Raw genomic sequence first — 55,540 nt, 5'->3', positions numbered from 1 at the left:
GCGGAAGAGGTGGAGCGATCCGGCGATCGGCGCCCCCTCGACCTTGATCCGGTTCAGGCCGGGCCGGGGAGCGCTGTTGCTCAGTGTGCGCACGTAGGCGGCGTGGACGGCCGTTCTGTACTCCTCGAACCACTCCTCGCCCTCCTGCGGCTTCACCCCGACGGTCGGTCGATCCGACAGGCCGACCTGGGCGAAGAACGGGGTGTCGTCGGAGTGGAAGTCCATGTCGACGGCCACTGCCGGGTCGCGCTCGGCGTCGACCACGGGGCCGGGCAGCATGCAGTCCTCGATCGGCCGGAAGCCTTGGTCGGCGGTTCGCACCCGCAGCGCGGAGCGAGGCTCGGTGACCTGCTCCACGACCTTGTGGGTCAGCCGTCGGACTCCGGCACGGCGGAAGAGCTCCCAGAAGCGCAGCCAGTCGGCGTCGGAATAATGGTCGAAGCCCTGGTCGAGCACGCTGGTGAATCGGCCCTCTGCGTCGGCTTCCCGGATGCCCAGCACGTTCAGGGCGTGCGCCAAGGTGGGGTCCTGCGCCAGCTCGGCCACCACGTACACAGTGGACTCGCGCAGCCCGTCCTGATCGACCCGGCGGAACACCCTGCCGGGGACCGGCGGGACCAGGCCGTGTTCCTCGGTGAGCACGATGCGGGCCTTGCGGGCCTCCTCGGCGAAGACGGACCCCTGCTCGATCATGTCGGCGAGGATCCGGACGGCCACCGCGGACGCCTGCGGGGTGCCGCTCTCGACCAGGGCCTCCAGCCACTCACGGGCTTGGGCCCGACCGTGTCCGGCCGCGCTGAGGATGTGCTCGACCTTTCCGGAGCGCACAACGTCCGCCTCGACGCTCGGGTGGAGCCAGTCGGAGGGGCGTCCGGGGCACTCGTGCCACATCCGGAGCCAACGGGTGAGCCTTCGCGGGTCCTTGTCGAGCCGGGGGTGGACACGGAGCGTGGTGGGCACCCGCAGAACGCCGTCCTGGTCGGGCAGCGACGGGCAGCGCCCGGCGCGCATCCAGATCTCACGCGTGAGGAACTCGTCGGCCCAGCTGATGGCCTCCTTCACACGTCCCGGAAGCAACGGCAGGTAGGCGGCCGGGTCCTCGGCGGGGACCAGGGCAGGGAGGGAGTCGACGACCAATTGTGCCGACGTGCGGATCATCTCCTGGTTGAAAGGCGAGGAGTCGAGCAGGTTCTGCCTGTCCTCGTTCGTCTTCCAGGCGCCGTTGAGGACACCGCTCAACGACATCTCGTACTTGGTCGGGAAGAAGGACCAGAACCTGCCGCGACCGCGCGAGCGCGTGCTCACGTACAGGCCGCTGTCCGGGTCCTTCTCCAGCGCGGGGACGCCCCACGACAGATCGAGGCTGATGCGGTCGTGCAACTCACCGGCGTCGGCACGGGCCGCGGGACCGGGCTCGTGCATGACCGTGAAGACGCGCCATTTCTCGGTGGATGCGGCCTTGTCGTTGCGCTCCTCGACCACGGTGTGCAGGTCGCCGGACCGGTGGGCGGTCAGGACCCGTCGGACCGCGGGCTGAGGCCGGCGGTCCTCCAGCACGACCTTCCCCACATGCGGCGAGAACAACTGGAAGCCGACCGGGAACTCCTCGCGCGGCTCGCCGTGGTCCTTGCTCCGCGTGCCGTGCATGTCCCGGCCCAGCCGCTCGTCGGACCCTGGCAGCAGCGGCAGTCGGACCACGGTGACAGCCCAGCTCAGCAGCTCGTTCAGGACCGGGTCGGCGGCTCGTTCCACCTGCCTGTCGAGCGGACGGGCCATGCGCAGGACGGGGGCGTCGAATTCGGGGCCGTAGCGGGCCGTGACACCGGGCACGGCCTTGATCTGTTCGTGGGACCAGGCGCGATTGAAACCGAAGCTCCCCGTGCTGCTGAAGAATTCGGGCGTGTCGGTGACCACGAGGACCGATTTCACACCGACCCCGAAACGCCCGATCTGGCCGCCGCGCTTCTTCGACATGCTCATTCGAAGAATCGTCTCAGCGCCTTCCGGGGTCACCGGGTTCCCCTCGTTGGCGCAATACAAATGCGTTTCCGTGAGGACGACGTGGACTCGCCCCCCGGGGTGGTCCGCGATTTCGTCGGCTGCGTTCTGGACGAGTTCGAAAAGCTGTCGGTCGCCGTATCCGCCCTGTGTGATGCGGCGTTCGCCATTGGCGTGTTCGGCCACGAGGCCGGGGTCCACGGCATAGGTCTGAAGGACGCGGGCGGACTGTTCGAGAACGGTTTCGACGACTGCGGAGGAAGAGGAAGACATTGCTCTGCGCTCCCGAGGTATGGAGGGGGGAAAGGTGGGCGACGGACGGGCCGGCAGGAGCTTATGCGAAGCCGGCCCGTGACAGTCGGGCGTGTTCCGGGGTCGATGGAGAGCGTCCTCGCACACGAGTCGAAGACGCGTCTACGGGGGACTTTCGAGGCTCGACAGACGGGTGCCGTCGACTCCGAAGGCCCCTAGTCCGGCAGCAGCTGGACCACCTTGGCCAAACCCGGGAACTCCTTGACGAAGTCGTCCCCGGGCACATCGTGCCGGTGAAGAACGACGGCCACCTCGGCCCTGCTCGTTGCCCGCAAAATGTCCAACTCCAAAGCGCTGCGCTCACGGTACGAGAGCAGCAAGAAACCACCGTCGTTGTCGTCCAACTTCGAGCCCCCCAGGCGCGTTGTTCGGTGTCGCCGTACAGGGGTGCAATGGGGCACGCCCCCCGTGAAGACGGGATTGTTCAAGTCTGGATCTTCGTTCTCCGCGGTCACGCTACTGATCGAGACCTCGGGTTGCCAGCGCTTTCGAAAAATGCCTCTTGTGCAGCTGGCGGGCGTGTGTGGATACAGTTGTCCCCTCCTGCGCCGAGAGGATTCAAGGCGCAGTCCTCCCCCGGCCGCCCGACATTCCGGATGCAGATTGCCCGAGCGGGATGGATTTCCCATCGATAGGCACAGTAGTGGGGTCGCCGCAATGGCGCAAGCGTCAAGTCGCCGCTGACGTAAGGGAGTTGACGGTTCCGCTTCCGCGCGGGGTTGAGACCGGCGAATAAAGGGGTGATCCGGGCGAAGTGGACACCTGCGTCAATGATCCCGCCGAAGGGAACCTGTTAACTACTGGTTGACAAGATCGATAACGTCAAATTAGCGTCGCCGGTAGGACCCGAGTGGAAGTGCAGGTGGCGTGTGGAGACAGGTGAGGAGTTCGGGCCCTGGTTGGCCCGACAGCTCAAGCTTGCGGGGAAGACGCAGGCCGAACTGGCCGACGAGTTGGGGCTGACTCGGGCTGCCGTCTCCGCCTGGATCACCGGAAGGTCGACACCCCGGCCGACGGTGATGGCGGACATCGCGAAGGCGCTCGGTACGGACCTCGGCACCGTGCACACGCGCACCACCGACACCCAGGCTGGCCTCCCCGTCACGTGGTACCACCGACCCGGGTACCCCGACGGGGGCCGCGAGCTCGGCAACGCCGCCGCCTTCGCGTTCGACGCGGACGTCCAGGTGCTCGCGCGCGAGACGTGCCAGAACAGCCTCGACGAACGACTGGTGGACAACGGCCGTCCCGTACAGGTCCGCTACACCCTGCACGAGTTGACCGGCGAACATCTCGACGCCTTCCGGGACGCGATCCGCTGGAACGATCTCTTCCCGCACTACCAGGCCGTGTCCGAACGTGCCGGCAGCCAGAAGGTCGGACGGGTCGTGGACGCCGGTGTGCGCGACATGTATGAGAAGGGCCGCCTGGTCCTGCTGCGCGTCGACGACTACAACGCGTCCGGCCTCACCGGTGACGACTACGAGGACGGCAAGTTCGCCGCCGTGGTCAGGCGACAGCTGGAGAGTCTGAAGTCGGGCCCCGCCGCAGGCGGTTCGTACGGACTCGGGAAGGCGACGCTTTGGGCCACCAGTGCTCTCGGCCTGGTGCTCATCAACTCCACCCTGTCCGTGCCCCACGAAGGACGCAGGGACCGACGGGTGATCGGCCGACTCGAACTGCCCTGGCGGCGGGTGGGCGAGGAGTCGTTCGCCGGTCCCGCGTGGTTCGGGCGTCCCGATCCCGACTCCAAAAACGCTGAGGTCGTCCGTTCGTGGTGGGCGGACGAGGAGACGGTGGCGCGGCTGCACCTGACCCGCGACAGCGACGAACCCGGCACCTCCTTCCTCATCGTGGGCGCGCACGACGTGGCCAGCCTGGAGGCGGACGGCCCGGACCTCGACGACGAGAGCGTCGAGGAGGAGGGTGACGAGGACACCCGCGACATCAAGAGGATGCACAAGCGGCTCGTCCAGGCGCTGGGGCGCGACTTCTGGGCCGCGATGACCGGCGGCGGCGGTCGACTGCCCCTGTTGGAGGTGTCCGTCCGCGCTCTGCGCAACGACGGAGAGGTGGTCGTGGAGGAGACGAAGGTGGACCCCTCCGTCGAACAGCCCTCCCGGACCCGTGCGCTGCGGGCCTTCTACGAGGGAACCACGGTCGACCGACTCACCGAGGGCGGACAGGTCGCCATGCGGAACGTCCCGCTGAAACTGCCGCTGTCCGGCGGCGCTCCGGGTGGCACATCCGGCATCCATCAGGCCGTGCTGCTGGTGACCGAGGCGGACGGCGACCAAGACAGGCCGATCAACCAGGTGCACTCGTTGCGCGGCAACCGGATGACCGTGAAGAAGGCCACCGTCCCGCGACTGCCGATCGGCACCAACCCGTTCCAGGCGGTCCTTCTGGCCGGTGAGGCAGCCGGTGACACGGCCCCCTTCGCCGAGGAGGCAGAGGAATTCCTGCGCGCGGCGGAACCGCCCGAGCACGACCGCTGGGGCCAGACGGAGGAGCTGACCCTGCGCTGGTCTCCCTCCGCCTACCGGCGGATCGAGGGACTGACCCGGGAGGTCAACAACGCGGTCAGGGAGCTCGTCGCCCGCCCGAAGCGCACCGCACGCGAAGGTGGCGAGGCGCTGCGAAAGGCGCTGACGGTCAAGAGCCGACCCAAGGCAAAGGCACCCACGGGTCCCGTGATCCCTGTACTGAAGAGCCTCGACGCCACGATCGGTGAAACGGGAGAGTGGCTGATCGACGCCGAGGTGAGCATCCCCCGTGGCGACGAGATCGTCCCCATGGTGCCCGTTGCCCTGCTGGACGTGCGCTCCGGCGGGCGTCCGAAGCTCGACTGGGCGGAACTCGTAGGCGTCGAGGGCTGCGAGGTGGAGGACGGCGTCCTGCGGTTCACCCCCGGAGCGCGACGTGCCGCCTTCCGGGGGGCCACCGATGTCGGCAGCCATCCGGTCAGGACGGCGCTGACCCGCCTCGTGGTCGAACTGCGTGCCGGCAAGGGGGAGTGACGCGTGAAGATCTACCCGTACAAGCGGCTCAGCCGTCCGATCGCCCTGCGGGTGACGTCGGTGTCCCTCAAACTCGCCGACGGCACCAGGAATCCCCTGGACACCAGCGCCTACTCGACGCAGCAGCAAGCTGTCGCACTCGGCGTCGCCGGGTACGACGACTGGGTGAGCGCCGTCCTCGGCCTCTCGGCGACCCTGCCTCCCGGGGCCGATACGGAGGACGCGCCTTGGTCCGACCTGAGCGTCCTCGCCGTGCTCACGGACGGCGAGACGAACATCCGCACCTCCATGTTCCTCACCCGTGACACCGAGGACGGTCGTGACTGGTCCGGCTCCGTGGAGATCGTCCGCGACGACCACCTGGGGCGGGCTTCCCTCGCCGCGTACGCCGTGGCCACCGTCGATGGGGTCGAGGGACGCTCCATCGCCGAGACCGACCGGAGCTGGACCGTCGACACCGTCTCCGACGAACCGGTGACCGGTCTCCAACTGAAGGTGGAGACGGCGTCGTTCGGCAAGAGCTCCCGGGAATGGCTACGGGCCTACGCCGACGCCCCCTGGATCGTCGACACGTCGGCCCGGGTGCCCACCGTGTTCGTGAACACCGACATCGACGGGATCGTCGGACTGCTGGACAGCAGCGCCTCCGGCGTGGAGAGCAAGGTGCGCGACCTGCTCGTCGCTCAGATGGCCGCGGACGTCTGGACCGCCGTGTTCCATGGCGCCATCGGCGAACTGGAGGTGGAGCCCGGCGGAGGTCCTGTCTTCCCCACGGACTGGCAGGGCGAGGTGCTGCGGGAGATGCTTCCCGACGTCGTCCCCGGCGTGCACGTGGAAGAGGCACTGCGTCAGGTGCACCGCCGACGCACCGGCGACGCAGGCTGGGCCGAGCTGCAGACCCGTATCCACTACGCGGCAATCCGCCGCGCGGAGGCGTCCAAGGCGCTGGGCTACGCCATCCGCAGCCTCGAACAAGCCAACCGGGAGAGCGAGAAGTGATCACCAAGCCTGACCACGTACCCGATCGCCTGGCGCTGCTTCCCGCGTCCGCTGCCGACACCTTCATCACCGAGCAACTCCTCAAGGCCGAGCTGGTACACGGAGGTGTCGACCTCGCCAAGGTCGTCGAACCGCTCCCGGACGACGACGCCAGGTGGGACGTCGAGCCGATCCGCAGCCTTGTCGAGGACGCCATGTTCGAGTTCCGCGATGACCGGACGCGCGCCGACGCCTGGCTCGCGCCGAGACTGCACGCCACGCTGCGGCTCACGCGACGGGAGGCGGCGGACCGACGGCTGTGGACGCACATCGCGTTGGCGGTGGCCCCCGACTACGTCGCATGGCGACACCTCCCGCCCTCGACCGGCCACAACACCGAACGACGCATCGCCCCCGAGCGTTTCCAAGGGCCGGCCGACCGGCAGTGCTTCTCCCGTCTGTGGTGGGCGGCCGAGCTGTTCCGGAACGGGCGGGACTACGAGCCCGTCGAGGTGGCCTGCGGCAACCAGGACCTCATCCACACCGTCCTGCGGAGGGATCTGATCGATCACCGTCCCACCGCTCAGGCGCTGGTACGGCTCGTGAAGAGCGGCAGGGTGACCACGGGCCGGGAGATCAACGGCTTGAGCGTCGCCATCACCGCTGCGGGAGCGACCCTGGTCTACGACGTCCTCGCACCGGACGAGCCCAGGGACCCGACCCCGCTGAGGGACTGGATCGCGGAGGCCCAGACGGCACCGCCGGTCTCCCGCCACCTCCTGCCGGACGGACCGGACGAGGACCCCGTCCCCGAGAAGGCCGTGGAGGAGCTCACCGCCTACTTCCTGGAACTGTTCGAGACCGCGCCGGTCAGGGGCAGGAGGAGCGACACCTGATCCGCCGGCGTCCGCGGCTCACCTCGTGGACGCCTTCTCCTTGCTCCGACGTGCGGTCGAGCGCGGCGGTGCCTGGTCCTGAGGATGAGGGCAGCGGGCGGTGCAGTCGTCCGCTGCCCCGCACCCCTGGCTGCGCAGCTTGGCCCGCTCCTCCTCCGTCGCAGGCACCCACGGCCTCCGGAAGTCCTCCGGATCCGGAGCGGGCAGACCCAGCGCGGCGCTCAGCAGGTGCGCACCGAAGAGGGGCGGCACGGCGTTGCCCACCTGTTGCGCCTGCGCGGTGCCCGACCACGGGTACCGCGGGGGGAAGCTCTGCAGCGTCCCCGCCTCGTCCATGCTGAATCGCGGACCCTCGTACACGACGTTCTCGTCCAGGTGCTCGAAGACCACGAAGCGCGAGATGCGGCCGGTGACGGTGGTGGCCGGCTGCCGGTCGGTGCGGACACCGCGACGCCCGGGATGTCCCGAACTGCCGTAGTTCGAGCGAACCAGGAACGGCTTCCTACGTCCCGGCAGCGCCATGCGCATCGACACCCACGGGAGCAGTCCCTCGGCCTCCTTTCCCTGTGTGTCCGACTCCAGGGCGATCCCCTCGTCGAGGGCCGGCTGACGGGCGCCGAGAGCCGCCGCGGCCTCAGCGGTGGCACGGTTCCACTCCTTCGCCTCGTAGGCGCGGTGGGTCGGCGGGGGAAGGAAAGGCACTCCGAGCCCCTCGCGGCGGGCGATCAGCACGGCTCGGGAACGTGTCTGCGGCACCCCGTAGGTTTCGGTGTCGAGGACGGCCACCTCGGCCTTGTACCTGGTCCCGTCGGGCAGACCGACGGTCTCCAGCACCAGGGCATAGTGCTCCCACAGCGCCCTCACCGCGGGAACCTGCTCCAGGACGACGACGTCGTACGGCCGGTTGCCGCGGTTGGGGCTCCGGGTCGCTTGGATCGCGTACCGCAGTGGTTCGAGGACCAGGGCCGTACGCGGGTCGGAGAGGTTCTGCAACTCCTTGTCGATCGTCTCGTCGGAGTCGCCCGCCATCAGGCGTTCGATGTACCCCTTGACCTCGTCCAGGGCCTTGCGTCCTGCGCCGCTGCCGGCGACCGAGTACGTCTGGCACGGCGGGCCGCCGGCGAGAACGTTGATCTCAGGGGGCAGCGACTCGAAGGCGTCCCTGCGGATCGCGCTCACGTCGGCGTGAAGGGTGTCCAGGCCGGCCGCGTAACGCGTGAGGCAGGCGCTCTTGTCCCATTCGATGCCGAGCGTGGGCACGCCGAGCTCGTGCGCGGCCACGTCCAGCCCGCCGGGCCCCGCGAAAAGATCCAGGACATAAGGCTTGTCGAGGGCGGGGCGATGGCGCGGCGTGCTGGTCATGTGGCGGAAGTGTAGCCGGCAGCGGTCACTGCCCGAGCCCCGTCCAGGGCTTCGGCCACCGCCCGCCCCAACGCCTCTCCGACCGGGGGCGGCATGGCGTGCCCGACCTGGCGGTACCGAGCCGTCTTCAACCCGGTCACCTCCCACGACTCGGGGAAGCTCTGCAGCAACGCCGCCTGCTCAACTGTGATTTTCACCATGCCGTCCCTGCCGAGGTCGGGATCCCACACGAAGTCCGGGCCGGGGATCTCGTTGCCCACGGTGTGGGCGTCCACGCCCATGGTGGCCCACTTCCGCTTGGCCCCGGTCGGGCCCAAGTCGGCGCCACCCCGGTTCTTCGATCCGCCGACCAGGGTCGGAGCCGGCTGATCTGCCTGGGCGGCCCAGCGGGCGGCGTCCGCCCAGCCTCGCGACGCCATGCTGGCGGCCAGAGCCTCACCGACCGTCCGCGGCTGTCGCACGGTCGGTGCCGGCGGCCGTAAAACCCCGGCAGCCCGCCGACCCTCCACGGCCAGAAGTACACCCTGCTTGCGGTTCTGCGGCACGCCGAAATCGGCGGCGTTGACAACGAGCCAGCTGAACTCGTAACCGAGGTGGGTGAGTTCGTCCCGAGCGAAGTCCCGGAACTGCTGGTACTCGTCCGCATGCGCGAGGCCGGGCACATTCTCGATGAGAACCGCCCGCGGCCGGATCGCATGGACCAGATAGACGGTGGCCTCCAGCAGCCGTTGCTCGACATCAGATTCCACGCGTCCGACAGTCGCACTCGACTTGACCCGAGGGAGCCCCGCGGACAACAGGTCCACGTCATAGCTCTCGGGATGCTCGCTCGGATCGAAGTCGAGAAGATCCGTCTGGAGCACGTTCCAGTGCGGACGGTTGGCCCGCAGAGTGCGGCAGGCGTCGTCGTCCTCGTCCAGCAGAAGGCGCGGCTCGAAGCCGGCCTGCTCCAGGCCCAGCGCGAGCCCACCCGCTCCCGAGCACACATCGACGAAGCTCAAACCACTCATTTGTTCCTCCCCCGACCCGGTCGGGCCCTCTCCCGTTCCACCACCGCAGCCACGCGCACGGCAACGTCCTCCGGGTCTTCGTGCTCCCAGAACCGCAGCACCGTCCACCCCTGCGCGACCAGGTGTTCCGTCGTCTCGCGGTCGCGGGCGATGTTCCGGTCGAGCTTGCTGCGCCACCAGTCCGCATTGGCCTTCGGCTGTGTGGCGTGCTGAGGGCAGCCGTGCCAGAAGCAGCCATCGATGAGGACCGCGACCTTCGCACGCGGGAACGCCACGTCGATACGTCGCCGAGGCATTCCCGGCACGGGATACTCCACGCGGTAGCGCAGCCCGCCGGCATGCAGCAGCCGCCGCACCGCCAGCTCGACATTGGTGTCCTTGCTCGCCTGTCTGCTCATGCGGGCCGACACACCCGGAGAGGACGGCACCACGCTGCTCACTGTCGTCGAACCTCACGCACGCATGTCTTCACGACCGATCCCGCCGTCGGTCCTGACCGAGCCGGCTGTCGCGTCCGACGACAAGTTCCCGCCCGGCCCGCCGCACGTTGCGGCTCTCCGTCGATCATGACACCTGTCAGATGCTCACGGTTGCCGAACGAGGAACTTCTGGTTCCACACCGACCGGTGGTGGCGATGATTCACGCCGGCCGAGTGCCGTGACACTCCCCATAAGCCTCCCCCGACCCGCACCAGCAAGCCTCCCCCCGCTCAGGCGGCCAAGCCACCGCACGACCTCGGGCCGCCAGGGTCGTGGCGTACTGGGGGAGCAGGGTCGGGTCGGACGGGGTCGTGCCCTCCGAGGCGGCGAAGGCCTCGTAGGAGGGGACCGTGCCGGTGACGATGCCCAGGTTGGGGGTGCCGGAGGCGGACAGTTCGCGCAGGGACGTCTCTATCGTCGACACGTGGGCCTCGTAGGAGGGGTACTCCTCGGCGAGGGTCGGGTAGTCGGAGACGAGTTCGGCCAGTTCGGAAGCCGGCCAGTGGAGGACGGCCACCGGGAACGGGCGGGAGAGCGCCTCTCGGTAGGTGCCCAGTTCGGCCTGGAGGCGGGAGATCTCCGCCTGGAGTTCCGCCGGGTTGGAGGAGCCGAGGGACCAGACCCGTTTCGGGTCGTGGAGTTCGTCCAGGGGGACCGGCGCCGTGTTCAGGGTGTCCGCCAGGGTGTCCCAGTCGTCGTGGGGCAGGCCCAGCATGCGGCGGACCCGGTGGCGGCCGAAGAGGAGGGGGCGCGCGGCGTAGGGCGGCTCGCCCTCCGAGGGGAGCAGCAGGTACGCGGCCTGCGTGAACGTGTCCTGGGCCGCCTCCAGTTCGTCGTGGGACTCCAGGGCCTCCGCGACGATCACCCAGGGCAGCGGATCGCGGGGCGCGGCCACACGGATGCCCTCGATGATCGCGCGGGCCTCGGCCTCGTGGTCGTACTCCCAGAGGTTCGCGGCCTTGCGGGCGCGGACCAGGTGGGGGTGCTCCAGGGTTTCCCCCGTGGCGAGCAGGCGGTCGTAGAGGGTCGTCGCGGCGGGGCGGTCGCCGGCGAGTTCCAGGTGGGCCGCGGCCCGCAGCAGCAGGGCTTCCGCGTCCTCGGGATACAGGCCGGCGGTCCGCTCCAGGCGTGCCGCTTCGGCGGTGTGGTCGACGTTCTCGGCAGGCGTGTCGGAGCGCATGGGGGACACCGTACTGCCGATGAATGACAAACGTCAGGGATCCGCAGGCCAGGCGGCGCAGGACCGGACGGGCCGCCCCGCGCCTCAGGTCCGCTCCCGCAGCACCCCCACCCCGACCGCGCCCACGGCCGCCAGGGCCGCCGACACCAGCAGGGCGACGTCCGCGCCGTCGGGCAGGCTCTTCGTTGAGGTCGCCAGGGCGATGGTGAGGGCGACGCCCGCGCAGGAGCCGATGTAGCGGAAGGTCTGCTGGGCGCCGGAGCCCATCGCCGCGCGCTCGGGCGGCACGGACTCGACCGAGACCAGCGGCAGCGCGGCGTTCAGCAGGCCGCTGCCGATCCCGCCGATCACCAGACCCGGCAGCAGGCGCGGCCAGGAGTGGGCCGACAGCGCGCCGAGCATCGTCAGCGCGGCCACCGCGTGCAGGACGAAGCCCGCCGCCAGCTGGAGCCGGGGCGGGACGCGGCCCGCCAGGCGCCGCGCCTGCAACGCCACGACGAAGGACAGGCCGGACCAGAGCAGGAACAGCCACGCCGTCGCCATCGCCGACATCCCGAGCGTCTGCTGGAGCAGTGCCGGGAGATAGCTGAACAGGCCGATCACCGCCAGTCCGGTGAACAGGCCGCCCGCCGAGGACGCGAGGAAGCGGGGCCGGCGCAGCAGCGTCAGATCGATCATCGGGGTGGCCGTCCGGCGTTCGGCCACGGCGAAGAGAGCGAGCAGGGTCAGCGTGGCCAGCAGCAGCAGGCCCACCGGGGCGCGCAGCCAGCCGTCCCGGCCCAGGGTCAGCGCGGCGACCAGGCAGACCAGGGCCGGACCGAAGGTGAGGGCGCCGAGCAGGTCGGGGCGTCCGCCGCGCGGGGCGCGGGACTCGGTCAGGGTGCGCGCCGCCAGGGCCGCTGTCAGTACGGCGGCCGTGCCGAGGACGCCGTACGCCACCCGCCAGTGCGGCAGCGCCCCGGCGAGCAGCGGGCCGACGGCGATGCCGCCGGAGACGAACGCGCCCCACACGCCGGTCGCGTGCAGCCGGCCACGCGGGGTGGGGTAGGCGTGCACGATCAGGCCGAGGCTGCTCGCCAGCAGGGCCGCGCTGGCCGCGCCCTGGGCGATGCGGGCCAGCGTGAACAGCCAGGTGGAAGTGGTCAGCGCGCCGAGAGCCGTGGTCAGGCCGAGGGCCAGGGTGCCCGCGGTGAAGATCCGGCGGCGGCCGTAGTCGTCGGCGAGGCTTCCGGCGACCAGCAGGAGGGCGGCGAGGCCGAGCGGGGTGCCGTTGAGCAGCCAGGCCTGCGCGGACAGCGGGGTGTGCAGATCGGCGGCCGTGTCGGGGAGCGTGACCATCGGCGCGGTGTACGTCATCAGGGCGATGGCCGTGGCCGCGCTGGTCAGGGTGAGCGTGGCGCGCGGGCGGACGGCGGTGGGGGCGGCAGCCGTCTTCCGGCCGGCTACCGCGGGCCCTGGTGGTGCGGAGGCCGCCTCGACACTGCCGGGGAGGTCGGAGCTGGGCATGACGGTTTCCCTTCCGGACGGGTCTCCGGGGGCCGGCGGGTCGGGTCCTGGGCCGGCCCGCGAACTTACGGTTCGTTCATTGAACCTACGAGGACACCGCCACCGTAGCAGGGTCGGTTCGGTGATCGAACCTATGGCGGGAAAATAGGTACAGTGGCCTCATGGGACTGGGCAAGGACTACGTGACGCAGGAGTGCTCGATCGCCCGGGCGCTGGAGGTCGTCGGCGAGCGGTGGACCCTGCTCGTCATCCGCGACGCGTTCTTCGGCATCCGGCGCTACAACGACTTCCTCGTCCACCTCTGCATCCCGCGCGCCGTCCTGGCCGCCCGTCTGCAGACCCTCACCGAGCAGGGAATCCTGTACAAGCGCCGGTATCAGCAGTCGCCGCCGCGCGACGAGTACGTGCTCACCGAGCGCGGTATCGCCCTGTGGCCCACCCTGCGCTCACTCGGCCTGTGGGGCCGCGAGCACTTCGGTGAGCAGCCGCTGCGCATCCTGAAGCACGCCACCTGCGGCACCGAGCGCGAACTCGGCCCTTACGGCGAATGTCCCGACTGCGGAACCATCGCGCCGGTCCCGGACGTTCTCATGCTGCCGGGGCCGGGACTCGACCCCGACCCGGCGGATCCGGTCAGCCGGGCCCTGCTCCGGCCCCGAAGGCTGCTGCAGCCGCTCGAGCCGGATCCTGTATAAACGGCCTTACGAACAGCCCGTAGGACACGGGCGTACGACGAACAGGGCGGGGGGAGAAGTCGATGAACCGCGACCGGGCCGGGCTGCGCCCCGCCGCCGGGCTGCGCCCCGCCGCCGCGCTGCTGCTCCTCGTCCTCCAGGTCGCCCTGCTCGACACCGGCAGTCTCTCCGCCACCGTCGCCCTCGCCGCGACCGCCGCCGTCGGCTCCGCGCTCGCGCTGTGCGCGCTGGTCACGGCGCTCTGTGTGCCCGCGGTGCCACCCACCCGGGTCCGCACCGCGATACGGGACCGCGCCCGTCGTACGGCTTTCCTGCCCCAGCGCGACCCCGACGCGCCCGGCCGCCGCCGGCCCAGGGCACCCGGCCACGCCCTCCCGGCGACCACCGCGTAGGGCATCCCGCCTCCGCCCCCCCCACGGGCACCACCGCCGTCCCCGGACGGACGGGAGCTCCGCGTGGGTCGTCATGCCGATCTCATCGATCCCCATCGTTCCGGCACGACGTGACCCCGGAGGGCCACTCACCCATGTCCGTTTTCGCCCACCTCGTCGAGCGGCTCGCCGAGCTGCTCCAGCCCCTGTTCCACGCCTCCGCTGCCGCCGCGGCGATCGTGCTCTTCACGATGCTCGTCCGGCTGCTGGTCCACCCCCTGTCCCGGGCCGCCGCCCGCGGGCAGAAGGCCAAGGCCGCGCTCCAGCCGCAGATCGCCGAGCTGCGCCAGAAGCACGCCAAGGATCCGCAGAAGCTGCAGAAGGCGATCATGGAGCTGCACGCCGAGGAGAAGGTCTCACCGCTGTCCGGCTGCCTGCCCAGCCTGTTGCAGGCGCCCGCCTTCTTCCTGCTCTACCACCTGTTCTCCAGCACCAGCATCGGCGGCGAGGCCAACGGGCTGCTCGGACACCAGCTGCTCGCCGCACCGCTCGGCGACCGCTGGGCGGACGCCCTCACCGGCGGCGGCCCCCTCGGCGGCGCCGGGCTCGTCTACCTCGCCCTGTTCGCCCTGGTCGCGGTCGTCGCCGCGTTCAACTTCCGGCGCACCCGGCGGATGATGGCCGAGAACGCGCCAGTGCCGGCGGCCGCGTCCGGAGAACAGGTACCGGGCCTCGGAGCCGTCACGAAGGTCATGCCGTTCATGTCCTTCTTCACCCTCGTCACCGTCGCCGTCGTACCACTGGCAGCCGCGCTCTACGTCGTGACCAGCACGGCGTGGAGCGCGGTGGAACGGGCGGCGCTCTACCGCTGAGCCGCGCCCGCGCCGCCGCGCCCCCGCACCTCCGCGCCCGCGCCGCCGCGCCCCCGCACCTCCGCGCCCGCGCCGCCGCGCCCCCGCACGTCCGCGCCCGCACCGCTCGTGCCGGCGCCGGCTGCACCCGCACCGGCGCCGCCTGCGCCGCACCGGCGTCGTCTCCGCACACGCCCCGCTCGCGCGTCCCCCGCTCGAAGACCACCGGCACCACGTGCGCCGGGCTCCCCCTACGGTCCAGTACGTGAACCGGGTCTTGCGGAGTGGACTCCCCTCTTGGAGGATCGACCAGTCCTCCGATGGCTGTCGCGCCACGGCCGCACCCGGCGGCGCCATCGGCCGGGCGCCCGCGATCGAGGAAGATGGTGACGACCATGAAGCTGCTGCGAGTCGGTACGGCCGGGGCCGAGCGCCCGGCGCTGCTCGACGCCGACGGGACCCTGCGGGATCTGTCGGGCCTCGTCGAGGACATCGACGGCGCGCTGCTCGCCGACGACGTGGCCCTCGGCCGTATCCGCGCCGCGGCCGAGGCCGGGGAGCTGCCCGCGCTGGACGCGACCGGGCTGCGCGTCGGCCCGCCGCTGGGCCGCATCGGCAAAGTCGTGTGCATCGGGCTGAACTACCACGACCACGCCCGCGAGATCGGGGCCGAGCCGCCCGCCGAGCCGGTGGTCTTCTTCAAATCCGCGGACACGGTCGTCGGCCCGAACGACACGGTGCTCGTACCGAGGCGCTCGGTCAAGACCGACTGGGAGGTCGAGCTGGCGGTCGTCATCGGCCGCACCGCCCGCTACCTCGGCTCGGCGCAGGAGGGGCTCGCGCACGTCGCCGGTTACGCCGTCGCGCACGACGTGTCCGAGCGGGAGTGGCAGATCGAGCGGGGCGGGACCTGGGACAAGGGCAAGAACTGCGAGACGTTCAACCCGCTCGGGCCGTGGCTGGTGACCGCCGACGAGGTGCCCGACCCGCAGGCGCTCTCCCTCAAACTGTGGGTCAACGGCGAGCTGAAGCAGGACGGGACCACGGCGGACCAGATCTTCCCCGTAGGGGAGGTCGTGCGGTACGTCAGCCAGTTCATGACGCTGTACCCCGGAGACGTCATCAACACCGGGACGCCTGCCGGGGTGGCCATGGGGCAGCCCGAGCCGAAGCCGTTCCTTCGGTCCGGGGACGTGGTGGAGCTGGAGGTCGAGGGGCTCGGTCGGCAGCGGCAGGAGCTCAAGGACGCCTGAGCGCTCCGCTGGGGGGCGGGTGACCACGGCTTGTCCGTCGGCTGCGGGCCGTATGTGGTTGCTCGCGCCCACGCGGCGGAGCCGCATGTGGCAGGGAGCCCCGCGCCCCTCGGGGCAACCGCAGTCACCCCAGCAGAGAAGCCAGGCGCCTCCACTCCTCCCTCGGGAGGTTCTCCCTCGGCCCACCCGTCACCACCTGGAGCGCCACGTGGTCGGCGCCTGCCTTGACGTAGGTGTCGACGCGGTCGCGGATCCGGTCCTCCGTGCCCCACGCGAAGACCGCGTCGATCAGGCGGTCGCTGCCACCGTTCGCGAGGTCCGCCTCGGTGAAGCCGAGGCGCAGGAAGGTGTTCGTGTAGTTCGGCAGGTCCAGGTAGGGGGCCAGAGCACCGCGGGCCAGTTCGCGGGCGCGGGAGGTGTCGGTCTCGAGGACGACCTTCAGTTCCGGGGCCAGCAGCGCCGCGTCGCCCAACGTTTCGCGGGCCTGCGCGGTGTGTTCGGGCGTGACCAGGTACGGGATCGCGCCGGCCGCGCGGTCCCGGGACAGCTGAAGGTTCTTCGGGCCGAGCGCGGCGAGGACGCGGCGCTCGGCGGGGACGCCGGCCGCGTCGAGTTCGTCGAGGTAGGCGGCCAGCGCCGCGAGCGGGCGGCGGTACTGCGAGGCCAGCTTGGCGTGGCTGACGCCCAGGCCCAGCAGGAAGCGGCCCGGGTGGGCCCGCTCCAGCTCGGCGAACCGGGCAGCGGTGTCGGCGGCCGTGTGCTGCCAGATGCTCTGGATGCTGGTGCCGACGGTGATGCGCGCGGTCGCCTTGAGCAGCGGCTCGGCGTGAGGGACGGCGCTGCTGCCGCCGAGCCAGAGGGCACCGAAGCCCAGGGTCTCCAACTCGGCTGCCGCCTCGGCCCGTTCGCCCCGCAGAGCCGGGTCCTCGGAGCGCAGGCCCACGCTCCAGATGCCGTACCGGCCGATCCTGTCCTGCACCGTGCTCATGGGTCCCTCCGGGCGGGTCCGTGATCATCACGTCTACGGCCAGTCCCAACCGGAGGGGCCCGCGAGTTCATTCCGGCGCACCTCGGATCCTCGGAAAGTCATCGGATCCTCGGGAAAGCCGCCGGATCCTCGGACGCTCCTCAGACCTTCAGGAACTCCTCCAGCGCCTCCACCACGAACCGGTGGTCCTGCAACTGGGGCAGCCCCGAGACGGTGACCGCGCCGATCACGCCGACGCCCTCCACGGTGATCGGGAAGGAACCGCCGTGGGCCGCGTACGCGTCCGGGTCGAGGCGGGAGGACTCCTCGAAGGTGGAGCCCTTGGCGCGGAAGCGGGTACCGACCAGGTAGGAGGCGCTGCCGTAGTGTTCGACGACCCGGCGTTTGCGGGCGATCCAGGCGTCGTTGTCGGGCGTGGAGCCGGGCAGGGCGGCGTGGAAGAGCTGCTGGCCGGCCCGGTGGATGTCGATGGCGACCGGCGCCTGCCGTTCGCGGGCCATGCCGACCAGCAGCGAGCCGAGCGCCCACGCGTCGTCGTGCGTGAACTGCCGGAAGACCAGGCGGCGTTCCTGGGCCTCCAGCTCCTCGATGCTCGGGGTCAGCTCGGGCGTGAACTTCGGGGTCAGTCCGCTCATCGCAGGGTCACCACCACTCCGTCGCGGGCCGACCGGCGGGCCGCTTCCAGTACGTCGAGGGCGTCGGCCGCCTCCAGTGCGGTCACCGGGTTGGGGCCGGCGCCGGTGAGGGCCTTCGCCACGGCCGCATAGTAGGCCGGGTAGTCGCCGGGCAGGGTGGGTTCGGCGCGGCCGCCGCCGGTCAGCGGGGACTCCCCGGCGCCGACGCGACCCCACAGCTCCTCCGGCTCGACGCCCCAGCCGGGGCCCGGGCGGTGGCCGTCGCGCAGCGCCGCCTCCTGCGGGTCCAGGCCGTACTTGACGTAGCCGGCCTGCGAGCCGAGCACCCGGAAGCGGGGGCCGAGCTGGGCGGTGGTGGAGGAGACGTACAGGTGGGAGCGGACCCCGCACGCGTGCGTCAGCGCGAGGAACGTGTCGTCGTCGGCCTCCGCGCCCGCGCGCCGGACCACCGACTCGGCGTAGACCTGGGTGACCGGGCCGAAGAGCACCAGTGCCTGATCGACGACATGGCTGCCGAGGTCGTACAGCAGGCCGCCGATCTCCGCCGGGTCACCGGACTCCCGCCAGCCGCCCTTGGGCTTGGGCCGCCACCGCTCGAAGCGGGACTCGAAGCGCCATACGTCGCCCAGCGCGCCCTCGTCGATGAGGTGCCGCAGGGTGAGGAAGTCGTTGTCCCAGCGGCGGTTCTGGAACACCGACAGCAGCAGCCCGCGCTCCTCGGCGAGTGCCGCCAGCTCACGCGCCTCGGCGGCGGTCCCGGCGACGGGCTTGTCCACGACGACCGGCAGCCCCGCCTCCAGGGCGGCGGTGGCCAACGGGACGTGGGTCTTGTTCGGGGAGGCGATGACGACCAGGTCGAGGTCGCCGGCCCGTTCCAGCAGCTCGTCGGTGCCGGCGACCGTCGTCACGCCGGGGTGCTCGGCGCGCGCCTGCGTCTGCCGCTCGGGGTTGGAGGTGACGACCGTGTCGAGGGTCAGGCCGTCCGTGGTGGCGATCAGCGGGGCGTGGAAGACGGAGCCCGCGAGGCCGTAGCCGATGAGGCCCACGCGGAGGGGGGTGCCTGTCGTACCTGTCATGCCCCCCACTTTGGCAACGCTGTTGCCAAAGTGCAAGCGGCGGGGACAATGGGGGCTGTGAGCGGTACGAACGGTGGAATCAAGAGCGACGGCGGCACGGTCCGCGGTGACGGGGGCTCGGTCGGAGGTGGCGGCACGATCGGTGGTGACGGCGGCACGAAAGCAGGCGGCGTCAATCTGCTGGGGCTGCGCAGCCACAACACCGCGCTCGTGCTGGAGCTGCTGCGCACGGCCGGCGCCGAGGGCATCAGCCGCCTCGAACTCGCCGAGCGCACCGGGCTGACCCCGCAGGCCGTCAGCAAGATCACCGCACGGCTTCGGGAGCAGGGGCTGGCCACCGAGGCCGGGCGCCGGGCGTCCACCGGCGGCAAGCCGCGCACGGTGCTGCGCCTGGTGCCGGACGCCGGGCACGCCGTCGGAGTGCACCTGGACCGCGACGAGCTGCGGGCGGTGCTGGTCGACCTCACCGGCGCGGTCGTCGGGCAGAAGCGGGCGCCGCTCGACCTCGGGGCGGGGGCGGAGGCGGTGCTGGGCGGTGTGGAGCGGGCCGTGCGGCCGCTCACCGGCTCGGTGCCGCCCGCGTCGGTGCTGGGCGTGGGCGTCGCGCTGCCCGGGCCGCTCGATCATGTGCGGGGTGTGCTGCACCGGGTGACCGGTTTCCCCGAGTGGGACGGTTTCCCGCTGCGGGACGCGCTCGCCGGGCGCCTCGGCCTGCCGGTCGTCGTCGACAAGGACACCAACGCCGCCGCGCTCGGTCTCTCCGTCGCCGGGGAGGGCGGCTCCTTCGCCTACCTCCACCTCGGTACGGGACTGGGCGCCGGGCTGGTCGTCGGCGGGGCCGTGCACCGGGGGGCGCGGACCGGGGCGGGCGAGTTCGGGCACCAGGTGATCCAGCTGGACGGCCCGGTGTGCGGGTGCGGCGACCGCGGCTGCATCGAGGTGCTGTGCCTGGGGGCGGTACGGCGCGGGGACACGGCGGAGGCCGCCCGGGTGCTCGGCGCCGGGGCCGCCAATCTGGTCGGGCTGCTGGACATCGACGGGGTGCTGCTCGGGGGGCGGGTCGTGGCGCGGGCGCCGGAGACCTTCGTGTGCGGGGTCGCGGAGGTCCTCCGGGAGCGAGCGCACCGGGAGGGAACGCCGGGCGGCGCGGTGCCGGTGCGGATCGCCGGGGGCGGCGAGTGGGGGGTCGCGGCGGGCGCGGGTCAGCTGGTCCTGGGGCCGGTGTTCGGGCGGCGGGACGCGTAGGGGGCGGCGGAGGGCGCCGATCCGGACGCGTAGAGGAGCGGGGAGGGGCCGATCCGGACGCGCGCAGGTGCGGGGAGAGGGCCGATCCGGGATGCGGGGGAGTGGGGCAGGGCGCCGAGCCAGGCGCGCAGAGGAGTGGGGAGAGGGCCGATCCGGGAGCGGGGGGAAGGGGGTCGGGGTGCCGATCCGGGCGCAGAGGAGTGGGGAGAGGGGCCGATCCGGGATACGCAGGGCAGGGGGGCCCGGCCGGGTGGGATCCGTCGGCCGTTCGAGGGGCCTTCCCGGTACGCCTCCGCCGCAGCAACGACCCTTTCCCCCAAGCTCATGTGATCATGCGACTGTTCCCGCTCGCCCGTGTCCCCGCGGCGGCAGCCGCCACGCTGCTGCCCCTGCTGCCGTTACCGGCCCTCGCGGCGCCCGCCGTCGCTGCGCCGGCGCATGCCGCGCCCGCCTTCACGCCCCGGGCGCACGCTGCCTTCGCGCCCCCTGCGCACGCCGCCCAGGCCCACGGTCAACCCCCCGCTCCCGCCCTCGCCCTCGCCCCCGACCCCACCTGTGCCGCCGGCGCCGGCTCCTCCGACTTCCCCCTCCGGGCCCGTATCCGCGGTGGCCCCGCGGCGTACGACGCCGGTGGCGGATACGGCGTCTGGTATCTGGACCTGACGAACACGACCCCCGGCACCTGCACCGCCATCCACCCGGTCGTCGTCCTCGTCGACGAGCGGCGTGCGCTGACGGCTACCCAGCCACGGCTGGAGTTCGACGACGGCCACCGCACCCGCACCGTGCGGTTCGAGACGACCGACGAGGACGAACTGGTCGGCGCGTTCGGGGAGACGGACGGCTTCCCGGGGTTCAGCGTCGGGCCGCGCCGCACTCTGACCGTGCGCGTGCGGCTGGCGTTCAGCGCGGACGCCGTACCCAACGAGGTCACCGCCGAGGCCGCGGTCGTACGCCGGCACGACGACGACGGCGACTGGGTGGGCCAGTCCGGCGACTACCGCTTCACGGTACGGAACGCGGACGGACCCCCGCCTTCACAGGCCCCCGGAACCGACCCCGGCGCCACACCCCCCGGACCCGCCCCCACCCCCGCCACCGCGAGGCCCACCCCCGACCCCACCCCGGCCCCCACACCCGCCCCCACCGGCGCGCTCGCCGCCGACGAACTCGCCCGGACCGGCATCACGGACGGCGCGCTCGCCGCGGCCGTCGCCCTGCTGCTGGGCGGGGCCGCGCTGCTGGTGGTCCGCAGACGCCGCTGACGGGGACGGGAGGGCGGGGGCCTCATGGACGGAGGCGGAGGCGCCACCGGCAAGGGACGGACCCACCACCGGCAAGCGACGGAGGCGCCGCCGTTCAGGCCCGCCCCGTCTGCGACGATCCTCGCGTGGACTACCCGAACGACCAGGCCCCCGGCGCCCCCGTCCGCTCCGGCATCCCGGAGCACGGGCGGATCCCGAAGTACTACGCGGTCAAGGCCCGCATCGACGCTCTCGTCGCCGAACTCGGCGAGGGCAGTGTCATCCCCACCGAACGCGACCTCGCCGAGCGCTACGACGTGGCCCGCGAGACCGTCCGGCAGGCCCTGCGCGAGCTGGTGCTGGAGGGCAAGCTCCGCCGGCAGGGGCGCGGCACCGTCGTCGCGGGGCCCAAGCTGGAACAGCCGCTGTCCCTGGCCAGCTACACGGAGGGCGTGCGCCGTCAGGGCCGTACACCCGGCCGTGCCCTCGTCACCCTGGACCGCTTCCCCTGCCCTCCGGCCCTGGCCGCCGAGACCGGGCTGACGCGCGGCGAGCCCGTGTGGCACCTGGAGCGGGTGCTGCTCGCCGACGACGAGCGGGTCGGCCTGGAGAGCACCTATGTCGCGGTGGCCCGGGTGCCCGACCTGGACACCGGCTTCGAGCCGGACTCCTCCTTCTACGGCTACCTCCAGGGCCGCGGCATCGCGTTCGGCGACGCCGACGAGCGCATCGAGACCGTGCTGGCCACCCCCCGCGAGGCGCTGCTCATCGGCACCCCGCCCGCCCTGCCGATGCTGCTCATCCACCGGGTCTCCCGGGACGCGCAGGGCCGGCCGCTGGAGCGGGTGCGCAGCCTGTACCGGGGGGACCGGTTCTCGTTCACGACGCATCTGCGTGGCTGAAACTCAGCGATGACCACCCCTGGCGACCGATCACGTCAAGATAACGGGTCTAGCCCAAACGTGATGGCTCGTTCACGCTCCCGTCGGCATCCGGACCCTTCCGGTTCCCCGGCCGAGAGGAGCGTGGCCGACGTGAGAGTGACAGTCGTAGGAGGCGGCGTGGTCGGGACCATGCACGCCTGGCAAGCAGTCCAGCGCGGCCATGAGGTCGTACAGATCGAGCGCGAGAGCGAGGCGCGCGGCGCCTCCCTGCGCAACTTCGGCCAGATCTGGATCAGTGGCCGCGCGGGTGGTGAGGAGCTGGCGACGGCCCTGCGGGCGCGCGAGCTGTGGCAGGAGATCGGCGCCCGGGTGCCCGGGCTCGGCTTCCGTCCCAACGGCTCGCTGACCCCGCTCCGCGGTGACCTCGAAGTGGCCGTCGCCGAGGCCGCGGTGGCCCGCGAGGACGCGCCCGACCGCGGCTACAAGCTGCTCACGCCGGACGAGGCCCGCGCGCTGAACCCCGCTCTGCGCGGTGCGTTCGACGCCGCCCTGTACTGCGAGCGCGACGCGGCCGTCGAGCCGCGCACCGCGCAGCTCGCCCTGCGCGCAGAGCTCGCCAAGTCCCCGAACTACACCTTCCTGCCGGGCCGCGAGGTCCGCGAGGTGATCGGCGGCAGTGCCGTCCGCGACGATCACGGCGACGTGCACCGCGCCGAGGTCGTCGTCCTCGCCACCGGCGCCTGGCTCGGCGGCCTGGTGCGCGAACTGGCCGGGCCGGACCTGCCCGTGCGCCGGGTGCGCCTGCAGATGATGCAGACCGACCCGCTCGGCGAGCCCCTGACCACCTCCGTCGCCGACGCCGACAGCTTCCGCTACTACCCGGCGTACGCCTCGCCCGCCCTGGACGATCTCAACGCCCGCCGGCCCCAGCCCGAGACGGCCGCCGCGCACAAGATGCAACTGCTGATGGTGCAGCGCGCCGACGGCGGCCTGACCATCGGCGACACCCACGAGTACGAGCACCCCTTCGCCTTCGACACCCTCGAGGACCCCTACGAGCACCTCACCGGCGTCGTCGAGTCCCTGCTCGGCAGGCCGCTGCCGAGGATCCGGCGCCGCTGGGCCGGGGTGTACGCGCAGTGCACCGACCCGCGCAAGGTCGTGCACCGGCAACAGGTGCGCGAGGGGGTGTGGCTGGTCACCGGGCCCGGCGGGCGCGGCATGACCTGCTCGCCGGCGATAGCCGAGACGACCGCGAACGAACTGAACTGGTGACCCTCCCCATGAGCGACACGACCCCCGACATCAGCCTCGTCGTCCTCGACATGGCCGGTACGACCGTCGCCGACGGCGGCCTCGTCGAGCAGGCCTTCGAGGCGGCCGCAGCCGAGCTGGGCGTCGAGCCCGGCAGCCGCGGCCACGCCGGCAAACTCGCCCATGTGCGCGCCACCATGGGCGAGTCGAAGATCTCCGTCTTCCGCCACCTGTTCGGCGCGGAGGACCTCGCGCAGCGCGCCAACACCGCCTTCGAGAAGGCGTACGGCGACCTCGTCGACGCCGGCCGCATCGCACCCGTCCCCGGCGCTCGCGAGGCCATCGAGAAGATCCAGGCCGCCGGCCGGACCGTCGTGCTGACCACCGGCTTCGCCCGCGTCACCCAGGACGCCATCCTGGCCGCGCTCGGCTGGCAGGACCTCGTGCCGCTCACCCTGTGCCCCGCCGACGCCGGAGGGCGCGGGCGGCCGTATCCGGACATGGTCCACACCGCCTTCCTGCGCACGAAGGCCGCCGCCGACGTCCGTCAGGTCGCCGTCGTCGGCGACACCTCCTACGACGTGCTCAGCGGCGTGCGGGCCGGGGCGGGCGTGGTGGCCGGTGTGCTCACCGGGGCGCACCGCGAGCCGGAGCTGCGCCGGGCCGGCGCCACCCATGTCCTCGCTTCCGTCGGGGAGTTGCCGGGAGTACTCGGATGAGCAGCGGCATCCGCTTCGAGAACGTCACCGTCGCCTACGACGGCCACGTAGTCCTCGACTCCCTCGACCTGACCGTCGAACCGGGCGAGGTGATGGCGCTGCTCGGGCCGTCCGGATCCGGCAAGACCACCGCGCTGCGGGCGGTCGCCGGGTTCGTGCGGCCCGCCGCCGGGCGCGTGCACCTCGGCGGCCGGGACGTCACCGACCTGCCGCCGCACCGCCGGGGCATCGGCATGGTCGTCCAGAGCTACGCGCTCTTCCCGCACCTGCGGGTCGAGGACAACGTCGCCTTCGGACTCAAGGCCCGCAAGGTCGCGAGGAGCGAGATCCGCACCCGGGTCGCCGAGGCGCTGGAGATGGTCGGCATGACCGGCTACGCCCGCCGCCACCCGCGGGAGCTGTCCGGCGGCCAGCAGCAGCGCGTCGCCATCGCCCGCGCGCTCGCGATCCGCCCCTCGGTCCTGCTGCTGGACGAGCCGCTCTCCGCGCTCGACGCCCGCCTGCGTTCGGGGATGCTCACCGAACTGGCCCGGCTGCACCGCGAACTGCCCGACGTGTCGATGCTGTACGTCACCCACGACCAGGTCGAGGCCCTCACCCTCGCCGACCGGATCGCCGTGATGGACCGGGCCCGCCTCCGGGCCTGCGGCACACCGCGCGAGCTGTACCGGGCACCCGCGAACGCGTTCACCGCGTCCTTCGTCGGCAACGCGAACCTGCTGCCGGTGACCGTGACCGGCGAGGGCGTCCGCCTCGGGGACGCGCCGATCAAGGTCGTCACCGGCGGGGCGACGACCGGGGCGAAGGCCACCCTGTGCGTCCGCCCCCACCTCGTCGGCCTCGGCGAGGGCCCCAACCGGCTCACCGGCACGGTCACCGACCTCCAGTGGCGCGGCGCCACCCACCGGCTGTACGTCGAGGTGGACGGCCACCGGATCATGGCCGACCTGCGCGAGCTGAGGGACCCGCCCGCGCACGGCGAGCAGGTCACCCTGCACTTCGCACCGGAGGACGCGACGCTGCTGGCCGCCGGGGTGGGCGATGAGTAGGCCCCTGGACATACCGCTCGCGGCCCCGGCGGCGAAGCGTGCCCGGGCGCGGCGCGACCGCGGCCTGCTGTGGGCGCTGCCCCCCGTCGCCCTGCTCGCCGTCTTCTTCCTCTACCCCCTCGCCCTCGTCGTCCGGCAGTCCTTCCAGCCGGACACCGGTGGCACCTCGCTGGAGCCGTACGCCGACGTCCTCGCCTCCGCCGCGTTCCGGGACGCGTTGTGGACGACGGTGTGGCTGGCCCTGGCCGCGACTGCCGGGTGCCTGGTGCTCGGCTTCCTGCTGGCGCTGGTCATCGCGTTCGTACCGTTCCCCGGCGCGAGGGCGGTCGCCCGGTTCATCGACGTCTTCCTGTCCTTCCCGTCCTTCCTCATCACGCTCGCGCTGCTGTTCGTCTACGGCGGCGTCGGCATGGCCAACGGGCTGTGGACCTCCGTCACCGGCGCCGCCGAGGGCCCCTTCGCCTTCCTGACCACGCCGTGGGGCGTGCTGCTCGCGGAGGTCACCTACTTCACGCCGTTCGTGATGCGGCCGCTGCTCGCCGCGTTCGCGCAGCTCGACACCGCCCAGATGGAGGCGGCCGGTTCGCTCGGCGCCCGCGCCCCGCGCATCGTGCGGCAGATCATCCTGCCGGAGGCGCTGCCCGCGCTCGCCGCCGGCGGCAGCCTCGTCCTCGTGCTGTGCCTCAACGAGTTCGGCATCGTGCTGTTCACCGGCGCCAAGGGCGTCACCACCCTGCCGACCCTCGTCTACGGCAAGGCGATCCTGGAGTCCGACTACGCGGGCGCCTGCGTCGTCGCCGTCGTCAACGTCCTTCTCTCCGTGGGCCTGTACGGCCTGTACCGGGTGGTGAGCCGTCGTGCTGGTGCATAGCCGCCGCGCCAAGTGGACGATCTGGGCGGTCTTCCTGCTGCTCTTCCTCCCTCTGTTCGCGCTGCCCCTCCTCGTCGTCCTCGGCGCGTCCTTCGCCACCCACTGGTCGAGCGTCCTGCCCTCCGGCCCGACGCTCGGCCACTACCGCGCCGCCACCCGCGGCGACGCCCTCCAGGCACTCACCACCAGCCTGCTCACCGCGCTCGCGGCGAGCCTGCTCGCCCTCGCTGTCGGCACCTGGGCGGCGCTGGCCGCCGCGGCGCTCAGGGAGCGTCACCGGCGGCTGATCGACGCCCTGTTCGTCCTGCCCGTCGCCGTGCCCTCGGTCGTCGTCGGCCTGTCCGTCCTGGTCGCCTTCTCCCGGCCGCCGCTGCTCCTCAACGGCACCCGCTGGATCGTGATCCTCGCCCACACCGTGCTGGTCACCGCCTTCGCCCACCAGTCGGTGTCCGCCGCGATCCGCCGCCTCGACCCGGCGTACGAGCAGGCCGCCGCCTCTCTGGGCGCGAGCCCCGCGTACGTGCTGTGGCGGGTGCGGCTGCCGCTGCTGCTGCCGTCGCTGACCGCCGCCGCCGGCCTGTGCTTCGCCCTGTCCATGGGGGAGCTGAGCGCCACGATGATGCTCTACCCGCCCGACTGGACCCCGCTGCCCGTCCTGATCTACGCGGCCACCGACCGCGGCGCCCTGTTCGCCGGGTCCGCCGTCGCGGTGGTCCTCATGGCGGCGACGCTGCTCGTGCTGTTCGCCGTCTCCCGCGTGCGGACGAAAGCCGCCTACCGCTGACCCGCTCACATCCTCCGCAGACCCCTGGAGTTGGCCTCGCCATGCCCAGAAACACCCTTACGATCGCCACCGCCCTCGTCGTCCTCGCCGCCCCTGCGCTCACCGCCTGCGGCGGCTCCTCCGCCGACGCCGACGACAAGGCCGTCACCGTCTACAGCGCCGACGGACTCAAGGGCGAGAACGGCGACGGCTGGTACGACCGCGTCTTCAAGGACTTCGAGAAGCAGACCGGCATCAAGGTCAAGTACGTCGAGGGGGGCTCCGGTGAGATGGTGCAGCGCGCCGTCCGCGAGAAGAGCAACCCGCAGGCCGACGTGCTGGTCACGCTGCCGCCGTTCATCCAGCAGGCCGATGGCAAGGGCCTGCTGCAGAAGTACGCCCCGAAGGGCTCCGAGCAGGTCAGCGGCGCCGACAAGGCCGCCGACGGCACCTGGACGGCCGTCGTCAACAACTACTTCGGCTTCGTCTACAACAAGCAGCAGCTTCCCAAGGCCCCGAAGACCTGGCAGGAACTGCTGGACGGCACCTACAAGAACAAGATCCAGTACTCCACGCCCGGCGTCGCCGGGGACGGCACCGCCGTCCTGATCAAGGCCATGCACGACTTCGGCGGCAAGCAGCCCGCGCTGGACTACCTGGGCAAGCTCCAGGCCAACAACGTCGGCCCGTCCGCGTCCACCGGCAAGCTCGCGCCGAAGGTCGACAAGGGCGAACTCCTCGTCGCCAACGGCGATGTGCAGATGAACTACGCCCAGTCCAGGACCATGCCCCACCTCGGCATCTGGTTCCCGGCCGGCCAGGACGGCAGGCCCACCACCTTCGCGCTGCCGTACGCGGCCGGTCTCGTCACCAAGGCCCCGCACAGCGAGAACGGGAAGAAGCTGCTCGACTTCATGCTCGGCCAGGCCGCCCAGCAGCAGGTCAGCGAGATCGGCGGCGGCTTCAGCGCCCGCACCGACGTCAAGGCCACCGACGCCAACGCCATCGCGCTGGCCAAGCTGATGGACGGCGTCCAGGTCTTCGAGCCGGACTGGTCCGACATCGACAAGAACCTCACCGCTTACGTCGACGACTGGAAGTCCGCGACCGGCAGCTGACCCGGCGCACTGCCCGGCAGGCGAGATCACCGTCTCCGACGGGGTCGAGATCAGCCACCGCTGATTAGGCTGGGGGCGTCGGTACGCCGTGGTTCCGGCGCCCCCAGCCCGTGTAGGACCGTACGTACGCCAGGAGACGCAGCACATGGCAGACCGCAAGCCCATCGAGTCGTGGCTCACCGACATGGACGGCGTCCTCATCCACGAGGGAGTGCCGATCCCCGGCGCCGACGCCTTCCTGAAGAAGCTGCGCGAGTCCGGCAAACCGTTCCTGGTACTGACCAACAACTCCATGTACACGCCGCGTGACCTGCACGCCCGCCTGACCCGCATGGGCCTGGACGTGCCGATCGAGAACATCTGGACCTCGGCGCTGGCCACCGCGAAGTTCCTCGACGACCAGCGCCCCGGCGGTTCGGCCTACGTCATCGGCGAGGCCGGTCTGACCACCGCGCTGCACGACATCGGCTACATCCTCACCGACCACGAGCCCGACTACGTCGTCCTCGGCGAGACCCGCACGTACTCCTTCGAGGCCATGACCAAGGCCGTGCGGCTGATCAACGGCGGGGCCCGGTTCATCTGCACCAACCCCGACGAGACCGGCCCCTCCACCGAGGGCCCGCTCCCGGCGACCGGCGCGGTGGCCGCGCTGATCACCAAGGCCACCGGCAAGCAGCCGTACTTCGCGGGCAAGCCGAACCCGCTGATGATGCGCACCGGCCTGAACGCCATCGGCGCGCACTCCGAGACCAGCGCGATGATCGGCGACCGGATGGACACCGACGTGCTGGCCGGCATGGAGGCCGGGATGCAGACCTTCCTGGTGCTCACCGGCCTCACCACGACCGGCCAGGTGGAGAACTTCCCCTACCGGCCCTCGCACGTAGTGGACTCCATCGCGGACCTGGTCGACCTGGTCTGACCCGGGCCGTCGCCGGCCCGGGGTGGTCCCGCCCAACCCGGGCCGGCGGGAACATCACCCGGACGGAGCAATATCGGCGCCCCAGCGGATGCGTCGGCGGTCCCGGACGGGGAGCCTCCAGATAACTGGAGGTACACGATGGGCTCACTGAAGGTCACTGTCTGTGCGGGCGCCGCGGTGCTCGCCGCGCTCACCCCGGCGGCGTACGCGGCGGACGGAGGCGCGGTCTCGGTGTCCCCTTCCTCACCCGCCCCCGGCGCCGACGTGTCGCTGAGCGCGCACGGCTGCGCCGGCCGCACCGCCACCGCCGTCTCTCCCGCCTTCGTCACCGACGCGCACCTCGCCGGCGCCGAGGGCGCCCTCACCGGGGAGAGCAGGATCCGCTCCTCCGTCACACCCGGCACGTACGACGTGAAGGTCACCTGCGCCGGCCGCACGGTCGCGGGCAAGGTCACCGTCGTGCAGCGCGGCGGGTACACGACCCCTCCCGGGCACGAACCGCCGGCGTCCGCCCCCGCGTCCCCGATCGCCCCGGTCCACGCGGGCGGCGGCGGCACCGCACGGCTCACCGCCGAGCGCACCGCGCGCATCGCCGCCGACGCCCACGCCGAGGGACCCGGCCTCGCGCACGCCGTCATGGGACTGGTCCTGGCCGGCGTCGCCGCGACCGCCGTGGGCGTGCGCGGTGTCGCCCGCCGGAGCCGCAGGACCCACTGACCATGGCGGACACCGAACGCTCCTCCGGCACCGCGCGCCTGGTCATGGGCGTGGCCTGGGCGGTCCTGCTGCTGGGGCTCTGGCTGTGGGGGATGAAGGTCACCGACGTACGGCAGACCATGTCCGCGCCGACCACCGGTGACATGGCAGCCGCGGGCCGCCCACCGCTCGCCGAGCTGCCCCCGGCCGCCCGGCCGCTCAAGGGGGCCGCGCCGCAGCGCATCGACATCCCCGACCTGGGCGTGCAGGCACCGGTCGTGGGGCGCGGCCTGGACGCCGGGGGCGCCATCGAGCCGCCGCCGTTCGACCAGGCGGCGGTGGTCGGCTGGTACGCGGGCGGAGCGGCGCCGGGCGCGGCCGGGACCGCGCTGATGGTGGGGCACGTCGACACCGCGACCAGACCCGCCGTCTTCTACAAGCTCAGCACGCTCAGACCGGGCCGCACCGTGCGCGTGGTGCGCGCCGACGGCCACGTCGCCGAGTTCACCGTCGACGACGTCCAGGTCCTGCCCCGAGACCACTTCGACGCCCACCGCGCCTACGGTCCCCGCCGGCCGGGGCGGGCCGAGCTGCGGCTGATCACCTGCGGCGGCACCTTCGACAAGGCGAGCCGCAGCTACACGGCCAACGTGATCGTGTCCGCCTACCTGACGGGCACCCGGCTGTAACAGCTCGCCGACGGTCCGCCGGGACGACCTCGTGGGCGTCGCGGGTCGTATGCCAGGATTGAGCCCCGAGACAGGCCACCCGAGGGGGAGTTGGATGTACCGCAAGAGGGGGGTGGCGGCAGCGCTGGGGGCGGCGCTGCTGATCGCCGGTTGTTCCTCCGGGAGCGGTGACGACAAGGAAGGCGCGGCGGCCGCGCAGATCACTCAGCAACCCAAGGAGGCCGACCCGTTCTGGGTCAACCCGGACGGCACCGCGGCCCGGCAGGTCGCGGCCTACCTCAAGGACGACAAGCGGGCCGAGGCCGACCAGATCCGCAAGATCGCCGAGCAGCCGACCGGCGAGTGGATCGGCCCGGAGAACCCCGAGGCCGAGGCGCGCGGCTTCACCGAGGCCGCCGACAAGGCCGGCCGCACCGCGCTGCTGGTGCTGTACGACATCCCGCACCGCGACTGCGGCCAGTACTCGCAGGGCGGCGCCGCCGACGGCGACACCTACCGCGCCTGGATCGACGGCGTGGCGAAGGGCATCGGCGACCGCGCGGCCACGGTGATCCTGGAACCGGACGCCGTGCTGCACCTGGTGGACGGCTGCACCCCGGACGAGTTCCACGAGGAGCGCTACGACCTGCTCAAGGGCGCGATCGCCAAGCTGAAGTCGCTCAAGAACACCAAGGTGTACCTGGACGCGGGCAACGCGGGCTGGGGCCACCCCGACCAGGTCGTCGAGCCGCTGAAGTGGGCGGGCGTCGACCAGGCCGACGGTTTCGCGGTCAACGTGTCCAACTTCTACTCCACCAGGGACTCCCTCGCCTACGGCAAGCAGCTGTCGGCGAAGACCGGCGGCAAGCACTTCGTCATCGACACCAGCCGCAACGGCAACGGCCCCTACGCCGGCCGCGAGGCGAACGAACGCTGGTGCAACCCGCCGGGCCGGGCGCTGGGCGAGCCGCCGACGACGAAGACGGCCGACCCGCTGGTCGACGCCTACCTGTGGGTGAAGCGCCCCGGGGAGTCCGACGGCGAGTGCAAGGGCGGCCCGAAGGCGGGCGAGTGGTGGGCGGACTACGCGCTGAAGCTCGCCGAGGCATCGAAGTAGCGACGCAGCAGCGGCAGCACGAAGGGGCGCCCCCCGGGAGGAGGGCGCCCCTTCGTCGTAGCCGTGTCGCCTGGGGATCGCCGGGGCCGCTAGGGGACCCTCACCCACTGCGCCGTGCTCGGCGTGCCCTGGTCGTCGTCCACGAACAGCATGTACCAGCCGGACGGGACGAGGTTGCGGTCCTTCGGGACCGTCACCGTCACCTTGTCGCCGGACACCTTGAAGTCCAGCGCGATCGAGCGCTGGTCGACGTCCGTCACGTGCGTCGACGCGCTCGGCCGGATCAGCCGGGCCTTCTTGACCGTGGCGGCGTGCTGCGAGGTGAACGTGCCCGAGCCGCCGCGCTCGATGGTCTGCGGGCCGCCGGACAGGTCGGGGCGCGCGTCCCGGTACAGATAGGGCGGCGTGTAGATCTCGATGCGCTGCTCGAACTTGCCGGGCTTGGTGTTGGCCTTGTCGCCGTAGAGCGAGTCGGAGCCGAAGAACATCACACGGCCGTCGGGCAGCAGGATCGATCCGGAGTGGTAGTTGCGGCCGACCAGCGGGTCGGCGACCCGCTTGAACGCGTTGGACTTCGGGTCGTACAGCCGCGCCTGGAGGATGTTGGAGTCGCCGCGGCCGCGGTAGTCCTCCGAGCCACCGGAGACCAGCACGCTGTCGTCGGGCAGGATCGAGGACTGCGGGTAGCGGGTGCCCTTCTCCAGCGTCGGACCGTCCACGAACTTCGGGTCCGGCTCCTTCAGGTCCACGATCCGCGTCCGGTTGCTGGACAGCTTGGACTCGCCGACCCCGCCGCCGCCGATCACCATGTACTTCTCGTCCTGGGCCGGCGGCAGCAGCACCGTGCCGGACGTCTCCATCATGTTCGCGTCGCTCAGCCCCGGGATCTTGGTGAACTTGTTGGTGTCCACGTCCCAGACGCCCGGCTCACGCCCGACGTTGTCGGGGCCGTAGCCCGCGTTGGAGCCCGAGTAGAAGATCTTCCCGTTCTCCAGCAGGAACAGCGCCGGATAGGTGGGGAACTGACGGACCGACTTGGTGTAGGTCCAGGTCTTGGTCTTGGGGTCGAAGACCTCGTTCTTGCCCGGGACCAGCTGTCCGATGTCGTCGAGACCGGAGACGCTGAGGACCTTGCCGTCGCTCAGCGTGGTGAGCGTCGGATACCAGCGGGCCTCGTTCATCGGGTCGACCTTGATGTACTTCTCGGCGACCGGGTCGAACTCGTAGGCGTCGCGGATGCCCTGGAAGTCCTTCTTGTCCAGGGCGAGCTTCTGCGCGATGCCGTACGTGTTGCGGGCGTCGGTGCCGGAGAGCCCCTGGATGCGGTAGTTGTCCTGGGTGCCGGTCTCGTACTTCTGCCCGCTGTGCTGCGCCTCGACGTAGATACGGCCGAGCCCGGGGTCGTTGCGCAGGAACCTCCCGGCCTTGTCGAAGACCTTCTTCGCGCGCGGCACGAGCACCGGGTCCTTGGAGACGAACGTCTTGCCGTTCTCCTTGCCGGTGAACTGGGTGCCCGCGGGCAGGGTGATCGGCTTGTCCGGGTTCTCGTTGTGGACGATCATCAGGCCGCCGGCCTTGGTGACGTCACCCTTGAGCTTCTCGTACCGCTTGGTGCCGCCGGCGATCAGCAGGTTGCCGTTGGGCAGCTGGGTGTGGCCGGTGCAGAACAGGTCGCTCGGGGTGGGCACCTTCTTGATGGTGCCCTTGACCGGGTCCCAGATCCGGGTGTCGAACTTCTTGGCGTCGAAGTTCTCCTGGTTGTTGCCGGATCCGGCGACGAGCAGGATCTTCCCGGTGTGCAGCAGCGCCGCGTGGATGGTGTTCTGGCGGTACTCCTCGGGGAACTGGACGATGTCCCAGTGGCCGTTCTCCGCCTTGTACTCCGGCTTGTTGATCTTGTAGTCGTGGTACTTCGCGGTGCTGAAGCGGTACAGCCACGGACCGTTCATCCCGGCCAGCGCGAGGACCACCGCCGTGCCTATCGCGAGTCGACGGGCGCGGCGGCGGCCGGCTCGGTCGTTCATTCCTTACGTCCCCCCAGCCCACCAAGGGCGATCTGCATGGTCTGGTCGTTGCCCGAGCCCGGCTCGGCCCACTGCGGGCGCGGGGCCGGGCCGTGCGGCGCGTACTGCGCCGCAGCCCCGTGCGCGGGAGTCCCGTGTGCCGGGGCGGGCGGGACCGCGTCCTGCGGCGCTCCCGCCGCGTGGGCGGCAGGCTTCTTCGCGGCCTGCCGCAGTTCGTGGCGCCAGACGAAGATCGGCGCGGCGGTGATGAGCAGGGCGAACGTGGCCCAGATGATCATCGCCGGGTGGGAGTGCCCGAGCACGAGGCCGGCGGTGATGGAGCCGCCGAAGATGGCGATGAAGTACCAGTGGTAGCGGAAGGTGCCGAACCAGGTGTCCGGGCTCGCCGAGTCGCCCTTGGGCGTGACGACGAACTTGCTCTTGCGGCGCAGCAGGGAGTCGATCAGCGCCTTGGCGTACAGCGGCGCCGACAGCGCGGACATCACCATGCCGGCCACACCGCCGGAGCCCTCCGGCTCGTGCGGGGAGACGTTGTGGCGCCGGTTCCAGATGTACAGGCCGATCTGCAGGGCGGAGGCGTTGCCGTAGAGCATCAGCCACACGGTGGGGTCGATGTTCACACCCGAGGCGCCCAGGCCCAGGAACAGCGCGCAGCTGAGCGCCGCGAGCATCCAGTTCAAGGCGGACATCGGATAGAAGATGATCATCATCGTGTAGTTGAAGAGCCGGCCGGGCGGCAGGGTGCCCCAGCCCTTCCAGTACTGCTTGAGGATCGTCTCGTAGGTGCCGCGCGACCAGCGCATCTGCTGGGTGAAGAAGTCCGTCCAGGCGGCCGGGCCCTCGCCGACGGCGAGCACGTCTGGGGTGTAGACCGACTTCCACTTGCGCCCGGTGACGGGGTTCTTGTGGCGGTGGATCTCGAACCCGGTGGCCATGTCCTCGGTGATCGAGTCGTACAGGCCGCCGATCTGCTTGAGCGCCTTGATGCGTACGGCGTTGGAGGTGCCGACGAACATCGGGGCGCCGTACTTGTTGCCGGCGCGCTGGATGAGGGCGTGGAAGAGGAACTGCTGCGACTCGGCGGCCTTGGTCACGAACGAGTCGTAGTTGCCGTAGACCTGCGGGCCGATGACGAAGCCGACGTCCGGGTCGCGGAAGAAGCCGAGCATCCGCTCCAGGTAGTTCGGCAGCGGCACGTGGTCGGTGTCGACGGAGGCGAAGAAGTCGTAGTCGTCGCCGTGGGCGTCCAGCCAGGCGTTGTAGTTGCCGTGCTTGGTCTTGGCCCGGTGCGGGCCCTTGGCCTGGTTCCACTTCGCGACGCCCTTGCGGGAGAAGTGGTGCACGCCGAGCCGCTCGCACACGGCCTTGACGTCGGGGTCGTCGCCCTCGTCGAGCAGCCACACGTGCAGCAGGCCCCGGTGGCGCAGCCGGACGGCGGCCTCCAGGGTCTTGGTGACCATCTCCAGCGGCTCCTTGCCGGGCACGAAGGAGGTGAGGAAGGCGACCCGGGTGCCGGTCTGAGGCACGACCGGGACGGGATCACGGGCGACGAGCGTGGCGTGCGCGTTGGACAGCACGTTCAGGCAGCGGAAGAACTCGATCAGGCCGATCGAGACCAGCATCACGACGTCGAGGGCCGGCAGGAAGTCGAAGGCCGGGTAGTCGCGTTCGGTCCAGTGTTCGGGCTGGAGCAGCCAGAACAGCAGGACCAGCGAGAGTATGGGGGCCGCTGCCAGCATCAGGGCGACCCGGATGCGGTGCGGTTCCTGGGAGATCAGCGAGCGGTACTGAACGGTGTACGGCTTGTGCGGATCGGGCTGGGTGAGGGGGCCGGCCAGCCTGCTGTAGTGCTCGTAGTCGTATCTCGGCAGGTTCCTCTTGATCCGCCGGAAGGTTCCGGTGGTGCTCATCCGGTGCGTGGGCACCCTGAGCTGAGTGGTCTGTGACGGGTCGGAGCCGTGCCGGGCGCCCGTCGGCGTCGACGTCATGAGTCATCCCCCCACACGCAGGTCAGCGCGTGTCTGTCGGTTACGTCACCCGCTCCGGCCCCCTCGACCGTCACGGATGGTTCAGTGGCGGGCCGCTGTCCCCACGTCGTCCCAACCCTATAGACATGGAAAGGCAGCGTTCCGGTTGCATGATGCCCCCTCGGCATCAGCGAAGTGAACGGGGCCCCCTTCTCCCCGTGACATCCGCGCAAACGGCCCTCAGCCCCCCAAGTGCCGTGTATACGCGTCTTGTTGTCGTCCAGGGTTCTATGGGTTCAGCTTGATCGCAAGATGCGAAACGCGGTGTTTACCGGTCAAACGCGCTCATTGTGATGCCGGTGGGGGGCGTGTGGAAGCACGTGGGCGCAGAACGAAACAAGACCCCCCGCCGAAGCGAGGGGTCTTGCCGTCGGTGCGCCGCCAGGGACTCGAACCCCGGACCCGCTGATTAAGAGTCAGCTGCTCTAACCAACTGAGCTAGCGGCGCCTGCTGACGTCGATAACTCTACAGGACACCCAGGGGTGCCTCTGACCACGCGTGTCGCGTCCGTTATGTCATGAAATGGGAAAGTCGTACATCATTCGGACCGTCACCATGCGCTTCCGCAAGACGGTTGGGAAACTGATCAGCGTGTACAGCCCTGGACAAAACGGACCGGAGTGTGAGGCAGATCGCATGAACAGTCCGGTATTCGAGGAAATCGATCCTGCGAGCGACTGCGGCTGCCCCGGCTGTGCCCGGCTGCACCGGCCCGCCCCGCCGTCCTCCCCGACCCCAGGCCCCGCCGCGCACCGTGTGGTGATCGTCGCGGCCGCCGCCTCCACCGCGCTCGCCGCGAGCGGTGCCGCACCGGCCCTGGCGGCCCCGCACACCCCCGCCCGGCCCGGTGTTCCCGCAGGTGACGAGCCACAGACCCCGCAGGGCGGCAAGGCCCCGCTGCACGGCCCGGCCGGCACTCCGGCGGCGCCCGCCGCCCCCGTGAAGCTGCCACCGATCACCCGTACGGAGATCATCAACCGCGCCAAGGTGTGGGTGGCGGCCCAGGTGCCGTACAGCATGTACGCCTACTGGTCGGACGGGTACCGGCAGGACTGCTCGGGCTTCGTGTCGATGGCCTGGCACCTGCCCGGCAACGAGTGGACCGGCAGCCTCGGCCAGTTCGCCGACCGGATCACCAAAGAGGAACTGCAGCCCGGAGACATCCTGCTGTTCCACAACACGGCCGACCCCGAGAAGGGGTCCCACGTGGTGATCTTCGGCGGCTGGACGGACTACACGCACACCTACTACATCGCCTACGAACAGACCCGCCCCACCACCCGCCGCCAGGCCACCCCCTATCCGTACTGGAGCAACGCCTCCTCCTATCTGCCGTACCGCTACAAGGGCGTCACCGACGGCGCGGCCGGCGCCCCGGCGGGCAGCGGCGGCACCGAGAAGGACGCCACCGCGTTCCCCGGCGCGGACTCCTTCGGCCCTGGCGCGGACAACGCCCACGTCACCCAGCTGGGCCAGCTGCTCGTCAAGCGCGGCGGCGCCCGCTTCTACACCTCCGGACCCGGGCCCGTGTGGACGGACGCCGACCGCCGGGCCACCCAGGCGTTCCAGCAGGCGCAGGGCTGGACCGGCGCGGGCGCGGACGGGCTGCCGGGTCCGAGGACCTGGGCGCTGCTGATCGCCGGCACGGGCAAGGACATCCCGCCCGCGGGCGCCCAGGGACCGGCGAAGCCCACACCGCCGGCGACGCCCAAGCCGCCGGGCAAGCCCGCGCCGCCGGCCCCGCCCGCCGCGGTGCCGCCCTTCCCCGGCCCCGGCGCCTTCCGCCCGGGCGCGAACAACGCCCAGGTCACCCAGCTCGGCCGGCAGCTCGTGAAGAAGGGCTTCGGCAGGTTCTACACGTCCGGCCCGGGTCCGCGCTGGAGCGAGGCCGACCGCAGGGCCGTCGAGGCGTTCCAGCTCGCGCAGGGCTGGCGGGGGTCGGCCGCCGACGGCTACCCCGGCCCGGAGACCTGGCGACGGCTCTTCCGGTGACATCACCCATCCGCAGCGGTTGGAGGCACGCATTGAGTACGGCCACGACGCCCGGGTCGGAGGGGAGCGCGGACGCCGCCGCGTCCCGCCCGCCCCGGCTGATCCAGAACGAGGCCACCACCGAGATCCCCGTCCACCTTCTCTTCCGTGACGACCCCGACCCGCAGCCGGTGCCGGTGCGCCCCACCGTCGTGGCGCGCCGCCAGGGCACCGGCGAGCAGCCGCGTATCCGCCGCCCGGCCCCGAAGGCGCCGCGCTCCGCCGCGCCGCAGGTCGACCCGGAGCTGGTGGAGCGCCGGGCGCGGGTACTGCCCGGCGCGGTGGGCGTGCTCGCCGGGATGTGCGGGCTGGCCGGCTGCGCGGCCGCCGGCTGGTGGGCGGGGCTGGTGCCGCCGCTCGTCGCGCGGGCGCTGCACCTGCCGGCGACGCCGGACGCCGGGCTCGGGCCGGCGCAGTGGGCGGTGTACGCGGGGGCGGGCGCGCTCGCCCTGTTCGGCTTCGGCGGGCTGGCACGCGGACGGACCGGACGGGCCTGGGTGCTCGGCCTGTTCGGCCGCTACCGGGGCACCGTCCGGCGCACCGGCCTGCTGTGGGTCAACCCGCTGCTGCTGCGCCGCGGTGTGGACGTACGGCTGCGGCACTGGCGCGGCGAGCCCCTGCCGGCCGCCGACGGCAGCGGGGTGGCGCTCAGGGTGGTCGTGCTGGTGGTGTGGCGGGTGCGGGACACCGCGCGGGCCGCGCTCGGCGTGGAGGACCACGAGACGTTCCTGCGCGAGTGCGTCGAGGCGGCGCTCACCCGGGTGCCGGTGGAGGTGCCCGGCGCCGGGCACGCCCCGGCGGAGACGACCGGGGACACGCTGACCCGGCTGGTCGCGGCGGACGTGGCGCCGGTCGGGCTGGAGGTGTTCTCGGTACGGCCGCTGCGCGTGGAGTACGCCCCTGAGGTGGCCGCCGTGATGCAGCGCAGGCGGCTCGCCGTGCTGGAGGCCGAGCACCGGGCGAGCGTGATCGGCTCGGTCGTGGACTCGGTCGAGGAGACGGTGACCCGGCTGACCGTGCGCGGCCTTGTGGCACTGGACGACTACGAGCGCAAGGCACTGGTGAAGGACCTGACGGTGGCGTTCTGCTCGGGGCGCGGGGAGGGCTGACGGGGCGGGGAGCCGAGCTCTGCGATTGGTATGGACATGTCCAACGGTCAGCAATAACCTCGAACTTGGTCTAGACCTACCTGCACGGCTCACTGAACTCCCCACATCCCAGGAGCGGCAGCATGCGCACAAGGACCAAGCTCTACGCCGCCGTGGTGGGGCTGGCCACGACCGGAGCGATCGCGCTCTCCTCCGGCGGGGCCAGCAGCCACGGCTACACCGACCTGCCCGTCAGCCGGCAGAAGGTCTGCCAGCTCGGCACCGTCAGCAACTGCGGCGACATCCAGTGGGAGCCGCAGAGCGTGGAGGGCCCCAAGGGCTTCCCCGCCGCCGGACCCGCCGACGGCCGGCTGTGCTCGGGCGGCAACACCAGGTTCGCCCAGCTGGACAGCCCGCGCACCCCGTCGGGCGGCGCCTGGCCCACCACCAAGGTGACGGGCGGTCAGAGCTACACCTTCCGGTGGCAGTTCACCGCGATGCACGCCACGACCGATTTCAAGTACTACGTCACCAAGCCGGGCTGGAACCAGGACCACAACCTCTCCCGGTCCGACCTCAACCTCACCCCGTTCCTCACCGTCCCCTACGGAGGCCAGCGCCCGCCGTCCACCCTCTCCCACAGCGGCACCCTGCCGACCGGCCTCAGCGGCCACCACGTGATCCTCGCGGTCTGGACGATCGCGGACACGGGCAACGCGTTCTACGCCTGCTCGGACGTCACGTTCTGAGGCTTGCTTGAGCCACGGCCCCGGCCGGCGCGGGTAGGTTCCCCCACGCCGGCCGATCGGGGCGGGCGCGAGGTCTCGGGGGGCCACAGTGGAAGTCCTGTTCTATGCCGTACCGCTGCTGATGATCACGGGGGCTGTCTACGGGGCCGTCAGGGTGCTCGGCCGCGCCCGGCGGATCAGCCGGACCTGGAGCAACGGGCTCACGGCCGAGGCGCGCTGTCTGCGGACGTACACGACGACCAGCGGCGGCGGGGACAGCGCGGTGCACACGCACCTGCACCACGTGTACGAGTTCGTCAGCCGTGACGGGCGTGCGGTGCGCTTCGAGGAGAGGGGCGGGCCCGGCACGACGCTCGTCGGCGACATCGTGATCGTGCGCTACCCGGCCGACCGCCCCGAAGGGGCGACGGCCCTGCCGCCCGCGCCGGGGCGGCTCGCGGCGGAAGCCGGCTGCCTGCTGTCCGTCCTCGGCGTGGTGGTCGTCGTCTGCTCGGTTTTCATGATCGCGGCACACGCCATGTTCTCCGTGGCGGGCGACGCCCTGCCGTAACGCGGACGCCGCGCACAAACGACGAAGCCGCGCAGAAACGACGATGGCGGGTCCTCTTCGCGCTTTCTGCGAACAGGACCCGCCATCGTCATCGTGCGCCGCCAGGGACTCGAACCCCGGACCCGCTGATTAAGAGTCAGCTGCTCTAACCAACTGAGCTAGCGGCGCATGACTCCCGCCGACCGCTTCACCAGGTGTTTTCTCCCGGCCCGCGGGCGGCGACGAAGAAAATAATACCTGGTCCTCCGGGGTGCTCGTGACCACCCGCCGCGGCGCCCGGCACGCGCCCGTGACGCCGCCCCGGGTGCCGCGCGGGCACCGCGCCGGAGGTCTAGATCGTCAGCGACAGCAGCAGCGGAGCGGCGCTGCGGTTGAGGGCGTCCGCCGCCGTGCGCAGCCGGTGCGCGTGCTCCACCGGCATCGACAGCGCCAGGCACCCCACCGAGGAGCCCGCGGTGATCGGCACGGCCGCGCAGACCGTGCCCACCGCGTACTCCTGCAGGTCGAGCACCGGCACCGTCGGCGGCTGCGCCTCCAGGCGGGAGAGCAGCAGCTTGTCACTGGTGATCGTGCGCGAGGTGAGGCGGGCCATCTTGTGCCGGGAGAGATGGTCGCGGCGGCCGTTGTGGTCGAGCTGCGTCAGCAGGCTCTTGCCGACCGCGTGGGCGTGCGCGGACTCCCGGAAGTCCACCCACTCGTTGACCGGGGGAGCCCCTGGCCCGGCGGCGTACTGGGTGATGCGCACCTCGCCGTCCACGTACCGGCTGATGTAGACGGCGGCCCGCACCGAGTCGCGCAGCCGGTCGAGGGTGCGCTGGAGGTGGGCCCGCAGCGCCTCCTCCCGGCCCTGGGCCGAGCCGAGCCGGGCGAGCGCCTCACCGGCGGCATACGCGCCACCGGTGATCTGCTCGACGTATCCCTCGCGGCGCAGCATCCGCAGCAGCGGGGTCAGCCGCTCGGTGGTCAGGCCCGTGCGGCGGGCTATCTGGGCGTCGGTGACGCCGGCGGTGTGCCGGGCCACGGTCTCCAGCACGCGCAGGGCGTCCTGGGCCGCGTGGTACGGCGCGGTCGGCTCGTTCATCAGCGCCACGGTGTCTCCCCCTGCGGTCGCTTTCAGGCCGTGATCCAGAACCTGGACCCCCTCCACCATAACGGGCAAGCGCCCTGTATGGAGGGGGTGTTGGCGAGATTGCACCGCTCTCAACTGGGGCAACGACCCGCTGGCATATGTCTGGGTCATGACCCAGTGCGGAGACCTGGGGTGTTGGCACGCACACGGCGCGTAGTCGCGGCACGGGTCACAGTACGGCGCTCAGGAATTCCCGCGTGCGCTCCTGCTCCGGGTCGTTGAAGATCTTCTCCGGCGGCCCCGCCTCCACGATCCGGCCCGCGTCGAACATCAGCACCTGGTCCGAGATGTCCCGCGCGAAATTCATCTCGTGGGTCACGCACAGCATCGTGATGTCCGTGCTGCGCGCGATGTCCCGCAGCAGATCCAGCACCCCGGCCACCAGCTCCGGGTCCAGCGCGGAGGTCACCTCGTCCAGCAGCAGCACCTTCGGCCGCATCGCCAGCGCCCGCGCGATCGCCACCCGCTGCTGCTGCCCGCCGGACAGCCGGGTGGGGCGCGCGTCGCACTTGTCGGCCAGGCCCACCAGGTCCAGCAGCTCCCGGGCCCGCGCCTCCGCCTCGTCCTTCGACAGGCCGAGCACGGTGACCGGCGCCTCCGTGATGTTCCTGAGCACGCTCATGTTCGGGAACAGGTTGAACTGCTGGAAGACCATGCCGATCTTCTTGCGCACCTCACGGCACTGCCGCTCGCTCGCCGGGAACAGCTGGTCCCCGTCGACGGTGATCGTGCCCTCGTCGGGCTTGGTGAGCGTCATCAGCATTCTCAGGATCGTCGTCTTGCCGGAACCGGACGGCCCGATCAGTGTCACGTGCTTGCCGGCGTCGACGGAGAAGTCCAGGTGGTCCAGGACGGTGTTGTCCCCGAACCGCTTGGTGACCTGCTCCAGACGCACCAGCGGACCGAGGTCGGCGGGCGTGGCGGTCGGCTGCTTGCTGGTGTCAACGGACAAGACGTCGCTCCAGGGTGCGAAGGAGAAGGGAGGCCAGGTAGGAGATGACGACGAAGGCGACACCGATCACCGTCAGCGGCTCGGTGAACTGGAAGTGCTGCTGCGAGTACAGCCGCGCCTGCCCGAGCATCTCCAGCACGGTGATCACCATCAGCATCGGCGTGTCCTTGAGCATGGCGATCACGTAGTTGCCGAGAGCGGGCACCACCCGGCGCACCGCCTGCGGCAGGATCACCGCCGTCCAGGTCCGGCGCACCGGCAGGCTCAGCGCGGTCGCCGCCTCCCACTGCCCGGGCGGCACCGCCTCGATCCCGGCCCGGTAGACCTGCATGGTGTATGTCGAGTAGTGCAGCCCGATCGCGACCACACCGGTGGTCAGCGCCGACATCGTCACGCCCCACTCGGGCAGCACGTAGAAGAGGAAGAACAGCTGCACCAGCAGCGGGGTGTCCCGCACGAACTCCGTGACGACCCCGACCGGCCAGCGCACCCACCGCGTCGGCGTGCGCATCAGCAGCGCCCACACCAGACCCAGCGCGAACGAGATCAGCGAGCCGAGCACCAGCGCCTGCAAGGTCACCAGCAGGCCGTCCCGGAAGTGCGGCATGAAGCCGCTGACGGCATTCCAGTCCCAGGTCACGAGACACCAGCTCCCTCAGGCACCCGCACCGGGTCCGCCTTCTTCTCCGGCGCCCGGCCGATCCCGGCCTTCAGCCGCTTCTCCAGCCCCCGCATCCCGCGGGTGAGCACAAACGCGATCACGAAGTAGAGCAGCAGCACATACGTGTAGATCTCCGCGCTCTCCTGCAGCGCCAGGCGGACCAGATTGCCGCTGAAGGCCAGGTCGCCCATGCCCATCACCGACACCAGCGCGGTGCCCTTGAGCAGCTCGACCAGCAGATTGCTGAACGGCGGGATCATCTCCGGCACCGCCTGCGGCAGCAGGATCTTGCGCATCCGCTGCCCCGGCGTGAAACCGAGAGCGATGCCGCCCTCGCGCTGCGCCGGCTCGACGGCCTTCAGCGCGCCGCGCACGATCTCCGCGCCGTACGCGCCATAGGTCAGACCGAGGGCCAGCGTGCCCGCCCACAGCGGTACCAGCTGCCAGCCGAAGGCCGGCGGCAGCACGAAGAACACCCAGAAGATCATCACCAGCGCGGAGGTGCCACGGAAGACCTCCGTGTAGAAGCCCGCGAGGAAGCGGACGATCCACAGCCGGTGGGTGCGCGCGATACCGACGGTGAACGCCACCGCCGCGCCCAGCAGCGCGCTGCACACCAGCAGCTGGAGCGTGACCCACACACCCTTGAGTACGAGTTCCCACAGTCCCGAGGTCATCCGCCGCACAGCTCCTTCGCGGTCAGCTCGGTCATCTCGGCCCGTGTGAAGCCGAACGGCCGCAGGATGCGTAGCAGTTCGCCGCTCTTCTTCAGCTTGCGCAGCTCCGTGTTGAAGGCATCGCGCAGCGTCGTCTCGGTCGGGCGGAACGCGAACGCGCCGCCGTCGACGTGCGGTTTGCCCTTCACCAGCGGCGCGAACGGCTCGGTCGCCTCCGCCTTGGACGACTTCTTCACCACCTCACGGGTGGTCAGAGCGGTCCCCGCGAACACGTCCACCCGGCCGGCCTCCACCGCGTTCAGCCCCGCGACCTGGTCGGGGACGACGAGGATGTCGCTCTCCTTGTAGCCGGCCTCGACCGCGTACTGGATCTCCGCATAGCCGGTGCCGGTCGCGAACCTAGCCTTCTTCGCGACGATGTCCCGATACGTGTGCAGGCCCTTGGGATTTCCCTTGCGGACGATGAAGGAATCGAGCATCTGATAGTCGGGATCGGCGAAGATCACCTGCGCGCAGCGCTCGGGATTGACATACATGCCGGCGGCCACGACATCGAACTGCTGGGAATTCAGCCCGGGTATGAGCGAGCCGAACTCGGTCGGCACGGGCTGCACCTTGTCCACCCCGAGCCGCTTGAAGATCACCCTGGCCAGTTCCGGTGCCTCACCGGTGAGTTCGCCGCTCTTGTCGATGTATCCGAAGGGAATCTCACCGGCGATCCCGAGCCGTACCACGCCTTGCGCGCGCAGCCGGTCGAGCAGGTCACCGCCTTTCTTCGTGGACGCGGTCGCCACCCGCGAGCAGCCCGCGGCACCCAGTGCGCCGACCGCCGCCACCCCCGCGAGCAGCGACCGGCGAGTGGGTCCGGTTGTGTGTGCGTCATGTCTTGCATGACCGTGTGGTGGAGCCATGGCGGCGCTGCTACCCAACCGAACGCTCGGCATGCACCATGGATTTCATGGCGGATCGCTACCTCGAAGTGTCCCTGGTCAAGCGTCAGATCCACTGCACGGCGAAGTTGCTGGACGACCGTGCGCCCCTCACCTGCGCCGCGGTGTGGAACGCGCTGCCGCTGTCCGGCGACGTCTACCACGCCAAATACGCACGCAACGAGATCTACGCGCTTTTCCCACCCTTTGCCGCGACCGAACCACCCCTGGAAAACCCGACCGTCACCCCCATTCCCGGAGATCTCTGCTATTTCTCCTTCGCGGGCGCCGAACTGGGCACCAACGCCTACGGCTACGACCGTGAGGTGCGCGCCGGCACCACCGTCGTCGACCTGGCCCTGTTCTACGAACGCAACAACCTGCTGCTGAACGGCGACGTGGGCTGGGTGCCCGGGATCGTCTGGGGCCAGGTCGTGGACGGCCTGGACGCCATGGCCGAGGCATGCAACGACCTGTGGCGCACGGGCGCGGCGGGGGAGACGCTCAGCTTCCGCCGCGCCTGACACCCGCCTGCTCAGCTGACACCCGTCTGCTCAGGGGGCCGTGGCGCCCGCCTCGTACAGGGCGTGCGCGGCCCGCAGCACCAGGTCGTCACGGTGCCTGGCGGCCACGATCTGCAGGCCCACGGGCAACCCGTCCGCGTCCACGCCCACGGGGACGGACGCGGCGGGCTGCTGGGTCAGGTTGAACGGATAGGTGAACGGCGTCCACCCCGTCCAGCGCTTCAACCCCGAGCCGCGCGGGACCTCCGCACCTGCCTCGAACGCCGTCAGCGGCACCGTGGGCGTCAGCAGCAGGTCGTAGGACTCGTGGAAGCGGCCCATGCGCCTCCCGAGGTCCATCCGCACGTCCACCGCGGCCAGATACTCCAGTGCCGAGAGCCGCGCCCCGGCCGCGCAGACCTCCCGCAGCCCCGTGTCCAGCAGCTCCCGCTGACGCGGGCTCAGCCGCTGCGCCACCCGGGCAGCGCCCGCGAACCACAGCGCCTCGAAGGCGTCCAGGGGCTCGGTCACGTCCGGGTCGGCCTCCTCGACGTACGCGCCGAGCCCCGCCAGCCGCTCCACCGCGTGCCGCACCGCCGACGCGACCGCCGGCTGCACCGCGACCTGCCCGCCCAGCGACGGCGAGTACGCCACCCGCAGCCCGCGCACCCCTTCGCCGAGCACCTGCGTGTACGACAGCCCGGCCGGGCCCAGCGCCGACCAGTCCCGGGTGTCCGGCGCGCCGATCACGTCCAGCATGAGCGCCGCGTCCGCCGCGGTACGGGTCATCGGGCCGACGTGCGCCAGCGTGCCGAAGGCGCTCGCCGGGTACAGCGGCACCCGGCCGTACGTCGGCTTCAGCCCGAAGATCCCGCAGAACGCCGCCGGGATGCGCACGCTGCCACCGCCGTCCGTGCCCAGCGACAGCGGCCCCGCGCCGAGCGCCACCGCGGCCGCGCTGCCGCCGCTGGAACCGCCGGCCGTACGGGACGGATCGTGCGGGTTGCGGGTGATCCCGGACAGCGGCGAGTCCGTCACGCCCTTCCAGCCGAACTCGGGCGTGGTCGTCTTGCCGACGAACACCGCCCCGTGCTCGCGCAGCCGGGCCACCGAGGGGGCGTCCTCCTCCCACCTCCCCGCCGGGTCGATCGTGCGGGAGCCGCGCAGCGTGGGGTGGCCGCGCAGCAGGAGGATGTCCTTGACGGTCACCGGCACCCCGTCCAGCAGCCCGGCCGGCTCCCCGCGCCGCCACCGCCCGGCCGACGCCCGCGCCTGCTCCAGGGCGTCCTCGGGCAGTAGCCGCACGAACGCGTTCACCTGCGGCTGGATCGCCTCGGCCCGTTCCAGCACCGCGCGGGTCGCCTCGACGGGGTCGAACTCGCCCTTGCGGTAGCCCTCGACGAGCTCGGTCGCGGTCAGGTCGGTGAGTTCCGTCATGCACAGCCTCCCAGAGGCGTCGGTGAGGGGACGTCAGTGGCCGGGGACGTATCCGCGCTGCTTGTCGACGACGTTGAGCAGCGGCCGGCCCGCCGCCCAGCGCTCGTACAGGTCCAGGAACTGTGCGCCCAGTTCGTCGCGCCAGCCGATCGTGTCCCCGCTCATGTGCGGGGAGACGATCAGATCCCGCACCCGCCACAGCGGGCTTCCGGCGGGCAGCGGCTCGTGCTCGAACACATCCAGCGCGGCTCCCGCGATCCAGCGTTTGGCCAGCGCCTCGGCGAGGGCCTCCTCGTCCACCAGCGGCCCGCGGCCGACGTTCACGAAACACGCCGACGGCTGCATCATGCCGAAGCGGCGCGCGTCGAACATGCCCCGGGTCTGCTCCGTCAGAGGTGCCGCGCAGATCACCCAGTCGGCGCGGGAGAGGAGGCGGTCGAGGTCGCCGGGGCCGTGGACACCGGTGCGCGGGGTGCGGCCCACGAGCGCGGTGGTGATGCCGAGCGCCTTCAGCAGCCGCGCGATCGCCCGCCCGATCGGCCCGGAACCGACCACGCACGCGCGCGTGCCGGCCACCCGGCGGGACTCCCGGTGCCGCCACTCCCGCTGCTGCTGCAGTTGCAGCGTCCGCGGCAGATCCTTGGCCATCGCCAGCACGAGGGCGGCGACGTACTCGGCGATCGGCTGGTCGAAGACACCGCGCGCGTTGGTCACCACGGTGTCCGACCCGGCGAGCTGCGGGCACATCAGATGGTCGACGCCCGCGCTCGCCGTGTGCACCCAGCGCGGCCGCGCCCCCTCGCCGGGCCAGGCGTCCCGTACGGCGGTGGAGGTGAAGTCCCACACCAGCAGCGCGTCCGCCTCGGGCAGCCGCGCGGCGAGGCCGGCGGCGTCGGTGTGCACGATCCGCGCCCGGCCGGTGAGACGGCCCAGACGGGGCGGGGGGTCGGCGTCGAGGACGAGGAGCGTGGGCAGGGCGGTGGTCATGCAGGGGCCGTTTCTCCGGGGACCGGGTGATGATCTGGCGTCTGACATGCGCGGATTGACCACGCTCGCACCGGAACCTACCGTCGTCAACAGGGCCACGCATACGATCCGTTGCCCTGTCGTCTCCCACCGTGAGGCGGTGCCTGTCATGGAGGCCATGTTTCTGGGCGGCCCCCGCCCGCAGCGCGGTGTCGGTGTCGTCGCGCCCTTCGACTTCGCGCTCGACCGGGAGTTGTGGCGCTGGACGCCGGACGAGGTGTCGCTGCACCTGACCCGCACGCCGTACGTGCCGGTCGAGGTCAGCCTGGATCTCGCCCGGCTGGTCAGCGAGCACGAGACGCTCACCGACGCCGTACGGACCCTGATCGCCGTGCACCCCGAGGTCGTCGCCTACGCCTGCACCTCCGGCAGCTTCGTCGGCGGGATCACCGGGGAACGCGCCATGTGCGAGGCGATGACCGGGGCGGGCGCGGTGCCGTCGGTGACCACGTCCGGGGCGCTGCTCGAGGCGCTCGCCGAGCTGGGCGTGCGGCGGGTGGCACTGGTGACGCCGTACACGGTGTCGGTGACACGGTCGCTGCGGGCGTACGTCGCGCAGGCCGGGATCGTGGTCACCGGGTGCGTGTACATGGGGCTGACCCGGCACATCTGGAAGGTGCCGTACCGGGACGTCGTGGAGATGGCCCGGCGGGCGGTGGGGGTGCCGGGCGCGGCCGCGGGCCCGCAGGCGCTGTTCCTGTCCTGCACCAACCTGCCTACGTACGACGTCATCCCGCAGCTGGAGGCGGAGCTGCGGATACCGGTGATCTCGGCCAACCAAGTCACGATGTGGGCGGCGCTGCGTCGGCTGGGTACCCGCGCGGTAGGGCCGTACCAGGCGCTGACCGACCTCTCGGCGCGCGTGTGGCCCCCCGTACTGCCGGACGAACCGCAGGAACAGCAGGAAGGGCGAACATGACCGCACTCGGATTCCTCTACCCGGGTCACTCGGCCGAGGACGACTATCCGCGCATCGAGCAGCTCCTGGGCAGTGACATCCGGGTGGACGTCGTCCACACGGACATCGGCGAGGACGCGCACCGCGTGGACGCGCTGCGGCGGATGGGCGCGGCGGAGCGGCTCGCGCCGGGAGTGGAGGAGCTGCGGCTGGCCGGGGTCGAGTCGGTGGTGTGGGCGTGCACCAGCGGCAGCTTCGTCTACGGCTTCGAGGGCGCCCACGAGCAGGTGCGCGGGCTGGCCCGGGCGGCCGGGATGCCGGCCTCCTCGACCTCGTTCGCCTTCGTGAACGCGCTACGGGAGATCGGGGCGCGCACGGTCGCCGTCGGGGCGACGTACCCCGACGACGTGGCGGAGCTGTTCGCCGGCTTCCTGCGGGCGGCCGGCGTGGAGGTCACCGGGGTGCGCAGCTCGGGGATCGTCACGGCGGCCGAGGTCGGCACGTGGGGCGAGGCGGAGGTGCTGGCGCTGGCCCGGGCCGCCGACCACCCCGACGCGCAGGCGGTACTGCTGCCGGACACGGCCCTGCACACGGCGGCGCACGTGCCGGCCCTGGAGAAGGAACTGGGCAAGCCGGTCCTCACGGCCAACCAGGTCACGGTCTGGGAGGGCCTGCGCCTGGCCGACCGCCGCGTCAACGCTCCCGCTCTGGGATCCCTGTTCCTACGCGAGCCGATCGTCCAGGCCTGAGGCGGGCTCCGCCGGTCACGCAAGGGTGGCCGCCGGGTTCTGCCTCCCTTGCGCAAGGGTGGGTCCCGCCTCGCTTGCGCAAGGGTCGCCGCCCGGGGCTCTGCCCCGGACCCCGGGGGGTGTTTCCCACCTACCCACCCGTCTCGGTCGGCCAGGAGGCCCCGCCACGGGGCTCTGCCCCGGACCCCGCCGGGGGGCTCTGCCCCGGGCCCCCGCTGGGGCTCCGCCCCGGTCCCCGTCACGGGGCTGCTCCCCAGCCCCCATCGGGCGACGGGCCGCAACGGGCCGCCGCAGGCACAAAAGGGGCGCGGGGAACTGCGCGACCAGCCACGACGCAACCCGCACAGGCCGCCGCAGGCAACACAACGCCGACCGCCCCCGCCGCCCGTCACGGGGCTCCGCCCCAGCCCCCCGGGCTCCGCCCGCACCGCCAGGTGCGACACCCCGCCCCGCCCCCCGGCCCTGCCCCGCCCCGCGCCCGCGGACCTGCCCCGCCCCGCCCCCGCGGACCTGCCCCGCCCCGCCCCCGCGCGGCAGCGCACCCCCGCCCGGGGGCCCGGGGCTTCACCCCGCAACCCGCCCCGCCCGGCCTCGCCCCGCTCCCGGAGGGAATAACCGGAGACCCCCTCCTGTTAGCCCAGCGGCAAGCGCACCGAGGCGCACCCGTACACGCAGGAGGACCCACCGTGGCCGTATCCGAGACCGCCGGCGACGAGATTCGGGCGGTGGCGAAGGGGACGGCGCCCGTTGCGCTGTCCGTGCTGGACCTGGTCACCGTGGGGGCCGGGCGGACCGCGTCCGACGCGTTGCGGACCAGCGTGGACCTGGTGCGGCTCGCCGAGGCGCGCGGGTTCCACCGGTACTGGGTCGCCGAGCACCACTCGATGCCCGGCGTCGCCTCCTCCTCGCCCGCGGTGATCCTCGCCCACCTCGCCGCCCACACCGACCGCATCCGGCTCGGCTCGGGCGGCGTCATGCTGCCCAACCACGCGCCCCTCGTCATCGCGGAGCAGTTCGGCACGCTGGAGGCCATGGCGCCGGGACGGATCGACCTCGGGCTCGGCCGGGCGCCCGGCACGGACGGGGCGACCGCGGCGGCCCTGCGCCGCACCGATCGCCTCAACGAGGGCGCCGACGACTTCCCGCAGCAGCTCGCCGAGCTGACCCGGTTCCTCGACGACGACTTCCCCGACGGGCATCCGTACCGGAGGATCCACGCCGTGCCCGGGCCGATTCAGGCCACCTCGCCCGGCGGGGTGCAGTCGCCGCACCGGCCGCCGATCTGGCTGCTCGGTTCCTCCGGATTCAGCGCCCGCCTGGCCGGCATGCTCGGCCTGCCGTTCGCCTTCGCGCACCACTTCTCCGCGCAGAACACCGTCCCGGCCCTCGACCTGTACCGCGAGTCCTTCCGGGCCTCCGACGTCCTCGACGAGCCGTACGCCCTGATCGGCGTCGCCGCGCTCGCCACCGAGGACGAGAAGGAGGCCCGCCGGCAGGTGCGCGCCGCCGCGCTGAACATGATCCGGCTGCGCACCGGGCGGCCCGGTCTCGTGCCCACGCCGGAGGAGGCCGAGGCCTATGAGTTCAGCCCGATGGAGGAGGAGTTCGTCACCTCCTGGAACGCCAACGTCGTCCACGGCACGCCCGACGAGGTGCGCGCGGGGCTCGACGATCTGCACAAGCGCACCGGCGCGGACGAGTTGATGATCACCGGCAACGCGCACAGCGGGGACGTGCGGCTGCGGTCGTACGAACTGATCGCTGACGCCTACGGCTTGCCGACCACGTCCGGCTGAACCCCCGGCGTCGCCAGCAGCGCGGAGATACGATCCGGCGGCACCGGGCGGGAGTACAGCCAGCCCTGCCCGGTGTCGCAGCCGATGAGCCGGAGGCGGTCCGCCTGCGCGGACGTCTCCACGCACTCGGCGGTGACCGTGAGCCCGAGCCGGTGCGCGAGCTGGATCATCGCCTCGACGATGACCTCGTCGGCGGGGCTCGGGTGCGCGGCGGGGTCGTCGTAGCGGAAGCCGCGGACGAAGGAGCCGTCCAGCTTCAGGACTTTCACCGGCAGCCGGGACAGATACGCCAGGTTCGAGTAGCCGGTGCCGAAGTCGTCGATGGCGATCTGCACGCCCATGTCGCTCAGCGCCTTCAGCGTCTGCAGCGGGCGGCCCGCCGAGCCCATCACCGCCGACTCCGTCAGCTCCAGTTGCAGCAGGTGCGGCGCCAGCCCCGTCTCGGCCAGCGTCTGCGCCACGTCCGCCACCAGGTCGGAGTCCCACACCTGACGGACCGCCACATTGACGCTGACGAACAGCGGGGGCTCGTCGGGGTTGTCCAGCTGCCAGCGCCGGGCCTGCCGGCACGCGGTGGCGAGGATCCAGCGGCCGAGCGGGACGATCGAACCGTCCTCCTCCGCCAGCCCGACGAACCGATTCGGCGGCAGCAGCCCGAACTGCGGATGGTTCCAGCGGACCAGCGCCTCCACCCCGTGCAGCCGGCCGTCCGCCATGCCCACCAGCGGCTGGTAGTCGAGCACGAACTCCCCGCGCTCGATGGCCGGCCGGAGCGTGGAGGCGAGTGCCTGACGTGTCATCAGATGCGCGTTGCGCTCGGGGTCGAACAGCGTCCAGCGGTCCTTGCCGTCCGCCTTCGCCCAGTACAACGTCGTGTCGGCCGCCTGCATCAGCCCGGTGGCCGTCGTCCCCGCCGCCTGTCGTTCCACCACACCGATCGACGCCGAGACCGACAGCCGCTGCCCCGCCAGGTCGAAGGGCTCCTGCAGCGCCTTCAGCGCCGACTCGGCGAGGTCCGCGAGCTGCTCGGTACCCGTCGAGTCCTCCACCAGCAGGGCGAACTCGTCGCCGCCGAGGCGCGCCACCAGCGGCGCACTCGTGCGGCCGTGACCGGCCGCGTCGGCGCAGCGGGTCAGGCGCTCGGCGACGGCGGCGAGCAACCGGTCGCCGACGCGGTGGCCGAGGGTGTCGTTGACCGCCTTGAAGCCGTCCAGGTCCAGGTAGCACAGGCCGATCCGGCCGGTCCCGCCCGTCTCGTACGTCTCCGTCTCCAGCGCGGCCGACTCCAGCGCCGCCGACAGCCGCTCGAAGAACAGAGTGCGGTTGGGCAGCCGGGTCACCGGGTCGTGCATCTGCAAGTGCCGCAGCTGCGCCTGGAGTTCACGGCGGGCACTGATGTCGGCGACCGACAGGAGTGCGCCCTCCTCGCCGGCCGGCAGCGGGGAGACGGTGACCTGTGCCCACAGGGAGTGGCCGTCGGGGTGCTTCAGCCGGCGCGTGCAGCGCAGCCGGTCGCGGCGGCCGTCGAGCACCTCGCGGTAGGCGTGCCCGGTGCGGGTGTCGGAGGCGAGGTCGAGCAGGTCCGACGCGAGCCGTCCGGTGAGGCCGGCCCGGTCGCCGCCGAGCAGCTCCCCGAGGGTGTCGTTGGCGTCGACGACCACGCCCGCACGGTCGACGACGGCCATGGCGAGCGGCGCGGCCGTGAAGGCGGAGCGGTACGGCGGCTCGGCACGGGCAGGGGTGGAGCTGTCACTCTCTGTAACGACTGACCTGTCGGCATCTGCCGCAGGTGTCGACCCTTCGGACGTTCCGTTCACCGCTCGCTCCCGCAGTGCACTCGATCGCTGTCCGCGCAGGAAAGTGTGCCGATCATAGAGGCTGGCCCCGGGCGGTACCAGCCATGCCCCGTTCCGGTGCGGCCCGAAGGGGCTCCCTGACCGAGGGGCGGATCGTTTCTGTTCGCAGGTGGGCGACCTGCGCAGTGCCTCGACCGAATGTGACGTTCCGTGAACGCTTCGGGGGTGTCGCCCTGACGCACGCTCACTCGTCCGGGTCAGATAAACAGGGCATACGACAATGAACCCCACCAGGCTGGGTGCGGCGTCCCGTGAACCGCACCCGGAGGTCCCCTTGTCGCGTCAGCTCACCCTGCGAAGACTGGGCCGAAGAACCCGCAGGGGCCTCAAGTCGGCGCTGGAGCCGCCCCGGCTGCGCAGCACCGCCGCCGTGTTCACCACCATGTCCGCGCTCGCCGCGACCTCCTTGCTCGGCGCACCCTCGGTCGCCGAGCCCTTCTCCACCGAGCCCTGCACCCTGCAGCGCACCGACGCCCACCACTCCGAGGGCGTGGACACCTGGAACACCGCCTACCCGCGGCCCGTCCGCGCCCTGAACGCGGTGATGGTCTTCCTGTCGTTCCCCGACGCCACCCCGCTGACCACCCCCGCCCAGCTGACCGCCGACCACTTCCCCGCCACCAGCGACTACTTCCGCCGCGCCTCCTACGGCCGCTTCACCCTGACCGCCCACCCGATGCGGCACTGGATCCGTATGCCCCGGCCGTCCACGGCGTACCGCATACAGCGCGACTGGAGCGCCGGCCTGCGCGCCCTGTACCTGCGCGACGCCCTGCGGGCCGCCGACGGCCAGGTCGACTTCTCCCGCTACGACGTCGTGTACTTCGTCGCCGACCCGGACGCCCCCGGCGTCGACTCCGACGCCACCAAGGTCGTCAACCTCGACACCCCGCTCAGGGCGGACGGCACGGACATCCGCCGCGTGGTGACGGTCTTCGAGCGGCACCCACCGGACCGTCTGGTGCTCGCCCACGAGACCGGGCACGTCTTCGACCTGCCCGACCTCTACCACCGCCCGGCCGACGGCAAGGGTGACTGGGACACCTACGTCGGCGACTGGGACATGATGGGCAGCCAGTTCGGTCTCGCCCCGGACCTCTTCGGCTGGCACAAGTGGAAGCTCGGCTGGCTGGATCCGCGGCAGGTGGTGTGCGTGCAGCGCCCGACCCGGCTCACCCTGGAACCGCTCGGCGCCGGACCCGGCGTACCCGTCCCCGGCGCAGCGGGCGCGCCCGCCTTCGGGCTCGGCGAGGGCGCGAAGCTCGCCGTCGTGCGCACCGGCCCCGACAGTGCGCTCGCCTTCGAGGTGCGCGGACCCGTGGGCAACGACAGCGCGGCCTGCCGGGCCGGGGTGCTCGTCTACCGGGTGCACAGCGCCACGGAGTCCGGGCGCGGGCCCATCGAGGTGATCGACGCCCACCCGCGCACCGAGGCCTGCTGGGAGGACTCCGTCTACCCGGCCCTCGCCGACGCCCCGGTCGCCCTCGGCGAGAGCTTCACGGTCCCCGGGGACGGTGTACGGGTCGAGGTGGAGGACCGTACCCCGTCGGGGGCGTGGACGGTGACGATCACGCCGGGGGCGCCTGGATGATCCCTTGGCCACAGAAGAAGGCCCCTCGCTTTCGCGAGGGGCCTTCCCGTCGTGTGCGCCGCCAGGGACTCGAACCCCGGACCCGCTGATTAAGAGTCAGCTGCTCTAACCAACTGAGCTAGCGGCGCCTGCTGACGTCGTAGACCTTAGCATCCGCCTCGGCGGGAGGTGAAATCGAAATCCGCACCGCGGCGCGGGCCGCGCGCACCGCCGCCCACAGCAGGATTTCGGGGCCCGGGAGCCAGGGGTGACGGGTGTCGGGGGCGACCAGCCAGCGGGTCGCGGCGGTGCCCGGCGCCGCCGCGGTAACCGGCGGCACGGTCACCGCGTCACCGGTCCCGTGGCAGATCAGCGGCGGGATCCCGTCGGTACGGCCCGTGCGGCCGCTGTCCGACCCCCACTCCTCCCACTCCAGCAGTGACGGCAGCCGCTGGGCGGTGCCGGGCGCGGCGAAGAGCAGCATCCGGCCCCGGAAGACGGCCACCGGGCCGGAGCCCGGCCCCTCGTCCCAGAGCCGGTCGAGCATGCGGCGGCCGAACAGTGCGGGGGCGCCGACGATGTCGAAGGCGGTGCCGCAGGGCAGGACGACCGGGGCGTCCGGCTGCTCCTCCCACAGGGTCAGGGTGCTGCGCGGGTAGGTACCTGCCGAGGCCAGCCAACTGGCGCCGTCATGGGTGACATGACACGTGCTGCTCATGTCCCCTAGATGTACCGGGCGTGAGCGCACGCTTTCGCAGGGTTGCGGGAAATCGGGACAGGGGGCTGGGGATGGGGGTATCTTGCCCGCTTCTTGCCCACCTGGCATATGCCGAAGGGGGTAGCGGGGCAGACGCGGCTGGCGGGGCCGGCGGGGCCGGTGGGGCCGGCGGGGCTGGGGGAGTGGCGGACAGGCCGGTTCAGACCGGGTCGGAAGGGCTGGAGCCGTCTCCGCCGCGCAGCAGGTCACGGCCGAACTCGACCATCTTCTTCGCGTAGTCCTCGGTCCATTCGGCCCGCTCGGCGATGTCCGCCGGTGTCAGCCGGTCGAACCGGCGCGGGTCGGCGAGCTGCGCCGCCGCGATCGCCTGGAACTCCACGGCCCGGTCGGCCGCAGCGCGGAAGGCGTGCGTCAGCTCCGTCGCCCGCTCCAGCAGCGCGCGCGGATCGTCGATCGACTCCAGGTCGAAGAAGTGCTCCGGGTCGGAGGCCGCCGCCATGGGCTCGAAGAGCAGGGGCGCGGGGCGTAGCCGCGGTTCGTTCCGACGCGGCGTGGGCTCCGCCATGTCTTCTCCTTCTCGTACGGGGCGTACGTCACGGGGGCGCCGCCACGGGTGGACCACCCTCCATTGTCCCGCGCGCACGCAAGGGGGCCTCGGCCTCACCGTTCCGGGCGAGACCAGGCACCCAGGACAACAAGCACCCCGGCCCCCGCGATGTTCCCGCCGGTCACGTGCCTCCGGTCCTTGGGCCGCCTTCGGCGGCGTGCCGGACTCCGTCCGGCGGGAGGCGCTGCTGCACGCGGCGTCACGGACGTCCGGTGAGGGGGTTGTCACGGGCGCCAGGACACCCGGTGTTCGGCCAGGTGTGCCAGCACCGCGTGGTTCGCCTCCCAGCCGTCCGGGCTGCGTCCTTGGGCCGCCTTCGGCGGCGTGCCGGACTCCGTCCGGCGGGAGGCGCTGCTGCACGCGGCGTCACGGACGTCCGGTGAGGGGGTTGTCACGGG

51 protein-coding genes and 3 tRNA genes (1 of these 54 cut by a window edge) are annotated in these 55,540 nt (G+C 71.7%); 29 read left to right on the top strand and 25 right to left on the bottom strand.

The features are described 5' to 3' along the window. Both ACZ67Q_RS18715 and ACZ67Q_RS18710 read right to left on the bottom strand, forming a co-directional pair. On the bottom strand, window positions 1–2,271 hold the 5' portion of the coding sequence (locus ACZ67Q_RS18715) for a DEAD/DEAH box helicase (RefSeq protein ID WP_471183133.1). 2,496 nt of this gene lie to the left of the window's left edge; only the first 2,271 of its 4,767 coding nucleotides appear in the window; the start codon lies at window positions 2,269–2,271; its stop codon lies off the left edge, out of view. 194 nt (window positions 2,272–2,465) lie between these two features. Beyond that, a complete protein-coding gene (locus tag ACZ67Q_RS18710) occupies window positions 2,466–2,654 on the bottom strand; it encodes a hypothetical protein (protein WP_471183131.1) in 189 nt (62 codons plus the stop codon). Window positions 2,655–3,179: 525 nt separating this feature from the next. On the opposite strand from ACZ67Q_RS18710, the gene ACZ67Q_RS18705 reads away from it, so the two are divergent. The 3 genes from ACZ67Q_RS18705 to ACZ67Q_RS18695 are packed head-to-tail and all read left to right on the top strand — an operon-like array spanning window position 3,180 to window position 7,204. Then, entirely contained in the window at window positions 3,180–5,330 is a 2,151-nt protein-coding gene (locus ACZ67Q_RS18705) for a helix-turn-helix domain-containing protein (RefSeq protein ID WP_471183128.1), read from the top strand. Between the two features lie 3 nt (window positions 5,331–5,333). After that, on the top strand, window positions 5,334–6,329 hold the full coding sequence (locus tag ACZ67Q_RS18700) for a hypothetical protein (protein WP_471183125.1): 996 nt from the start codon (window positions 5,334–5,336) through the stop codon (window positions 6,327–6,329). After that, window positions 6,326–7,204, top strand: coding sequence for a DUF6339 family protein (locus tag ACZ67Q_RS18695; protein ID WP_471183122.1), 879 nt, complete (start codon window positions 6,326–6,328; stop codon window positions 7,202–7,204). Before ACZ67Q_RS18700 ends, ACZ67Q_RS18695 begins: the two co-directional genes overlap by 4 nt. A gap of 18 nt (window positions 7,205–7,222) precedes the next feature. Here the strand turns inward: ACZ67Q_RS18695 and ACZ67Q_RS18690 are convergent, their stop codons facing one another. From ACZ67Q_RS18690 to ACZ67Q_RS18670, 5 genes are all read right to left on the bottom strand, one after another. Continuing rightward, window positions 7,223–8,566, bottom strand: coding sequence for a DNA cytosine methyltransferase (locus tag ACZ67Q_RS18690; protein ID WP_471183119.1), 1,344 nt, complete (start codon window positions 8,564–8,566; stop codon window positions 7,223–7,225). After that, window positions 8,563–9,576, bottom strand: a complete 1,014-nt coding sequence (locus tag ACZ67Q_RS18685; RefSeq protein ID WP_471183116.1) for a DNA cytosine methyltransferase — start codon at window positions 9,574–9,576, stop codon at window positions 8,563–8,565. Before ACZ67Q_RS18685 ends, ACZ67Q_RS18690 begins: the two co-directional genes overlap by 4 nt. After that, window positions 9,573–9,974 (bottom strand): very short patch repair endonuclease, encoded by a 402-nt coding sequence (locus ACZ67Q_RS18680; RefSeq protein WP_471183446.1) that lies wholly within the window; start codon window positions 9,972–9,974, stop codon window positions 9,573–9,575. The genes ACZ67Q_RS18685 and ACZ67Q_RS18680 overlap by 4 nt, the downstream gene beginning before the upstream one ends. A 242-nt stretch (window positions 9,975–10,216) precedes the next feature. Then, complete coding sequence (locus ACZ67Q_RS18675) at window positions 10,217–11,236, bottom strand: SEC-C domain-containing protein (RefSeq protein ID WP_471183113.1); 1,020 nt, start codon at window positions 11,234–11,236, stop codon at window positions 10,217–10,219. An 84-nt stretch (window positions 11,237–11,320) separates the two neighbouring features. Next, window positions 11,321–12,742, bottom strand: a complete 1,422-nt coding sequence (locus ACZ67Q_RS18670) for an MFS transporter (RefSeq protein ID WP_471183111.1) — start codon at window positions 12,740–12,742, stop codon at window positions 11,321–11,323. 161 nt (window positions 12,743–12,903) lie between these two features. Here ACZ67Q_RS18670 and ACZ67Q_RS18665 point away from each other — a divergent pair, with 161 nt between their 5' ends. From ACZ67Q_RS18665 to ACZ67Q_RS18650, 4 genes are all read left to right on the top strand, one after another. After that, complete coding sequence (locus tag ACZ67Q_RS18665; RefSeq protein ID WP_471183108.1) at window positions 12,904–13,437, top strand: winged helix-turn-helix transcriptional regulator; 534 nt, start codon at window positions 12,904–12,906, stop codon at window positions 13,435–13,437. Window positions 13,438–13,499: 62 nt separating this feature from the next. Beyond that, entirely contained in the window at window positions 13,500–13,829 is a 330-nt protein-coding gene (locus ACZ67Q_RS18660) for a DUF6412 domain-containing protein (RefSeq protein WP_471183105.1), read from the top strand. A 134-nt stretch (window positions 13,830–13,963) separates the two neighbouring features. Continuing rightward, window positions 13,964–14,680, top strand: coding sequence for a YidC/Oxa1 family membrane protein insertase (locus tag ACZ67Q_RS18655; RefSeq protein WP_471183102.1), 717 nt, complete (start codon window positions 13,964–13,966; stop codon window positions 14,678–14,680). A 374-nt stretch (window positions 14,681–15,054) separates the two neighbouring features. Then, window positions 15,055–15,912: a fumarylacetoacetate hydrolase family protein gene (locus ACZ67Q_RS18650; RefSeq protein WP_471183100.1), complete on the top strand. Its 858-nt coding sequence runs from the start codon at window positions 15,055–15,057 to the stop codon at window positions 15,910–15,912. Between the two features lie 124 nt (window positions 15,913–16,036). Here ACZ67Q_RS18650 and ACZ67Q_RS18645 read toward each other — a convergent pair whose 3' ends face one another. From ACZ67Q_RS18645 to ACZ67Q_RS18635, 3 genes are all read right to left on the bottom strand, one after another. Next, window positions 16,037–16,900 (bottom strand): LLM class F420-dependent oxidoreductase, encoded by an 864-nt coding sequence (locus ACZ67Q_RS18645; RefSeq protein ID WP_471183097.1) that lies wholly within the window; start codon window positions 16,898–16,900, stop codon window positions 16,037–16,039. 140 nt (window positions 16,901–17,040) lie between these two features. Then, on the bottom strand, window positions 17,041–17,535 hold the full coding sequence (locus ACZ67Q_RS18640; RefSeq protein WP_471183095.1) for a heme-degrading domain-containing protein: 495 nt from the start codon (window positions 17,533–17,535) through the stop codon (window positions 17,041–17,043). Continuing rightward, window positions 17,532–18,611: a Gfo/Idh/MocA family protein gene (locus ACZ67Q_RS18635; protein WP_471183092.1), complete on the bottom strand. Its 1,080-nt coding sequence runs from the start codon at window positions 18,609–18,611 to the stop codon at window positions 17,532–17,534. The genes ACZ67Q_RS18640 and ACZ67Q_RS18635 overlap by 4 nt, the downstream gene beginning before the upstream one ends. A gap of 48 nt (window positions 18,612–18,659) precedes the next feature. On the opposite strand from ACZ67Q_RS18635, the gene ACZ67Q_RS18630 reads away from it, so the two are divergent. From ACZ67Q_RS18630 to ACZ67Q_RS18570, 13 genes are all read left to right on the top strand, one after another. After that, window positions 18,660–19,856 (top strand): ROK family transcriptional regulator, encoded by a 1,197-nt coding sequence (locus ACZ67Q_RS18630; protein WP_471183090.1) that lies wholly within the window; start codon window positions 18,660–18,662, stop codon window positions 19,854–19,856. Between the two features lie 332 nt (window positions 19,857–20,188). Beyond that, window positions 20,189–21,121 (top strand): LPXTG cell wall anchor domain-containing protein, encoded by a 933-nt coding sequence (locus ACZ67Q_RS18625; protein ID WP_471183089.1) that lies wholly within the window; start codon window positions 20,189–20,191, stop codon window positions 21,119–21,121. 125 nt (window positions 21,122–21,246) lie between these two features. Continuing rightward, window positions 21,247–22,002, top strand: a complete 756-nt coding sequence (locus tag ACZ67Q_RS18620) for a GntR family transcriptional regulator (RefSeq protein ID WP_471183088.1) — start codon at window positions 21,247–21,249, stop codon at window positions 22,000–22,002. 171 nt (window positions 22,003–22,173) lie between these two features. Then, window positions 22,174–23,259 carry a TIGR03364 family FAD-dependent oxidoreductase gene (locus ACZ67Q_RS18615; protein WP_471183443.1) on the top strand — a complete coding sequence of 362 codons (1,086 nt, stop codon included), beginning with the start codon at window positions 22,174–22,176 and terminating at the stop codon, window positions 23,257–23,259. Between the two features lie 8 nt (window positions 23,260–23,267). Continuing rightward, on the top strand, window positions 23,268–23,957 hold the full coding sequence (locus ACZ67Q_RS18610) for an HAD family hydrolase (RefSeq protein ID WP_471183085.1): 690 nt from the start codon (window positions 23,268–23,270) through the stop codon (window positions 23,955–23,957). Continuing rightward, window positions 23,954–25,006: an ABC transporter ATP-binding protein gene (locus tag ACZ67Q_RS18605; RefSeq protein ID WP_471183082.1), complete on the top strand. Its 1,053-nt coding sequence runs from the start codon at window positions 23,954–23,956 to the stop codon at window positions 25,004–25,006. The genes ACZ67Q_RS18610 and ACZ67Q_RS18605 overlap by 4 nt, the downstream gene beginning before the upstream one ends. After that, entirely contained in the window at window positions 24,999–25,877 is an 879-nt protein-coding gene (locus ACZ67Q_RS18600) for a 2-aminoethylphosphonate ABC transporter permease subunit (protein ID WP_471183079.1), read from the top strand. The genes ACZ67Q_RS18605 and ACZ67Q_RS18600 overlap by 8 nt, the downstream gene beginning before the upstream one ends. Beyond that, window positions 25,864–26,661 (top strand): ABC transporter permease, encoded by a 798-nt coding sequence (locus ACZ67Q_RS18595; protein WP_471183077.1) that lies wholly within the window; start codon window positions 25,864–25,866, stop codon window positions 26,659–26,661. Before ACZ67Q_RS18600 ends, ACZ67Q_RS18595 begins: the two co-directional genes overlap by 14 nt. A gap of 41 nt (window positions 26,662–26,702) precedes the next feature. Next, complete coding sequence (locus tag ACZ67Q_RS18590; RefSeq protein WP_471183074.1) at window positions 26,703–27,758, top strand: 2-aminoethylphosphonate ABC transporter substrate-binding protein; 1,056 nt, start codon at window positions 26,703–26,705, stop codon at window positions 27,756–27,758. A 145-nt stretch (window positions 27,759–27,903) separates the two neighbouring features. Further along, the gene (locus tag ACZ67Q_RS18585) at window positions 27,904–28,683 is read left to right on the top strand and encodes an HAD-IIA family hydrolase (RefSeq protein ID WP_471183072.1); all 780 of its coding nucleotides are present in this window, start codon (window positions 27,904–27,906) and stop codon (window positions 28,681–28,683) included. Window positions 28,684–28,821: 138 nt separating this feature from the next. Continuing rightward, window positions 28,822–29,400 carry a hypothetical protein gene (locus tag ACZ67Q_RS18580; protein ID WP_471183069.1) on the top strand — a complete coding sequence of 193 codons (579 nt, stop codon included), beginning with the start codon at window positions 28,822–28,824 and terminating at the stop codon, window positions 29,398–29,400. Between the two features lie 2 nt (window positions 29,401–29,402). Further along, window positions 29,403–30,068, top strand: coding sequence for a class F sortase (locus tag ACZ67Q_RS18575; protein WP_471183067.1), 666 nt, complete (start codon window positions 29,403–29,405; stop codon window positions 30,066–30,068). 94 nt (window positions 30,069–30,162) lie between these two features. Next, a complete protein-coding gene (locus tag ACZ67Q_RS18570; RefSeq protein WP_471183065.1) occupies window positions 30,163–31,164 on the top strand; it encodes a glycoside hydrolase family 6 protein in 1,002 nt (333 codons plus the stop codon). 89 nt (window positions 31,165–31,253) lie between these two features. Here ACZ67Q_RS18570 and glxA read toward each other — a convergent pair whose 3' ends face one another. From glxA to ACZ67Q_RS18555, 3 genes are all read right to left on the bottom strand, one after another. Beyond that, window positions 31,254–33,188, bottom strand: coding sequence for a radical copper oxidase GlxA (gene glxA, locus ACZ67Q_RS18565; protein WP_471183063.1), 1,935 nt, complete (start codon window positions 33,186–33,188; stop codon window positions 31,254–31,256). Further along, on the bottom strand, window positions 33,185–35,176 hold the full coding sequence (locus tag ACZ67Q_RS18560; RefSeq protein WP_471183060.1) for a glycosyltransferase family 2 protein: 1,992 nt from the start codon (window positions 35,174–35,176) through the stop codon (window positions 33,185–33,187). The genes glxA and ACZ67Q_RS18560 overlap by 4 nt, the downstream gene beginning before the upstream one ends. A 413-nt stretch (window positions 35,177–35,589) precedes the next feature. Further along, window positions 35,590–35,663: transfer RNA gene (locus ACZ67Q_RS18555), tRNA-Lys, on the bottom strand. A gap of 189 nt (window positions 35,664–35,852) precedes the next feature. Here ACZ67Q_RS18555 and ACZ67Q_RS18550 point away from each other — a divergent pair. From ACZ67Q_RS18550 to ACZ67Q_RS18535, 4 genes are all read left to right on the top strand, one after another. Then, entirely contained in the window at window positions 35,853–37,208 is a 1,356-nt protein-coding gene (locus ACZ67Q_RS18550) for a peptidoglycan-binding protein (RefSeq protein WP_471183058.1), read from the top strand. Window positions 37,209–37,240: 32 nt separating this feature from the next. After that, complete coding sequence (locus ACZ67Q_RS18545; RefSeq protein ID WP_471183056.1) at window positions 37,241–38,356, top strand: SPFH domain-containing protein; 1,116 nt, start codon at window positions 37,241–37,243, stop codon at window positions 38,354–38,356. A gap of 122 nt (window positions 38,357–38,478) precedes the next feature. Next, window positions 38,479–39,084 carry a lytic polysaccharide monooxygenase auxiliary activity family 9 protein gene (locus tag ACZ67Q_RS18540; RefSeq protein ID WP_471183054.1) on the top strand — a complete coding sequence of 202 codons (606 nt, stop codon included), beginning with the start codon at window positions 38,479–38,481 and terminating at the stop codon, window positions 39,082–39,084. An 88-nt stretch (window positions 39,085–39,172) separates the two neighbouring features. Then, on the top strand, window positions 39,173–39,634 hold the full coding sequence (locus ACZ67Q_RS18535; protein ID WP_471183051.1) for a DUF3592 domain-containing protein: 462 nt from the start codon (window positions 39,173–39,175) through the stop codon (window positions 39,632–39,634). Window positions 39,635–39,728: 94 nt separating this feature from the next. Here ACZ67Q_RS18535 and ACZ67Q_RS18530 read toward each other — a convergent pair. From ACZ67Q_RS18530 to ehuB, 6 genes are all read right to left on the bottom strand, one after another. Further along, a tRNA-Lys gene (locus ACZ67Q_RS18530) sits at window positions 39,729–39,802 on the bottom strand. A gap of 163 nt (window positions 39,803–39,965) precedes the next feature. Then, the gene (locus tag ACZ67Q_RS18525; RefSeq protein WP_471183049.1) at window positions 39,966–40,724 is read right to left on the bottom strand and encodes an IclR family transcriptional regulator; all 759 of its coding nucleotides are present in this window, start codon (window positions 40,722–40,724) and stop codon (window positions 39,966–39,968) included. 208 nt (window positions 40,725–40,932) lie between these two features. After that, complete coding sequence (gene ehuA / locus ACZ67Q_RS18520; protein WP_471183047.1) at window positions 40,933–41,715, bottom strand: ectoine/hydroxyectoine ABC transporter ATP-binding protein EhuA; 783 nt, start codon at window positions 41,713–41,715, stop codon at window positions 40,933–40,935. Further along, window positions 41,705–42,355 carry an ectoine/hydroxyectoine ABC transporter permease subunit EhuD gene (ehuD, locus tag ACZ67Q_RS18515; RefSeq protein WP_471183045.1) on the bottom strand — a complete coding sequence of 217 codons (651 nt, stop codon included), beginning with the start codon at window positions 42,353–42,355 and terminating at the stop codon, window positions 41,705–41,707. Before ehuD ends, ehuA begins: the two co-directional genes overlap by 11 nt. Next, window positions 42,352–43,053, bottom strand: a complete 702-nt coding sequence (gene ehuC, locus ACZ67Q_RS18510; RefSeq protein WP_471183043.1) for an ectoine/hydroxyectoine ABC transporter permease subunit EhuC — start codon at window positions 43,051–43,053, stop codon at window positions 42,352–42,354. Before ehuC ends, ehuD begins: the two co-directional genes overlap by 4 nt. Beyond that, a complete protein-coding gene (ehuB, locus tag ACZ67Q_RS18505; protein WP_471183440.1) occupies window positions 43,050–43,964 on the bottom strand; it encodes an ectoine/hydroxyectoine ABC transporter substrate-binding protein EhuB in 915 nt (304 codons plus the stop codon). Before ehuB ends, ehuC begins: the two co-directional genes overlap by 4 nt. A 47-nt stretch (window positions 43,965–44,011) precedes the next feature. Here ehuB and ACZ67Q_RS18500 point away from each other — a divergent pair, with 47 nt between their 5' ends. Then, the gene (locus ACZ67Q_RS18500) at window positions 44,012–44,506 is read left to right on the top strand and encodes a DUF3830 family protein (protein WP_471183040.1); all 495 of its coding nucleotides are present in this window, start codon (window positions 44,012–44,014) and stop codon (window positions 44,504–44,506) included. Window positions 44,507–44,536: 30 nt separating this feature from the next. On the opposite strand, the gene ACZ67Q_RS18495 is transcribed toward ACZ67Q_RS18500, so the two are convergent. Both ACZ67Q_RS18495 and ACZ67Q_RS18490 read right to left on the bottom strand, forming a co-directional pair. Next, window positions 44,537–45,922 (bottom strand): amidase, encoded by a 1,386-nt coding sequence (locus ACZ67Q_RS18495; protein WP_471183038.1) that lies wholly within the window; start codon window positions 45,920–45,922, stop codon window positions 44,537–44,539. 33 nt (window positions 45,923–45,955) lie between these two features. After that, the gene (locus tag ACZ67Q_RS18490; RefSeq protein ID WP_471183035.1) at window positions 45,956–46,909 is read right to left on the bottom strand and encodes a D-2-hydroxyacid dehydrogenase; all 954 of its coding nucleotides are present in this window, start codon (window positions 46,907–46,909) and stop codon (window positions 45,956–45,958) included. A 148-nt stretch (window positions 46,910–47,057) separates the two neighbouring features. Between ACZ67Q_RS18490 and ACZ67Q_RS18485 the strand changes: the two genes are divergently transcribed. The 3 genes from ACZ67Q_RS18485 to ACZ67Q_RS18475 all read left to right on the top strand — a co-directional run bounded on the left by ACZ67Q_RS18485 (window position 47,058) and on the right by ACZ67Q_RS18475 (window position 50,391). Continuing rightward, window positions 47,058–47,867 carry a maleate cis-trans isomerase family protein gene (locus ACZ67Q_RS18485; protein WP_471183033.1) on the top strand — a complete coding sequence of 270 codons (810 nt, stop codon included), beginning with the start codon at window positions 47,058–47,060 and terminating at the stop codon, window positions 47,865–47,867. Beyond that, the gene (locus ACZ67Q_RS18480; protein ID WP_471183031.1) at window positions 47,864–48,595 is read left to right on the top strand and encodes a maleate cis-trans isomerase family protein; all 732 of its coding nucleotides are present in this window, start codon (window positions 47,864–47,866) and stop codon (window positions 48,593–48,595) included. Before ACZ67Q_RS18485 ends, ACZ67Q_RS18480 begins: the two co-directional genes overlap by 4 nt. Before the next feature lie 686 nt (window positions 48,596–49,281). Then, on the top strand, window positions 49,282–50,391 hold the full coding sequence (locus tag ACZ67Q_RS18475) for an LLM class flavin-dependent oxidoreductase (protein ID WP_471183028.1): 1,110 nt from the start codon (window positions 49,282–49,284) through the stop codon (window positions 50,389–50,391). Here the strand turns inward: ACZ67Q_RS18475 and ACZ67Q_RS18470 are convergent. Then, the gene (locus ACZ67Q_RS18470; RefSeq protein WP_471183026.1) at window positions 50,364–52,208 is read right to left on the bottom strand and encodes a putative bifunctional diguanylate cyclase/phosphodiesterase; all 1,845 of its coding nucleotides are present in this window, start codon (window positions 52,206–52,208) and stop codon (window positions 50,364–50,366) included. The genes ACZ67Q_RS18475 and ACZ67Q_RS18470 overlap by 28 nt on opposite strands. Before the next feature lie 259 nt (window positions 52,209–52,467). Between ACZ67Q_RS18470 and ACZ67Q_RS18465 the strand changes: the two genes are divergently transcribed. Beyond that, window positions 52,468–53,838 (top strand): M6 family metalloprotease domain-containing protein, encoded by a 1,371-nt coding sequence (locus ACZ67Q_RS18465; RefSeq protein WP_471183023.1) that lies wholly within the window; start codon window positions 52,468–52,470, stop codon window positions 53,836–53,838. A gap of 54 nt (window positions 53,839–53,892) precedes the next feature. Here ACZ67Q_RS18465 and ACZ67Q_RS18460 read toward each other — a convergent pair. From ACZ67Q_RS18460 to ACZ67Q_RS18450, 3 genes are all read right to left on the bottom strand, one after another. Continuing rightward, window positions 53,893–53,966 (bottom strand) — tRNA-Lys (locus tag ACZ67Q_RS18460). Next, window positions 53,957–54,643, bottom strand: a complete 687-nt coding sequence (locus ACZ67Q_RS18455) for a bifunctional DNA primase/polymerase (protein ID WP_471183020.1) — start codon at window positions 54,641–54,643, stop codon at window positions 53,957–53,959. Before ACZ67Q_RS18455 ends, ACZ67Q_RS18460 begins: the two co-directional genes overlap by 10 nt. A gap of 91 nt (window positions 54,644–54,734) precedes the next feature. Next, the gene (locus tag ACZ67Q_RS18450; protein WP_471183017.1) at window positions 54,735–55,100 is read right to left on the bottom strand and encodes a hypothetical protein; all 366 of its coding nucleotides are present in this window, start codon (window positions 55,098–55,100) and stop codon (window positions 54,735–54,737) included. Between the last annotated feature and the right edge of the window lie 440 nt (window positions 55,101–55,540).

This window comes from Streptomyces sp. NPDC036813, from assembly GCF_055609245.1.
The sequence above is the reverse complement of the archived record's forward strand: the minus strand, read 5'-3'. Positions and strand labels throughout refer to the sequence as shown.

Excerpts from the sequence above, each read along its gene's own strand:
- ACZ67Q_RS18690 (WP_471183119.1), bottom strand. The coding sequence starts at position 8,566 with ATGACCAGCACGCCGCGCCATCGCCCCGCCCTCGACAAGCCTTATGTC.
- ACZ67Q_RS18685 (WP_471183116.1), bottom strand. The coding sequence starts at position 9,576 with ATGAGTGGTTTGAGCTTCGTCGATGTGTGCTCGGGAGCGGGTGGGCTC.
- ACZ67Q_RS18680 (WP_471183446.1), bottom strand. The coding sequence starts at position 9,974 with ATGAGCAGACAGGCGAGCAAGGACACCAATGTCGAGCTGGCGGTGCGG.
- ACZ67Q_RS18675 (WP_471183113.1), bottom strand. The coding sequence starts at position 11,236 with ATGCGCTCCGACACGCCTGCCGAGAACGTCGACCACACCGCCGAAGCG.
- ACZ67Q_RS18670 (WP_471183111.1), bottom strand. The coding sequence starts at position 12,742 with ATGCCCAGCTCCGACCTCCCCGGCAGTGTCGAGGCGGCCTCCGCACCA.
- ACZ67Q_RS18665 (WP_471183108.1), top strand. The coding sequence starts at position 12,904 with ATGGGACTGGGCAAGGACTACGTGACGCAGGAGTGCTCGATCGCCCGG.
- ACZ67Q_RS18660 (WP_471183105.1), top strand. The coding sequence starts at position 13,500 with ATGAACCGCGACCGGGCCGGGCTGCGCCCCGCCGCCGGGCTGCGCCCC.
- ACZ67Q_RS18655 (WP_471183102.1), top strand. The coding sequence starts at position 13,964 with ATGTCCGTTTTCGCCCACCTCGTCGAGCGGCTCGCCGAGCTGCTCCAG.
- ACZ67Q_RS18650 (WP_471183100.1), top strand. The coding sequence starts at position 15,055 with ATGAAGCTGCTGCGAGTCGGTACGGCCGGGGCCGAGCGCCCGGCGCTG.
- ACZ67Q_RS18645 (WP_471183097.1), bottom strand. The coding sequence starts at position 16,900 with ATGAGCACGGTGCAGGACAGGATCGGCCGGTACGGCATCTGGAGCGTG.
- ACZ67Q_RS18640 (WP_471183095.1), bottom strand. The coding sequence starts at position 17,535 with ATGAGCGGACTGACCCCGAAGTTCACGCCCGAGCTGACCCCGAGCATC.
- ACZ67Q_RS18635 (WP_471183092.1), bottom strand. The coding sequence starts at position 18,611 with ATGACAGGTACGACAGGCACCCCCCTCCGCGTGGGCCTCATCGGCTAC.
- ACZ67Q_RS18630 (WP_471183090.1), top strand. The coding sequence starts at position 18,660 with ATGGGGGCTGTGAGCGGTACGAACGGTGGAATCAAGAGCGACGGCGGC.
- ACZ67Q_RS18625 (WP_471183089.1), top strand. The coding sequence starts at position 20,189 with ATGCGACTGTTCCCGCTCGCCCGTGTCCCCGCGGCGGCAGCCGCCACG.
- ACZ67Q_RS18615 (WP_471183443.1), top strand. The coding sequence starts at position 22,174 with ATGCACGCCTGGCAAGCAGTCCAGCGCGGCCATGAGGTCGTACAGATC.
- ACZ67Q_RS18610 (WP_471183085.1), top strand. The coding sequence starts at position 23,268 with ATGAGCGACACGACCCCCGACATCAGCCTCGTCGTCCTCGACATGGCC.
- ACZ67Q_RS18605 (WP_471183082.1), top strand. The coding sequence starts at position 23,954 with ATGAGCAGCGGCATCCGCTTCGAGAACGTCACCGTCGCCTACGACGGC.
- ACZ67Q_RS18600 (WP_471183079.1), top strand. The coding sequence starts at position 24,999 with ATGAGTAGGCCCCTGGACATACCGCTCGCGGCCCCGGCGGCGAAGCGT.
- ACZ67Q_RS18590 (WP_471183074.1), top strand. The coding sequence starts at position 26,703 with ATGCCCAGAAACACCCTTACGATCGCCACCGCCCTCGTCGTCCTCGCC.
- ACZ67Q_RS18585 (WP_471183072.1), top strand. The coding sequence starts at position 27,904 with ATGGCAGACCGCAAGCCCATCGAGTCGTGGCTCACCGACATGGACGGC.
- ACZ67Q_RS18580 (WP_471183069.1), top strand. The coding sequence starts at position 28,822 with ATGGGCTCACTGAAGGTCACTGTCTGTGCGGGCGCCGCGGTGCTCGCC.
- ACZ67Q_RS18575 (WP_471183067.1), top strand. The coding sequence starts at position 29,403 with ATGGCGGACACCGAACGCTCCTCCGGCACCGCGCGCCTGGTCATGGGC.
- ACZ67Q_RS18570 (WP_471183065.1), top strand. The coding sequence starts at position 30,163 with ATGTACCGCAAGAGGGGGGTGGCGGCAGCGCTGGGGGCGGCGCTGCTG.
- glxA (WP_471183063.1), bottom strand. The coding sequence starts at position 33,188 with ATGAACGACCGAGCCGGCCGCCGCCGCGCCCGTCGACTCGCGATAGGC.
- ACZ67Q_RS18560 (WP_471183060.1), bottom strand. The coding sequence starts at position 35,176 with ATGACGTCGACGCCGACGGGCGCCCGGCACGGCTCCGACCCGTCACAG.
- ACZ67Q_RS18550 (WP_471183058.1), top strand. The coding sequence starts at position 35,853 with ATGAACAGTCCGGTATTCGAGGAAATCGATCCTGCGAGCGACTGCGGC.
- ACZ67Q_RS18540 (WP_471183054.1), top strand. The coding sequence starts at position 38,479 with ATGCGCACAAGGACCAAGCTCTACGCCGCCGTGGTGGGGCTGGCCACG.
- ehuC (WP_471183043.1), bottom strand. The coding sequence starts at position 43,053 with ATGACCTCGGGACTGTGGGAACTCGTACTCAAGGGTGTGTGGGTCACG.
- ehuB (WP_471183440.1), bottom strand. The coding sequence starts at position 43,964 with ATGGCTCCACCACACGGTCATGCAAGACATGACGCACACACAACCGGA.
- ACZ67Q_RS18500 (WP_471183040.1), top strand. The coding sequence starts at position 44,012 with ATGGCGGATCGCTACCTCGAAGTGTCCCTGGTCAAGCGTCAGATCCAC.
- ACZ67Q_RS18495 (WP_471183038.1), bottom strand. The coding sequence starts at position 45,922 with ATGACGGAACTCACCGACCTGACCGCGACCGAGCTCGTCGAGGGCTAC.
- ACZ67Q_RS18490 (WP_471183035.1), bottom strand. The coding sequence starts at position 46,909 with ATGACCACCGCCCTGCCCACGCTCCTCGTCCTCGACGCCGACCCCCCG.
- ACZ67Q_RS18485 (WP_471183033.1), top strand. The coding sequence starts at position 47,058 with ATGGAGGCCATGTTTCTGGGCGGCCCCCGCCCGCAGCGCGGTGTCGGT.
- ACZ67Q_RS18480 (WP_471183031.1), top strand. The coding sequence starts at position 47,864 with ATGACCGCACTCGGATTCCTCTACCCGGGTCACTCGGCCGAGGACGAC.
- ACZ67Q_RS18465 (WP_471183023.1), top strand. The coding sequence starts at position 52,468 with ATGAACCCCACCAGGCTGGGTGCGGCGTCCCGTGAACCGCACCCGGAG.
- ACZ67Q_RS18455 (WP_471183020.1), bottom strand. The coding sequence starts at position 54,643 with ATGCCAGGTGGGCAAGAAGCGGGCAAGATACCCCCATCCCCAGCCCCC.
- ACZ67Q_RS18450 (WP_471183017.1), bottom strand. The coding sequence starts at position 55,100 with ATGGCGGAGCCCACGCCGCGTCGGAACGAACCGCGGCTACGCCCCGCG.